The following is a 55,267-nucleotide window of genomic DNA, read 5'->3' on the forward strand; positions in this document are numbered from 1 at the left end:
CCGGGCTTTCGTTCTTGCGTTTCCGACTCTATCAGAGTCGGTCTCGCTTGCTTTCCAGGTCCTTCGCTTTCGCGTTTTCCCTTTCCGGCGATTCCGACTCTATCAGATCCTTTCGGGCCTGACTCCCAGTCAGCGGGCCTCCCGCGAAGCGGAAGTTGTTGCAGTCTGCTTGGGCTGTTGGGCCCTTGCAGCGAGTGAGACAGTAGCGGATTCCTTGCCCCCGAACCTAATCGGCGGCTGCGTCCTCGGACACGGATTCCTCATTCGCAAATACGCATGAAAACAAGACGACACAGTGCGTCGTTCGTTCGAATGTGTAGTGCGGGATGGCTGTCCGGGGACCGACCGGGGTCGGCGCTCACGTCGGACAACTCGAAGGACCTTACGGATCTCGGACTCGTGTGTCAACTCCAGGACAGGGGCCGCCCGGGAGGGCTAGCCTGGGGCCCATGACTACGCATGCGCTCACGCTCAGCCTTCGCTGGTGGGCCGCCTGACGGCGGCCGACCTTCCACGCGAGCATGCATGCGCTCACGGCCGCCGCTACGGCGGCCGTTTCTGTTTCTCCCCTCCCGGGAGTGGCTCGGTCGCCCGCCGCGGCGGCCCCGACACCAGCCACGAACAGGGAGACAGGACATGACGAGGATCTTCAGCGGGATCAAGCCGACCGGGCATCTGACGCTGGGGAACTACCTGGGGGCCATCCGGCAGTGGGTCGCCGCCGACCAGGAGCCGGACGAGGCGCTGTTCTGCGTCGTCGACCTCCATGCGCTGACCGTCGAGCACGAGCCGGCGCGGGTGCTCCGGCTGAGCAGGCAGGCCGCGACGCTGTTCCTGGCCTCCGGGCTGGACCCGGAGAAATGCACCCTGTTCCTGCAGAGCCACGTCGACGAGCACACCCGGCTGTCGTACGTGCTGGAGTGCACCGCCACCGACGGTGAGATGCGGCGGATGATCCAGTACAAGGAGAAGTCCGCGCGGGCGCAGACGTCCGCGGAGGGTGTACGGCTGTCGCTGCTGACGTATCCCGTGCTGATGGCCGCCGACATCCTGGCGTACGGGACGGCGGAGGTCCCGGTGGGTGAGGACCAGCGGCAGCACGTGGAGCTGGCCCGGGATCTGGCGGTGCGGTTCAACCAGCGGTACGGGCACACGTTCACGGTGCCGAAGGTGACGCTTCCGGAGGTGGCCGCGCGGGTCATGGACCTTCAGGACCCGACGTCGAAGATGGGGAAGTCCGGCGGGGCGGGACCCGGTGTGGTGTTCATGCTGGACGAGCCCGGGGTGATCCGGAAGAAGGTCATGCGGGCCGTGACCGACAGCGGGGACGGCGGGGTCGTCTACGACCGGGAGGCCCGGCCGGGGGTCGCGAATCTGCTGGACGTGCTGGCCGCCTGCACCGGCGGGGAGCCGGCGGTGCTCGCGGAGGGGTACAGCGGGTACGGGGCGCTCAAGCGGGATGTCGCCGACGCGGTGGTGGAGCTGCTGCGGCCGGTGCAGGAGCGGCATGCCGAGCTGGCGGCCGATCCGGCGGCGGTGGAGAAGGTGCTGCGGGAGGGGGCCGGGCGGGCGCGGGCGCTGGCGCGGCCCGTCGTGGACCGGGCGTACCGGGCGATCGGGCTGCTGGAGCCCTGAGGGTCTGAAGGCCTGAGGGTGGCGGGCCCCCGCTCGCGCGGGGGCCCGTACCGCTGTGTCAGCTGTTGCCGGAGGCGAGCTCGCGGCTGCGGTCGCGGGCTGCTTCGAGGGCTGCGATCAGGGCGGCCCGTACGCCGTGCCGTTCGAGTTCGACGATCGCGTTGATGGTGGTGCCGGCCGGGGAGGTGACGGCCTCGCGGAGCTTGACCGGGTGCTCGCCGCTGTCGCGGAGCATCACGGCGGCGCCGATGGCGGCCTGGACGATGAGGTCGTGGGCCTGGGCGCGGGGCAGGCCGAGGAGGATGCCGGCGTCGGTCATCGCCTCGACGAGGAAGTAGAAGTAGGCGGGTCCGGAGCCGGAGAGGGCGGTGGCGGCGTCCTGCTGGGACTCGGGGACGCGGAGGGTCTTGCCGACGCCGCCGAAGATCTCCTCGGTGTGGGCGAGGTGTTCGGCGGTGGCGTGGCTGCCGGCCGAGATGACGGACATGGCCTCGTCGACGAGGGCGGGGGTGTTCGTCATGACGCGGACGACGGGGGTGCCGGAGGCGAGCCGCTCCTCGAAGAAGGAGGTGGGGATGCCGGCGGCACCGCTGATGACCAGGCGGTCGGCGGGGACGTGCGGGGCGAGCTCGTCGAGGAGCTTGCCCATGTCCTGCGGCTTGACGGTGAGGATGAGGGTGTCGGCGCGCTTGGCGGCCTCGGCGTTGCTGACGGCCTCGACGCCGTAGCGGGTGCGGAGCTCTTCGGCGCGTTCGGCGCGGCGGGCGGTGACGAGGAGTTTGGAGGCGGGCCAGCCGCCGCGGATCATTCCGCTGAGCAGGGCCTCGCCGATCTTGCCGGTACCGAGGACTGCGACTGTCTGGGTCATGCCCGATTCACCTCGCCGAACTTTGTTGCACGTGTGCACGGTCTGCGTGCTCATCCTTGCACCCGGGCACGGATCGGCGAGGGGCTGTCCGCAGTCCGGTCGGTGCACGTGGTCAGGGCGTGCCGTCGGGCGTGTCGTCAGGGCGTGCGGCGGCGGAGGGTGGCCGCGCCGAGGGCGAGGACGAGCAGCCCGCAGGCGGCGACGATCACGACGTCGCGGACGAAGTCGGCGGTCATGTCGGTGTGGGTGAGGACCTGGGTCATGCCGTCGACGGCGTAGGACATGGGCAGCACGTTCGAGATGCCTTCGAGGACGGGCTGCATGGTGTTGCGCGCGGCGAAGAGTCCGCAGAGCAGGAGCTGGGGAAAGATCACGGCCGGCATGAACTGGACGGCCTGGAACTCGCTGGCGGCGAAGGCGGACACGAAGAGGCCGAGGGCGGTGCCGAGGAGCGCGTCGAGGAGGGCGACGAGCAGGAGCAGCCAGGGGGAGCCGACGACGTCGAGGCCGAGGAACCAGAGGGCGAGACCGGTGGCGAGGAGGGACTGGACGACGGCGACGGCGCCGAAGGCGAGGGCGTAGCCGGCGATGAGGTCGCCCTTGCCCAGGGGCATGGCGAGGAGGCGCTCGAGGGTGCCGGAGGTGCGCTCGCGCAGCGTCGCGATGGAGGTCACCAGGAACATGGTGATGAGGGGGAAGATCCCGAGGAGGGACGCGCCGATGCTGTCGAAGGTGCGCGGACTGCCGTCGAAGACGAAGCGCAGCAGCGTCAGCATCAGTACGGGGACCAGGAGCATCAGCGCGATGGAGCGCGGGTCGTGGCGCAGCTGGCGCAGGACGCGGGCGGCGGTGGCGGCGGTGCGGGCACTGTTCAAGGGGTCTGCTCCTGGGCGGCGAGGGTGTTGGCCTCGTCGACGAGGCGGAGGAAGCCCTCCTCGACGGTGGCGGAGTGCGTACGGGTGCGCAGTGCGTCGGGGGTGTCCTGGGCGAGGATGCGGCCCTCGCGCATGAGGAGCAGGTCGTGGCAGCGCTCGGCCTCGTCCATGACGTGGGAGGAGACGAGGATCGTGGCGCCGCGGGTGGCGGCGATGTCGTGGAAGAGGTTCCACAGGTCGCGGCGCAGGACGGGGTCGAGGCCGACGGTCGGTTCGTCGAGGACGAGGAGCTCGGGGGTGCCGAGGAGCGCGACGGCGAGGGAGACGCGGCTGCGCTGGCCGCCGGAGAGGTTTCCGGCGAGGGCGGTGGCATGGGTGGCGAGGTCGACGTCGGCGATGGTGCGGGTGACGGTGTCGCGGCGGCGGTCGGCGGCGGCGCGGCCGGGGTCGAGGACGGCGGCGAAGTAGTCGAGGTTCTGGCGGACGGTGAGGTCGTCGTAGACGGAGGGCGCCTGGGTGACGTAGCCGATGCGGGAGCGCAGCTCGGGGTGGCCGGCGGGGCGGCCGAGGACGTCGAGGGTGCCGGTGACGTGGGCCTGGGTGCCGACGATGGAGCGCATGAGGGTGGATTTGCCGCAGCCGGAGGGGCCGAGGAGGCCGGTAATGCGGCCGCGGGGGACGTCGAAGGCGATGGTGTCGATGACGGTGCGGGGGGCGCGGCCGGTGCCGCGGCGGACGGTGAGTCCGCGGGCGTGCACGGCGGTGGCCGTGGCCTCGGCGGTGGCCTCCGCCGTGACCGTGGCGGCCTCTCGCTCTCGGTTATTCATCATGTGATGAATAATGCTCCTGACGGTGCCGAGGCGTCAACAGGTCGGAGAGCGGCGGGCCGCTACTTCTTCCGCTTGGGGCGGCGCGCGGCCGGGTTGCCCGTACGGGTGCTGCGGCGGCGGGCGAATTCGGCGGTGGCACGCTCGTACTCGGCGCGGCGCAGCTTCTCGCCGGGGGCCTCGGCGAAGCAGCGCAGGAAGTACGCGATGAGGGAGCCGATGAAACCGATCGTCTTCAGGCCCTTGAGGGCGGCCTCGTCGGAGGACGGGGCGGGACGGCGGTTGAAGGAGTCCCAGGTCTTGACGAAGGCGATGGCACTGGCGATCGCGAAGAGGACGACGACGGAGATGCTGAGGAACGGGCCGACGTTCCCGATCTCCAGGCCCTCGTAGGAGAGGCGGAGCAGGACGGCCGCGGCCACGGCGGTGACGAGGGAGCCGACGGCCATGCCGGCGCGGCGCAGGGCGTAGCCGCCGTCGTGGTTCACCCAGGTGGTGCCGAAGAACCTGATCGGCTCGGGCTCGGGCCCGGCGGGAACCGCAGAAACCTGCGCGGCCCGCTCGGCTGGGGTCTGGTCTCGCTGGTCGTCGTCGCTCACACCAGCGATTATCCCCCGCCGGGCGGGCCGGGCCGGGGTGTCTCACGTGTCAGACGGCCTAGCCGCAGATGGTGGCGACGTAGCCGTCGCTGCCCGTCTTCACGTAGGCGTCGGACACGAACTCGCCGTTGCCGATGCAGTCCCAGATGCCGGTCGTGCCGTACGGGCCCGAGACCGTGGTGCCGTCGCACTGGCAGCGGATCCCCACGTACGCGTCGTACGGCAGAACGTTCACGATCGGATAGTTGGTGCCGGGGCCACTGCGGACGTTCACCCGATAACCCGGCGCGACCGGAAACGTCGGGAATCCCGAGCCGGAGGCAACGCTCTGGACTTGGCTGGAATCGTTCTCCACCGACATACGAAATCTCCCCCCATGGGTGTTGCCGTGCGCAACTCGCGCAGGGTAGCAGGACCCTTGGAGATTCGTACGGGTCATCGACTAGGCTCCGGCGGGGGTGGTGAGCGGTGCATTCGCTGCGCGCGGACTACGTGGGCTTTCCGGAGTACGCCGGGCAGTACCGGCTCGAATCGGTGCTCGGTTCCGGCGGGATGGGCGTCGTCCATCTGGCCACCTCCGGCTCGGGGCTGAAACTCGCCGTCAAGATCGTGCATGCCGAGCATGCGGTCGATCCGGAGTTCCGGGCCCGGTTCCGGCAGGAGGTCGCCGCCGCCCGACGGGTGAGCGGGGCCTTCACCGCTCCCGTCGTGGATGCCGATCCGGATGCCGAACGGCCTTGGATGGCCACCCTGTTCATCGACGCCCCGACGCTCGCCGCGCGCGTACGGGAGCGGGTACTGGACCCCGGCGAACTGGCCAGGCTCGCTGCCGGGCTGGCGGAGGCCCTGCGGGACATCCACCGGGCGGGCGTCGTCCACCGGGACCTGAAGCCCAGCAACGTGCTGATGGCCCCGGACGGGGTGCGGGTCATCGACTTCGGCATCTCGCGGCCGGCGGACAGCGATCTGCGGACCGAGACGGGCAAGCTGATCGGGACGCCGCCGTACATGGCGCCGGAGCAGTTCCAGCGGCCGCGGGAGGTGGGGACGGCCGCGGACGTCTTCGCCTTGGGGGCCGTGCTCGTCCACGCGGCGACGGGGCACGGGCCGTTCGACTCCGACAGCCACTACCTCGTGGCGTACCAGGTCGTGCACAGCGAGCCCGACCTGACCGGGCTGCCGGAGCAGCTCGTACCGCTCGTCGCGCGGTGCCTGGCGAAGGAGCCCGCGGACCGGCCCACCGCGGAGGAGCTGATCGCGGAGATGCGGGCGGTGGCGTACCCGACCTCGGAGGACACGCAGAGCTTCATTCCACGGCCGCGGCCGCCGGCCGAGACCAAGTCCGAGGCGCAGCCCGACGAGCTCACGCATCGACGGGACCGGGTCGCGACGGAACGGCCCGAGGCGGCCGGACGCCGGGCCCGGGTGGCTGCGGCGGCCGGGCTCGGGCTGCTGCTCGCGGCCGGAGCCGTCGGCGGGTACCTGCAGTTCGGGTCCGAAGCCGACGGCGCAGAACGGCTCGCCGCGAAGAAGTCGGGCCAGAGCGCTCCGCCACCGGAGCCCTTCGCGCCGTGGGCGGTGCCGCTGAGCGTGCAGGGGCAAGGGCAAGGGCAATCGACCGTTGCCTGTTCCTGGCAGGGCGTGGCCCTGTACTGCTCGGGCGCGGGGCTGGCCGCGGCCCGGCTCAGCCCGGCGGACGGAGCGGTGGTGTGGTCCGCACCGGCGAGCACCCCCGCCGGCATCCGGACGGCGAAGGACGCCCCCCTGTACGCGGGCGGGCTCGTCCTGGCGGTGGCGCAGGGCAGCGAGCTGCTCCAGGCCCGGGACCCGGGCACGGGCGAGGAGCGCTGGCGGCGCAACCTGCCGGGTGGCGCGCACGTCGTCACCGCCGGCGGGCAGGTGTTGGCCGTTGCGGCGAACGGGACGGTCACCGCGTTGGACGCGGCGACCGGAACCCCGCGGTGGACGAAGCAGATCGGCGGCCTCGGCTCCGTCTGGTGGAGCGGCCCGGAGGAGTCCGGGGGGCCGGTCCCGGTGGTGTACGTGTCGACGCCGGACGGCGACGGCAGGTCGACGCAACTCGCGGCGGTGGACCCGGCGAACGGCTCGGCGCGCTGGCAGATGCGCACCGCCGGGATGCTCCAGCCCGTCGGCGTGGCGCGGGGCGGAATCTACCTGCTGGACAACGACGTGCAGACGAAGACGGACGCCGTCGTGCGGGTGGACCTGGGCACGCGGGCCGTGAAGCGGGTGCAGCTGGCGGCGCCGCTCTACCAGGCGCAGGCGTCGGTGGGCCCGGACGGGATGGTGTACGCCTTCGGCACCTCCGGCGGGCTGGCGGCGATCGGCGCGGCCAGGGAGGAGTGGCGGCTGGAGACGGGTCTCGCCGTCGCCTCCCGGCCGGTGTTCGCCGACGGCCGGGTCTATCTGACGGCCCCGGACGGGCGGCTGCTGGCAGTCGACGCGGGGACCGGGCGGCTGGCGGGACAGACCAAGCCCCGGATGGCCTCCGGCCAGAGCACGTTCACGGCGGCCCTGCCGGCGCCGGTGGTCGCCGCCGGACGGGTCTACGCTTCGGCGCCGGACGGGTCGGTCTTCGCTGCGGACGGCGGCAACCCCGCCGGGTGGTGACCGGGGCCCGGACTGGCCGGGGCCGGGGCAGGCCAGGCAGGGGCCGGGCAGGGCGGGCCGGGGCCGGGCGGGCCGGGGCAGGGCAGGGGCAGAGCAGGCCGGGCAGAGCAGGCCGGGGCCGGGTCGGGCCGGGGCAGGGCGGGCAGGGGCAGGGCAGGGGCCGGGCAGGGCCGGAGCAGGCCGGGGCGGGGCGCGCTGCCGCTGCGGTTGGTCCTCGCACCCGGGGCGCGGGTACCGCTGCGCGGAGCCGACCCGCCCCGGGCTCCGGCCCTCGGGCGCCGGGCGGGCCGGACGGCCGGGGCTCACCCGCCAGCGGGGCCGAGTGCGGCGAACCCCGCCGGGGGCATCCCGGCGGGGTTCGAGGACGCGGCTCCCGCCCGGCCGACGGCGGGCGGAGTCCGACGCAGCGGGGCGGTTGGGTCAGGTGCCCAGCAGGGTGACGTCGCGGACTGCGCCCTTGTCGGCGCTGGTGGCCATCGCCGCGTACGCACGCAGGGCCGCGGAGACCTTGCGCTCGCGGTTCTTCGGGGCGTAGACGCCGCCGAGGGCCTCGTGGCGGGCCGCCAGGGTGGCGTCGTCGACGAGGAGCTCGATGCTGCGGTTCGGGATGTCGATCCGGATCCGGTCGCCGTCCTCGACGACCGCGATGGTGCCGCCCGAGGCCGCCTCCGGGGAGGCGTGGCCGATGGACAGGCCTGACGTGCCGCCGGAGAAGCGGCCGTCCGTCACCAGGGCGCAGACCTTGCCGAGGCCGCGGCCCTTGAGGAAGGACGTCGGGTAGAGCATCTCCTGCATGCCGGGGCCGCCGCGCGGGCCCTCGTAGCGGATGACGACGACGTCGCCCGGCTGGATCTCCTTGCGGAGGATCTTGTCGACGGCCTCGTCCTGCGATTCGCAGACGACCGCCGGGCCCTCGAAGGTCCAGATCGACTCGTCGACGCCGGCCGTCTTCACGACGCAGCCGTCCTCCGCGATGTTGCCGCGCAGGACCGCCAGCCCGCCGTCCTTGGAGTACGCGTGCTGGACGGAGCGGATGCAGCCGCCCTCGGCGTCGAGGTCGAGGGTCTCCCAGCGCTCGGACTGGGAGAAGGCGGTGGCGGAGCGCTTGCAGCCGGGGGCCGCGTGCCACAGTTCCATCGCCTCGGCGGTGGCGGTGCCGCTGCGGGCGTCCCAGGCGCCGAGCCAGTCCTCCAGGTTCTCGGAGTGGACCGTGGTGACGTCCTTGTTCAGGAGGCCGCCGCGGTGCAGCTCGCCGAGGATGGCGGGGATGCCGCCGGCGCGGTGGATGTCCTCCATGTAGTACGTGCCGCCGGGCGCCACGTTCGGTGCGACCTTGGCCAGGCACGGGACGCGGCGCGAAACATCGTCGATGTCGGTGAGGTCGTAGTCCAGGCCCGCCTCCTGGGCGGCGGCGAGGAGGTGGAGGATCGTGTTCGTGGAGCCGCCCATGGCGATGTCGAGGGCCATGGCGTTCTCGAAGGCCTGGCGGGTCGCGATCGAGCGGGGCAGGACCGAGTGGTCGTCCTGCTCGTAGTGGCGCTTGGTGATCTCGACGATCGTGCGGCCGGCGTTCTCGTACAGGGCGCGGCGGGCCGTGTGCGTCGCGAGGACGGAGCCGTTGCCGGGGAGGGCGAGGCCGATGGCCTCGGCCAGGCAGTTCATCGAGTTGGCGGTGAACATGCCCGAACAGGAACCGCACGTCGGACAGGCGTTCTCCTCGATCCGCAGCACGTCCTCGTCCGAGACGTTCTCGTTGGAGGCGTCGACCATGGCGTCGATCAGGTCGAGCTTGCGGACGGTGCCGTCCACCAGCGTGGCCTGCCCGGCCTCCATCGGACCGCCGGACACGAACACGACCGGGATGTTGAGGCGCATGGCGGCCATCAGCATCCCGGGCGTGATCTTGTCGCAGTTGGAGATGCAGATCAGCGCGTCGGCGCAGTGCGCCTCGACCATGTACTCGACGGAGTCCGCGATGAGATCGCGGGACGGCAGCGAATACAGCATGCCGGCGTGCCCCATGGCGATGCCGTCGTCGACCGCGATGGTGTTGAACTCGCGCGGGATGGCGCCCGCGGCGCGGATGGCGTCGGAGACGATCCGGCCGACCGGGGCCAGGTGCGTGTGCCCGGGAACGAACTCGGTGAAGGAGTTGGCGACCGCGATGATCGGCTTCCCGATGTCCTCGCTCGCTACGCCCGACGCACGCATAAGGGCGCGTGCGCCCGCCATGTTGCGGCCGTGGGTGACGGTGCGGGACCTCAGCTCGGGCATCGGGTTCACTCCCCATGAGTGCGGTGGCGCGAGGCGCCTGCCGCGACTGTGGATATGGCTCGGTTACGAGGCTACGCCCCTGGCCCGGGATACGGACAGGCTGTCCGGATGGCGGGACGGGCGACTCAGTCCTCGGTCTGCCGTCAGTCCTCGGTCAGGTAGCGCTGCAGGGTGGGGGCCACCAGGGCGATGATGGCCTCCGGGTCGGCCGATGCGAGGGGCTCGATCTGGACCACGTACCGCAGGAGCGCGATGCCGATCATGTGGGAGGCGGCGAGCTCGGCGCGGAAGGTGGGGTCGGGGACGTTGAGGTCGGCCGCGACCCGTTCCAGGACCCTGCGCAGGATCAGCCGGCGCAGGACGGCCGCCGCGGCCTCGTGGGTGAGGGCGGAGCGGATGACGGCGAGGAGGGGGGCACGGGTGACCGGGTTCTCCCAGATGCCCAGGAAGTAGCGGGCCAGGCGTTCGCCGATGCCCTCGGGGCCGTCCCCCACGATCGCGGGGACGACGAGGGCGGGCTCCATGGTGAGCTCGATGGCGGCGGCGAAGAGCTCGTCCTTGCTGCCGAAGTAGTGGTGCACCAGCGCGGGGTCCACGCCGGCCACCTTCGCGATGCCGCGGACGGACGTCTTGTCGTACCCGCGCTCGGCGAACACCTCACGGGCGGCGAGGCGGATGCGCTCCTGGGTGCCGGGGCCGTCGTCGGCCTCGTCCTGGCGGGGGCGGCCCGGGCCGCGGCGCGGCTTGGCGGGTTCCGGTTCCGGCGCCGTCATGGGCGCGGGGTCCTGACCGGGGCGGCGGTGGCGCTGGCCGCGAGGTGGAGACGGGTGAAGGCCAGGGCCTCGGCGAGGTCGGCCTCGCGCTCCGCGGAGGACATCGCGCGGCGGGTGTTCACCTCGATGACGACGTGACCGGCGAAGGACGTGGTGGCGAGGCGTTCCAGCAGCTCGGCGCAGGGCTGGGTGCCGCGGCCGGGGACGAGGTGCTCGTCCTTGGCCGAGCCGTTGCCGTCGGCGAGGTGCACGTGCGCGAGCCGGTCGCCCATGCGGTCGATCATCGCGGTGGCATCGGTGCGGGCGGTGGCGGTGTGCGACAGGTCGACGGTGAAGTGCCGGTAGTCGTCCTTCGTCACGTCCCACTCGGGCGCGTACGCGAGCATCTCGCGGTCGCGGTAGCGCCAGGGGTACATGTTCTCGACGGCGAACCGGACATCGGTCTCGTCCGCCATCCGCCAGATCCCGGTGACGAAGTCCCGCGCGTACTGCCGCTGCCAGCGGAACGGCGGGTGCACCACCACGGTGCTCGCCCCGAGCCGCTCGGCCGCGGCCTGCGCCCGCTGGAGCTTGGTCCAGGGGTCGGTCGACCACACCCGCTGGGTGATCAGCAGACACGGCGCGTGCACGGCGAGGATCGGCACCTGGTGGGCGTCGGAGAGGCGGCGCAGGGCGTCGATGTCCTGGCTGACCGGGTCCGTCCAGACCATCACCTCGACGCCGTCGTAGCCGAGGCGCGCGGCGATCTCGAAGGCGGTCGCCGTGGACTCCGGGTAGACGGAGGCGGTGGAGAGGGCGACTTTCGCGGTCGGGATGCGGACTGGTTTTGCCACGGGGACAGGGTACGGGCCCGACGCCGCCCCCCGCCGTGACGATCACCACGCACAGACCAGGTCCGGGCGCACGGCTGCCGGGCGCGACCGGTGGCGGGCCGCGCTCAGCCGTTGCGGCGGGCTCTCACCGCGTCGGTGTAACGGCTCCCGGGTCGGATCCTCCGCCCGGATGCCGAGCTCGGCGAGAACCGCACGGACGGTCGCCGAGGGCTGCAGCTCCAGGACGGTCCCGTCCGCTTCGGGGAGGCGGACGAGGGTGGCGAGCATCTGCCGGCGCCGCGCTTCGCACATAGCGGCTGGGCCTGCCCCGACCCGGAACGCGCCTGCTGCGTGAAGGTCGGGAGGGAGCCCAGACGGCCGGGGGTCGCCATGCCGACCGAAGCGCGTAGCGATCTGGGGCGTGCTGCCCGCCTGCCCGGCGCTGATGGGGGTCTGGTCGCTGTCCGGCTCCGGCTGGGCCTGCCCCGACCCGGAACGGGCCTGCCCATGGGCCCCGGGCGGGCATCCGGATCCCAGGAACCGGGCCGCGCCATCGCTGATGCCGCCCTGCTCAACGCTTGTGCCCAGGTGACCGTCTTTTGGGGGGCTTCCCGACAGTCCTTGTCTTTCCGGGGCGGGACGGGCGGTCAGGGGGGCCGAAGGCCCTCGCGAAGCAATGCCGCGTACTTAAGGAGCCACCCCGGTTGCCAACCGGGGCGAAACGGGCACCACGGAGCCCCGGCATCTCTTGCTGAGAGGCGTCGGAAATGGACAGACCGGGACGCTTGCCCCGGTGCTCCCTCCCTGGCGGGCCGCTTGACAGCAGGCGGGAGAGCTTAACTACGAGGCATTGCCTCGCGAAGCGACGCGAAGCGCCCTTGAGGGCCCGGCTCGACACGGAGAGACGATGGGACTGGCGGGAAACCCCCCAAACCCTCCCCGATGCCGATCAGCGGGCTACCGCCCCGGAGCCTCGGCCTTGCAGGCAGAGCCCCGCCGCGCCGCAGCCGGCGTACACCAAAGCCGGCGTACAGCCGCAGGCCTCGTACCACCGCAGACAGCGTCCAGCCCCAGGCGGCGTACGGCGCTCAGCCGGCGTACACCAAAGCCGGCGTACAGCCGCAGGCCTCGTACGACCGCAGACGGCGTCCAGCCACAGACGGCGTACGGCGCTCAGCCGGCGTACGGCCGCAGGCCTCGTACAGCCGCAGACGGCGTCCAGCCGCAGGCCTCGTGCAGCCGCAGGCCTCGTACCACCGCAAGCGACGTACGGCGCTCAGGCGGCCTGACCGCGTCAGGACGGGAGGTGGTCCAGGCGGCGGAGGATGACGCCCTCGCGCAGGGCCCACGGGCAGATCTCGAGTTCGTCGACGCCGAAGAGGTCCATCGCGCCCTCGGCGACCAGCGCCCCCGCCAGCAGCTGGGCGGCGCGGCCCTCCGAGACGCCCGGGAGGGCGGCCCGCTGCGCGGTCGTCATCGCCGCGAGCCTCGGTACCCACTCCTCCAGGGACTTTCGGGTCAGGTCCCGCTGTACGTACAGCCCGTCCGCCGAGCGCGCCGCGCCCGCGATACGGGCCAGCTGCCTGAAGGTCTTCGACGTCGCCACCACGTGGTCCGGCGCCCCGAAGCGGCTGAACTCGCCGACCGTACGGGCGATCTGGGCCCGCGCGTGCCGGCGCAGGGCCCGTACGTCCGCCGCGTCCGGCGGGTCGCCCGGGAGCCAGCCGGTGGTGAGGCGGCCCGCGCCCAGCGGGAGGGAGACGGCCGCGTCGGGGTCCTCGTCGATGCCGTACGCGATCTCCAGCGAGCCGCCGCCGATGTCGAGGACCAGCAGCTTGCCCGCGGACCAGCCGAACCAGCGGCGGGCGGCGAGGAAGGTCAGCCGCGCCTCGTCCTCACCGCTGAGGATGGAGAGGTCGATGCCGGTCTCGAGCTTCACCCGGGCCAGGACCTCGTCCGCGTTCGTGGCTTCCCGTACGGCGCTGGTCGCGAAGGGCAGTACGTCCTCGCAGCCCTTGTCCTCGGCGGCCTGCGCCGCGTCGCCGATCACCGAGACGAGGCGCTCGACCCCCTCCGGGGTGACCGCTCCGTGCTCGTCGAGCAGCTCCGCCAGCCGCAGTTCCACCTTGTGCGAGTGCGCCGGCTGCGGGCGCGCGCCGGGGTGCGCGTCCACCACCAGCAGATGGATCGTGTTCGAACCCACATCCAGGACACCGAGTCTCATACGAGGAAACGCTACTGTGCGGCTGGAGTATGGGTTGCGTAAGGGGCGCTTAGGCTTGGGTTTGTGCCAAATACGAAGAAGGCCAACAAGTCCAAGACCACCAAGAAGGCCAAGGCTCAGGCCAAAGCCTCGGTCGCCCGTGACGAGAAGGGGCTCGACTTCCCTCGGGCCTGGGTGGAGTTCCCCGACCCCGCCGATGCCGAGCAGGTCTTCCGCTGCGACCTGACCTGGCTGACCTCCCGCTGGACGTGCATCTTCGGCAGTGGCTGCCAGGGCATCCAGGCCGGCCGGGCCGATGACGGCTGCTGCACCCTCGGCGCGCACTTCTCGGACGAGGACGACGAGAAGCGGGTCGCCGAGAACGTGGCACGGCTGACCCCCGAGCTGTGGCAGTTCCACGACGTCGGCAGCGAGACCGGGTGGACGCAGCACGACGACGACGGGGAGAAGCAGACCCGCCGCTGGGACGGCGCGTGCATCTTCCTGAACCGGCCGGGGTTCCCCGCCGGCGCCGGGTGCTCGCTGCACATCCTGGCGATGCGCGAGGGGCGTGAACCGCTGGAGACCAAGCCCGACGTGTGCTGGCAGCTGCCGATCCGCCGGACCTACGAGTGGATCGACCGGCCCGACGACACCCGTGTGCTGCAGGTGTCGATCGGCGAGTACGACCGGCGCGGCTGGGGTCCGGGCGGCCACGACCTGCACTGGTGGTGCACGTCGGCGACGTCCGCGCACGGCGCCGGCGACCCGGTGTACGTGTCGTACCGCGCCGAGCTGACCGAGCTGATGGGCAAGGAGGGGTACGAGGCCCTCGTGAAGCTGTGCGAGGCGCGGCTGTCCTCGCTGCTGCCGATGGCCCCGCACCCGGCCGACCCGGTCGACCCGGCCGTCTAGGACCCGGCACTCCGGGAGTCGGCACTCCTGGACCCGGCACTCCGGGAGCCGCCCTTCAGGACCCGGCCTCCAGGGCCGGCGGGCGGGCCCTCAGGGCGAGCCCGACGCCGGCGCGCTCGGGTCCGCGGGAGGGGAAACCGTTCCTGCTGACGCGCTCGGTGTCGGGGTGCGGGTCGGTGCGGGCGTCGGCGTGGGCGACGCGGTTTCCGTCGGCATGGGCGTCGGGGTCGGGGTCGGCGTCGGGTGCGCGGGCTGTGTCGGCGTGGGCGCCGGGCGGCCGCGGCCCTTGATGGAGACCACCGCGCCGCCGGGGTCCACCCCGACCCGGGCGGACCAGGCGCCCACGGGCTGGGTCCCGGTGTCCACCGTGATCCGCAAAGTGACCGATTCTCCGGGGGCCAGCGTGCCCGAGGTCCGGGTGGCGCGCAGCCAGGGGGCGTCGGACCAGAGCTGCCAGTCCACCGGGGCCCCGCCGGACGCGGTGAGGGTGAGCACGGTGGTGCCCCGGTGCGAGGAGGCGGCGACGGAGAGCCGGCCGGGGTTCCCGGCCCGGTCGGGGGCGGCCGGCGGCCCGGTGCTGATCACCTCGACGGAGACGTCCGGGGTGTCCCGGGCGGTGGTGCTGCCCGTGACGAAGCTTGGCCCGCCGGTCGAGTGGGCGGTGTTGCCGGCGTTCTCGTACGCGCGCTGCGGGCGGCCGTCCTGGCGCGGAAGCGGGATCTCGGACTCGCTCGCGGAGATCCGGGTGGAGTCCGCGCCGACGGGCTCGCCGGTGTCCGGGGCGCCGCGGTACGCCGCCCAGAGCGCGATGACCGGGGCGGCGACGACGGTGGCGACGACGGTGGTGGTCACGGCCCGGGTGCGCAGCCGGTCGCGGCGGGCCGCGCGGTCCCGGGGGTCCATCGGGAAGCCGGTCCGGTCGAAGCGCGGGCCGGTCCGCCAGCGGCCCCGGCCGCCGGCGCGGAGCATGGCCGCGCGGACGGCGGTGCGCGGGGCCGGGACCAGCGGGAGGGCCGCGTCGATGCCGCCGGTGCCGGGCCAAGGGGAGGCGGCGCCGACGCGTTCGGCGACGCGGCGGCAGCGCGGGCAGTCGTCGACGTGGCGGACCAGCTCGGCGCGCAGGGGGGCGGACAGGAGCACCTGTCCGTCGCCGGTGAGCCGGGACACGGAGGGGCAGCCGCCGGTCTCGACGACGGCGAGGGCGGCGCGGGTCCGCTCCACCTCGCAGGCGGCGCCGGCCAGCAGCTCCCGGGCGGTGCCGGGGGGCGTGCCGAGGACGGCGGCGAGTTCCGGGACGCCGAGGCGGTGGCGGACGGCGAGTTCGAGGGCCTCGCGCTGCGCGGGCGTGGTCCCGGCGGCCTCGGGCCAGGCGAGGCGGGCGAGCTCGGTGCGCCGGTACGCATTCACGTCCAGGAAGCGGTGCGCCTCCGGCGCATGCTCGGCATCCGTGCGCTTCGGCGTGCGCCGGGCGGAATGCGCCCCCGGCCGGGCCCGCCGTTGCTCGGCCAGCCGCCGCAGGCAGGCCCAGCGGGCGAGGGCGTACAGCCAGGCCCGCAGGTCCCCCTCGCCCGGGCAGCGGCCGGAGTGCCGCTCGGCGACGGCGAGGACCTCGGCGAGGACCTCGGTGGCGGTGTCGTGGTCGCAGAGGACCGACAGGCAGTACGTGAACAGGCCGTCCAGGTACGGCTCGTGCCGGAAGGGGGGCGGCAGTTCTCCCTCGGGGCCCTCGCGGCCTTCGCGGCCTTCGGGGCCCTCGCGGCCCTCGCGGCCTTCGGGGCCCTCGCGGCCTTCGGGTCCCTCGAGGGGCGTGCGCCTGTGCGCCCGGGGTGCGCCGGTGCACGGGGCGGAGCGTTCCTGGTCGCTGCTGTTCACCCTGGCGAAGGTAGGCCGCGCGCCGGTGACGGCCCTGAAGCCTTCAGCTGTTTTAGCCCTTACGGGTGAACAGATCGAACCCGTGCTGACAGCGGCCCTGACGCCGGGCGCGCGGTCCGGGACGCGGACCCGGCCCGGACCCGGCCCGGACCCGGCCCGGACCCGGCCCCGGGGCCGGAACGCGGACCCGCGCCGGGGGCGCTGTCACAGGGTCCGGATACCGTGGGCCGCATGGCTGCCCGTACATCTCGTTCATCCGCCAAGGACCGGCCGTCCTACCGCTGCTCCGAGTGCGGCTGGACGACCGCGAAATGGCTCGGGCGGTGCCCCGAGTGCCAGGCGTGGGGCACCGTGGAGGAGATGGGCGGCGCGCCCGCCGTGCGGACCACCGCCGCCGGGCGGGTGTCGGCGCCCGCGCTCCCGATCGCACAGGTCGACGGCCGGACGGCGACCGCCCGCAGCACGGGCGTGGACGAGCTGGACCGGGTCCTCGGCGGCGGGCTCGTGCCGGGCGCCGTGGTGCTGCTGGCCGGCGAGCCGGGCGTCGGGAAGTCGACGCTGCTGCTGGACGTGGCGGCGAAGGCGGCCAGCGAGGCGCACCGCACGCTGTACGTCACGGGCGAGGAGTCGGCGAGCCAGGTGCGGCTGCGGGCCGACCGGATCAACGCGCTGAACGACCACCTCTTCCTCGCCGCCGAGACCGACCTGTCCGCCGTACTGGGCCACCTCGACGCCGTGCGGCCCTCGCTGCTGGTCCTGGACTCCGTACAGACCGTGGCCTCGCCCGAGATCGACGGCGCGCCCGGCGGCATGGCCCAGGTCCGCGAGGTGGCCGGGGCGCTGATCCGGGCCTCCAAGGAGCGCGGGATGGCCACCCTGCTGGTCGGGCACGTCACCAAGGACGGGGCGATCGCCGGTCCCCGGCTGCTGGAGCACCTGGTGGACGTCGTCCTCAGCTTCGAGGGCGACCGGCATGCGCGGCTGCGCCTGGTGCGCGGCGTCAAGAACCGGTACGGGGCCACCGACGAGGTCGGCTGCTTCGAACTGCACGACGAGGGGATCACCGGGCTCGCCGACCCGAGCGGGCTGTTCCTGACCCGGCGCGCGGAGGCCGTCCCCGGGACCTGCCTGACGGTGACCCTGGAGGGCAAGCGCCCGCTGGTCGCCGAGGTGCAGGCGCTGACCGTGGACTCGCAGATCCCCTCGCCGCGGCGGACCACCTCGGGCCTGGAGACCTCGCGCGTCTCGATGATGCTGGCGGTGCTGGAGCAGCGGGGCCGGATCACCGCGCTCGGCAAGCGCGACATCTACAGCGCCACCGTGGGCGGGGTGAAGCTGACGGAGCCGGCCGCCGACCTCGCGATCGCGCTCGCGCTGGCCTCGGCGGCGAGCGACGTGCCGCTGCCGAAGAACCTCGTGGCGATCGGGGAGGTCGGCCTCGCGGGCGAGGTGCGGCGCGTGACCGGAGTGCAGCGGCGGCTCGCGGAGGCGCACCGGCTCGGTTTCACGCACGCCCTGGTGCCCGGCGACCCCGGGAAGGTGCCGGCCGGGATGAAGGTCACCGAGGTCGCGGACATGGGCGACGCCCTGCGGGTCCTGCCGCGCGGGCGGTCGCGGGCGGCGGCCAAGGAGTAGCCGGGAAGATCCAGGGAAGGACTCGGGGAGTGCCGCGGGTGTGCCGTGGGAGTGCCCGAGGAGCAGCGGAGGAGTCCCTGGTGAGGGGGCTCGTACGGGGTCCCTCGGGGGCGCACCTGGCCAAGCCACGGCGGGCGCGCAGCGCACGCCGGTAGACTTTGTGCTGGTCCGCCCGGCCTTACGCAGGCGGCGCAACCCGCGACCGGAGGAGTGCAGTGGCAGCCAAGGACGGGGCAGCAGCATCCGGCAAGTCGGGCGCGAGCTCCAAGCAGGAGGCCATGATGCGCGCCTCGCTGAGCGCGGTCGCACCTGGTCAGCCCCTGCGTGACGGTCTGGAACGGATCGTCCGCGGCAACACCGGCGGCCTCATCGTCCTCGGGATGGACAAGACCGTCGAGGCGATGTGCACGGGCGGTTTCGTCCTGGATGTGGAGTTCACCGCGACCCGGCTGCGCGAGCTGTGCAAGCTCGACGGCGCGCTGATCCTGGACAAGGACATCACCAAGATCCTGCGGGCCGGGGTCCAGCTGGTGCCGGACGCGTCGATCCCGACGGAGGAGACGGGCACCCGTCACCGCACCGCGGACCGCGTCTCGAAGCAGTGCGGCTTCCCCGTGGTGTCGGTGTCGCAGTCGATGCGGCTGATCGCGCTGTACGTGGACGGGGAGCGCCGGGTCCTGGAGGAGTCCGGGGCGATCCTGTCGCGGGCGAACCAGGCACTGGCCACGCTGGAGCGGTACAAGCTGCGCCTGGACGAGGTCGCCGGGACGCTGTCGGCGCTGGAGATCGAGGACCTGGTCACGGTGCGCGACGTGACGGCGGTCGCGCAGCGGCTGGAAATGGTCCGTCGCATTGCCACGGAAATCGCTGAATACGTGGTCGAGCTGGGCACGGACGGGCGACTGCTGTCGCTCCAGCTGGACGAGCTGACGGTCGGCATCGAGCAGGAGCGGGAGCTGGTGATCCGGGACTACGTGCCGGAGCCGACGGCGAAGCGCTCGCGCACGGTGGAGGAGGCGCTTCCGGCGCTGGACGCGCTGACGCATCCGGAACTGCTGGAGCTCGCCATCGTGGCGCGGGCGCTGGGGTACACGGGCTCGCCGGAGACCCTGGACTCGGCGGTGTCCCCGCGGGGCTACCGGCTGCTGGCGAAGATTCCGCGGCTGCCGGGGGCCATCATCGAGCGGCTGGTGGAGCACTTCGGCGGCCTGCAGAAGCTGCTGGCCGCGTCGGTGGACGATCTGCAGACGGTCGACGGTGTGGGCGAAGCGCGTGCCAGGAGCGTCCGCGAGGGCCTGTCCCGCCTGGCGGAATCCTCGATCCTCGAACGGTACGTCTAGCAGCGGGTAGCGGCGCCGTTGTCGGGGGCCGGCCCCCGAACCCCCCTGCCTCGAACGCCGGCGGGGCTGATCCGCCCCGCCGGGGTCGGCAACGCTAGGGGCTATCCGGCCCTGATCCGCCGGACACCCCCTAGTCCTGCTTGAGGACGAACGAGGTTCGGGCCACCGGCATGCCCGGGGACTTGACCTCGACCACGTACGTGTCCGGGGCCGCGCTCCCCGCCGGAGGCGTCTGGCACTGGTCGGCCGCGCTGAACTTCCTGTCCCACTCCAGCGACTGCTTGGTGTCCCCCTGCGCCGGCACCCGGAAGAACGCGTTGCCCGCGCCCGACGGGCAGTCCGCCGAGGACCAGACCGCCTTGTTGGTGCTCGCCTGAAGGATGGTCAGGACCGCCTGCTTCGGTCCGAGATCGACCTTGCAGGTCGTGCCGGAGACATTGCGCGCGACCAGTTCGAGGCGGGGCTTCTCGCTCGTCTCGTACTCGTTCTTCACGCTCTTGACTTCCCACTGCAGCCCGCTCGGGGCGCACGTGGGAAGCGGGGAGTCCGCCGGGACCTGGGCCGTGGAGCCGCCCGTTCCGCCACTGCCGGTGCCGCCGCCGGAACCCGGCCCCGCGCTCGCCGCCGTGCCCGGAGTCCCGCCCGGTTCACCGTTCTTGCCCGCACCGGCCCCCGACTCCGCCCGCCCGCCCGGCGCCTGACTGATCGCCGGCCCCGTTCCCGAGGGTCCCGGGGTGATCGAGGCGACGGGGTCGGGCCCCTTCTCGCCCTTGCCGTTCGTACTCGACTTCCCCCCACCGGAACTGACGGTCCATACGGCGAGGAGCGCGAGCAGCGCGACGACGGACGCCAGCACAGCCCTCCGTCGCCAGTAGATGGAGGAGGGGAGCGGCCCGACCGGATTGCGCATAGATCCCACGGACGGAACTTTACGAGAGTCCGCGGCCCGATCCGCGCCCCACATGCCGCGCAAGCGCCTTGTTTTGCCGATGATCATCCTGCGGGCTGACTCCGGAGCGCCGGGAATCGGCCAGGGGTCCTACGTAGGGATCCCTGGCCTTTGAGTACGGTCGGTGACCATGGATACCTCCGGCCTTTACCGCGACATCACCGATTCCGCCCGTTCCGCGCCCGGCTGGGTGCAGTCGGCGTTCGAGATCTGGACGGAGTACGGGCTGCTGCTCTTCGGCCTGCTCTTCATAGCCGTGTGGTGGCGTGCGCGCACCGCGGCCGGCCCGCGGGCCGTCGCCCTCGCCGTCCTCGCGCCGCTCGCCACCGCCGTCGCGTACGTCGGGTCCGAGGTCGTGAAGTCCGCCGTGAACGAGGAGCGGCCCTGCCGGGCCGTCGCCGGCGCCGCCGCCTCGCTCATCGCCTGCCCGGCCCCCGGCGACTGGTCCTTCCCCAGCAACCACTCCGCCATAGCGGGCGCCGCCGCCGTCGCGCTGGCCCTCGCCGTACGCCGCCTCGCCCTGCTGACCGTCCCGCTGGCCCTGCTGATGGCCTTCTCCCGGGTCTTCGTCGGCGTCCACTACCCCCACGACGTGGCGATCGGCCTGCTGCTCGGCGGTTCGCTCGCCGCGCTCTTCGTCCTCGCCCTCACCGATCCGATCAGTACGATCACCACCGCCATGCGGGCGAGCGGGGGCCGCGCCGCCGTCTGGTTCACCGGCCCGGGCCCCGCCCGGCAGCCCTGAAACGTGCCAGGATGCCGTTTGCCATGACTGCATCCATCAGCCCTTCCCCCGACGTGTCCCACGCGCTGCACTCCCCGGTCATCGCCTGGTTCGACGAGCACGCCCGCGACCTGCCCTGGCGCCGCCCCGAGGCCGGCCCCTGGGGGGTCGTGGTCAGCGAGTTCATGCTCCAGCAGACCCCGGTCAGCCGGGTCCTGCCCGTATACGAGCAGTGGCTGGCCCGGTGGCCCCGCCCGGCCGACCTGGCCGCTGAGGCCCCCGGCGAGGCCGTACGCGCCTGGGGGCGGCTCGGCTACCCCCGCCGGGCCCTGCGCCTGCACGGCGCGGCCGTCGCGATAACGGAGCGGCACAAGGGCGACGTACCGCGGGAGCACGCGCAGCTGCTCGCGCTGCCCGGGATCGGCGAGTACACGGCGGCCGCGGTGGCCTCCTTCGCGTACGGGCAGCGGCATGCCGTGCTCGACACCAACGTGCGCCGGGTCCTCGCCCGCACCACGACCGGGATCGAGTACCCGCCGAACGCCACCACCGCCGCCGAGCGGCGCCTGGCCCGGGCCCTGCTGCCCGAGGACGAGGACACCGCGGCCCGCTGGGCGGCGGCCTCGATGGAGCTCGGCGCCCTGGTCTGCACGGCCAAGTCCCCGGACTGCGCCCGCTGCCCGGTGGCCGGGCTGTGCGCGTGGCGCCTGGCCGGGAAGCCGGCCCACGACGGGCCGCCGCGGCGCGGGCAGACGTACGCGGGGACCGACCGGCAGGTGCGCGGCAAGCTCCTCGCGGTGCTGCGGGATGCGGTCGGGCCGGTTCCGCAGGCCGTGCTCGACACGGTCTGGCACGAACCCGTGCAGCGGGCCCGGGCGCTGGACGGGCTGGTCTCCGACGGGCTGGTCGAGCCGCTCGCCGGGGGGACGTACCGGCTGCCGCAGGGCCCCGCCGCAAACTGAGCCGAGAATTCGGTTCGTCCCGGCCAAACCTCGGATCACCGCACTGTTACACAACCTATGGGTGTCCGTGCGCCCACCGAAGGCTGGCCCGCACAGGCCCGTGACAACGCCTCCGTAACTTCGAATCCGTAGGGCGACGGATGAGCGGTTGGACGGGACGGAGGCGGTCTGAGATGGCGCACGGCGAGGTACTCGGATTCGAGGAGTACGTACGCACTCGGCAGGATGCGCTCCTGCGCAGTGCCCGGCGCCTGGTCCCGGACCCCACCGACGCGCAGGACCTGCTGCAGACTGCACTGGTGCGCACCTACGGCCGTTGGGACGGCATCGCCGACAAGTCCCTGGCCGACGCCTACATGCGCCGCGTCATGATCAACACCCGGACCGAGTGGTGGCGCGCGCGCAAGCTCGAAGAGGTCCCCACCGAGCAGCTCCCGGACGCCTCCGTCGAGGACGGCTCCGACCAGCGCGCCGACCGCGCCCTGCTGATGGACATCCTCAAGGTTCTCGCGCCCAAGCAGCGCAGCGTGGTCGTGCTGCGACACTGGGAGCAGATGAGCACCGAGGAGACCGCCGCCGCGCTCGGAATGTCGGCGGGTACTGTGAAGAGCACCCTGCACCGCGCGCTGGCCCGTCTCCGGCAGGAGTTGGAGAGCCGGGATCTGGACATGCGCGCGCTGGAGCGCGGTGACCACCGCGGTGACCACACCATCCGGTACGAGGGGCGTGAGCGGTGCGCGGCCTGAACGGCCAAAGCCTGAACGGCAGAAGTTCGCTGGTGCTGATGTCGGCGGGGACGGTCGTCCTCGTCGGCACTGTGCTGTTCGCGGTCGGCTGCGCCACCGGCGGCACAGGTCTGCGCGACGGCGGCCCCGCCCACACCGAGTCCATCGCCAAGAGCGGCTCGTCGGCGGCCAGCCCGCCCGACCACGTCCCGGCCACCACGGACGCATCGGGCAAGCCCGCCAAGCGGGTAGACCCCGTCGCCCTGCTCCAGGCGGACCCCAAGGTCAGCGCCGAGGTCAAGCGGGACCTCAAGCCCTGCACGGGCAAGGAGTACCCGATCGACGTGAGCTACGGGAAGGTCACCGCAGGCTCCGCCGCCGACATCGTCGTCAACGTGCTGTCCTGCGCCGATGCGCTGGGGCGGGGCTCGTACGTGTACCGGGCGGAGGGCGGGACGTACGAGAATGTGTTCTCGGACGAGCAGCCGCCCGTCTACGCGGAGATCGACCGGGGCGACCTGGTGGTCACCAAGCCCGTCTACGGAAAGAGCGACGCCCTCGCCTATCCGTCGGGCGAGGACGTGATCACGTACCGCTGGAACGGGGAGAAGTTCACCGAGCAGGACCGGGTGCACACCGACTACAGCAACATCGACGGCGGGGCCCAGCCCGCCCCCGCGGTCACCCAGAAGAACTGACGAACCGAAGAAGCGAAGAACCGAGGCGAGGCTTGCGCATGGCCGAGACCCATGTCCTGTTCGTGGAGGACGACGACGTCATCCGTGAGGCCACGACCCTGGCGCTGGAACGCGACGGGTTCGTGGTCACCGCCATGCCCGACGGCCTGTCCGGGCTGGAGTCCTTCCGGGCCGACCAGCCGGACATCGCGCTGCTCGACGTGATGGTGCCCGGCATGGACGGCGTGAGCCTGTGCCGCCGGATCCGCGACGAGTCCACCGTCCCCGTGATCATGCTGTCGGCGCGCGCCGACTCCATCGACGTCGTCCTGGGCCTGGAGGCGGGCGCCGACGACTACGTCACCAAGCCCTTCGACGGCTCGGTCCTCGTCGCCCGGATCCGCGCGGTGCTGCGCCGCTTCGGCCACGCCGGCGGCCCGCAGAACGGCAGGGCGGGGGCGAACGGCGAGGACGGCTCCGAGGAGCGCGGGGTGCTGGTCTTCGGCGACCTGGAAGTCGACACCGAGGGCATGGAGGTCCGCAGGGCCGGCGCCCCGGTGGCGCTCACGCCCACCGAGATGCGGCTGCTGCTGGAGTTCTCCTCCGCACCCGGCACCGTGCTGTCCCGCGACCGGCTGCTGGAGCGGGTCTGGGACTACGACTGGGGCGGCGACACCCGCGTCGTGGACGTCCACGTCCAGCGGCTGCGCACGAAGATCGGGCAGGACCGCATCGAAACGGTCCGAGGCTTCGGATACAAGCTGAAGGCATGAGGCGCTTCACCCTCCGTACGGGGATCCGCTGGAAGATCACGCTCGCCATCGCCGGCGTCGGCGCGCTCGTCGCCGTCGCACTGAGCCTGGTCGTGCACAGCGCTGCCCGCGTGTCGATGCTGGAGAGCGCCCGCGAGGCGCAGCTGGCCAACGTGCAGTTCATCTCCCGCTTCGCCGAAGCCGGGCGCAAACCGTCCATGGGGGCCAAGCTCAACGACCCCGAACTGCCCGCCGCGCTGCGCGAGAAGGCCAGGTCGGGGCGGCGCGGCACGTACGTCCAGGAGTCCCGCAAGGGGGTGCCGGAGGTGTGGGCCGCGATGCCGCTGGGGAACGGGCAGGTGCTGTCGCTGCACAACCCGTTCAAGGAGAGCGCCAACATGGTGCGCGACCTGGACCGGGCCCTGGTCGTCGGGTCGCTGTCCGTCGTGATCGCCGGGGCGGCGCTCGGCGTGCTCATCGGCGGGCAGATCTCGCGCCGGCTGCGCAAGGCCGCGGCCGCCGCGCAGCGGGTGGCGCACGGGGATCCCGACGTACGGGTGCGGGACGCCGTCGGGGGCGTCGTACGGGACGAGACCGACGACCTCGCGCGGGCCGTGGACGCCATGGCGGACGCGCTCCAGCAGCGGCTGGAGGCCGAGCGGCGGGTGACCGCGGACATCGCGCACGAGCTGCGGACCCCGGTGACGGGCCTGCTCACGGCGGCGGAACTGCTGCCCCCGGGGCGGCCGACCGAGCTGGTCCGGGACCGGGCCCAGGCGCTGCGGGCGCTCGTCGAGGACGTGCTGGAGGTGGCCCGGCTGGACAGCGCGTCCGAGCGGGCGGAGCTCCAGGACGTGGCGCTGGGCGAGTTCGTGAGCCGGCGGGTGACCGCGCTGATGCCGGAGGCTTCCGTACGGGTGGTCGCGGACGAGATCGTCAGCACCGACCCGCGGCGGCTGGAGCGGATCCTGGGCAACCTGCTGGCCAACGCCGCGCGGTACGGGCAGCCGCCCGTCCAGGTCGACATCGAGGGCCGGGTCGTACGGGTCCGGGACCACGGGCCGGGCTTCCCCGAGGCGCTGCTGCGCGAGGGGCCGAGCCGGTTCCGGACCGGGTCGACGGACCGCGCCGGGGTGGGGCACGGGCTGGGGCTGACCATCGCGGAGGGGCAGGCGCGGGTGCTGGGCGCCCGGCTGACGTTCCGCAACGTGGCGGCTCCGGGCGGCGCGGACCGCGAGGGCACGGCGGCCGGCGCGGTGGCGGTGCTGTGGCTGCCGGAGCACGCGCCGACGGCGACGGGAAGCTTCCCGATCATCACGGCGTCGGGCTGAGCGCGAGCGGAACGGGACCGGGCGGTACAGCTGTGCGGACCTGTGTTTTAGCATCCGTGGCATGACCGACGGTACGAATCCCCCCAGCAACCCGCAGCCCGAGCCCGCCCCGGGGAACGGGGGCTACGGGTTCCCGCCGGTCCCGCCGGCCCCCGCGGCCGGCTACGGATACCCGCCCGGCGCGCCTGCACCGGGTGGCGGCGGTGGCTTCGGCCCGCCGCCCGTCCCGCCCGCGGAGGGCGGCGGCTACGGCTACCCGCAGCCGGGCGCGCAGCCCGGCAGACAGCCCAATCCGTACCAGCCGGCCCCGGCCCCGGCCGCCCCGCCCCAGCAGCAGTGGGCCCAGGGGCTCCCGAACATGGGCGGGCCGACGGCGCCAGGCGCTCCGGGTCCCGGGCTCCCCGGTCCGTTCGCGCCGCAGTCGGACCAGCCGGACTGGGAGGCCATGGCCGACCGCTCGGCGGCCGAGAAGCGCAGGAAGCGGCTGTGGATGATCGGCGGCGCGGTGACCGTCCTGGTGCTGCTCGCCGGCGGTGGAACGTTCCTGCTGCTGGGCGGCGGCGACAAGGACAAGAACGAGGCGGTGGACGGCAAGCCGTCCCCGTCCGCGTCGGCCTCGCCCTCCCCCAGCGGGTCGAAGAGCAAGGCCCCGGTCGACAACACCCCGACCGTCAAGGACGACCCGACGCAGATCCGGGACCGCAGCGGAAAGGCCCCGCTGAAGATGGGCTCCGACACCGGGGTCTTCCCGCTCGACAAGCGCTTCGAGATCCGCACGAAGGGCAATGAGAACTCGTACGCCGAGTCCGAGAAGCGCGTCGTGGACACGTCCAAGAGCTTCACCGTCTCGGCACGCGTCTGGATCCGCTCCGCGAAGGGGCGCCAGATCGCCGTCAGCCAGGGCAACGAGAAGTCGTCCTCGTTCGAGCTGGGCCTGGACCAGGTGAACGGCAAGCCGGCCTGGGTCTTCCGGGTCCAGACGGGCGACCAGGGTGCGGACGCCACCACCGTGGTCGTCTCCGGCGACAGCCCGAAGATGGAGAGGACCTACGCAGAGCTGACCGGGACCTACGACGCCGAGCGCAAGCAGATCGCCCTGTACGTGAACGGGAAGAAGACGGGCGAGAGCGCGGTCCCGGGCATCTTCCAGGCCCCGGGCCCGCTCGAGCTGGCCCGGGCCCGGAACGAGGACAAGTGGACCGCCGCGTTGAACGGCGCCATGGACAGCGTCCAGACGTACGACGTCGTGCTGTCCCCGGCGCAGATCGACACGCTCAAGGCGGGCAAGGTGGACGCGTCGGCCAAGCCGACGGGCTCCTGGCTCCTGTACTGAGCGGCTGCCGCTCGGGTCAGACGATGACGCCGGCGTTGCGCAGGAACACGACCGGGTTCACGGCCGAGCCGTAGTTCGGGGTGGTCCGGATCTCGAAGTGGAGGTGCGGGCCGCTCGAGTTGCCGGTGTTGCCGGACAGCGCGATCTGCGCGCCCTTGGAGACCTTCTGGCCGATCCGGACCTGGATCTTCGAGAGGTGCGCGTACTGCGAGTACGTCCTGTTCGCGTGCTTGATCACGATGGCGTTGCCGTACGCCGGGCCGTCGCCGCCGCCGAGCGGGCCCGCCTTGACGACGACGCCGTCGTGGACGGCCTTGACCGGGGTGCCGACGGGGACGGCGAAGTCCTGGCCCGAGTGCTTGTGGGACCACATGGTGCCGCCCTTGCCGAAGGGGGCGGACAGCGTGTAGTGCGCGACCGGCTTCTGCCAGGTGGAGGTCTTGGCGGCGGCCGTCTGCGGGGCCGTGCCGGCGAAGGCGGCGGTCGTTCCCGCCCCGAGGGCCAGGGTTGCACCGAGAGCGGTGGCGCCGATGGCTATACGGGTACGACGGGTGCTGACGCGCTTCGCGGACATGAAGGAGACCTCCGGGCCGGGGACAAGGACGGGTTCGGGCATGAATCCACCCGGCACGCTGGGGAGCGAATGCCGGGCTTGCCCACCCTTGGTAACCCGTGTCCCCCGACATCCCCAAACGTCCCGATTACTACCGGAGCTCGTAGGCGCGGAAGGTGTGACGCAGCCCGTTGACCGCGCCCCCACCGGGTCGAGGGGAGGGGCCGTGTGGGGCAAAACGGACATTGGATCTACGGACCGTCCTAGTAGGTCCGTTTTGTCCTGTGCGGCTTGTCACTGGCGCAGGCCCTCCGGCGGCCACCCCGGGGACCAAAACCCTGCAACCGCCCACAGCCCGGAGCTACGCTCACGCGTCGTGGACGCATCCATGGTGGGAATCAAACTGGCCTCGGGCGTCGTGACCCCTCTCGTGAAGAGACTCTTCCGGGGGGAGGCGGCGGGCGCGGGCCTGGTGGACCGGCCCGTGCGGATCTCCTCGTACGTCTCCCTGCGCGAGAAACGCGTGCTGGGCGCGGCGGACCTGCGCCGCCTCGCCGACCGCCTGGTGGAGGAGGCGTTACGGGCCCCCGGGGAGGCCCGGATCCCGCCGGGCGAGGAGGCGGGGGTGGCCACGGCCCTGGCGGAAACCCTGCACGCGCTCGGCGACATCGCCCTGACGGACCTGGAGGCGGTCGAACTCGGCCACTGGGCGTTCGCGAAGCGGCTCCGGGCGAGTGGCAGGTGTGACTGGGCGCTTCAGTTGGCGGATGAGCGTGATACCTGGCGGGACTGAGCGCGGTAGATGGTGAGCGCGAGGAGAGGCCGAATGGCCTTGCTGTGAAGTGGATCATAAACGCTGGACCTCAACCAAAGTTCAGCAAGCAGGCTTCTGCGTATCGAAGGGCGGCCGCTTGCGGTGGCCCAGGATCTGCGCTTATTGAGGAGCCTTTGATGTCTGACAACCGTGTCGTTGTGGTCACCGGTGCGACCGGGCGGCAGGGCGGTGCCACCGCCCGAGCCCTGGTGTCCCGCGGCTGGACAGTGCACGCGCTGGTACGTGATCCGAACAAGCCCGAGGCGCTGGCACTGAAGGAGGCCGGCGCCGTGCTGGTCCGCGGCGACCTGGACGACGCGGCCTCGCTGGATGCGGCGCTGGACGGGGCGTATGGCGTGTTCAGCGTACAGACCTTCACCGGGCCGGACGGCTTTGCCGGAGAGGTGCGTCAGGGTAGGGCAGTCGCGGAGGCGGCCATCCGCGCCGGCGTCGCGCACTTCGTGTACAGCTCCGTCGGCGGCGCCGACCGCCCAGGCCAGGTGCAGCACTTTGCGAGCAAGGGCGAGGTCGAGCGGCACATCGAAGCGCTCGGCCTGCCGACGACGATTCTGCGGCCCACGTTCTTTATCACCAACTTCGAGCACCTGGGCCCGCAGCGGCAGGACGGCGAGCTGGTGCTCACGCTGGCGCTGGCACCGCAGACGCGGCTGCAGATGATCACTCCGAGTGACATCGGGGCCATCGCCGCCGACGCTTTCGCCGCCCCTGCCGAGTACATGGGGCGCACCATCGAGATCGCCGCAGACGAGCTGACCGGCCCGCAGATGGCCGACGTCTTCGCCCGCGTAGCCGGCCGCCCGGTGCGCTTCAACTCTCAGCCGGTCGAGCAGGTCCGTACACACAGCGAAGAGCTGGCCGCCATGTTCGACTGGTTCAACACGGTGGGCTTCCGGGCTGACCTGACCACTCTGCGCGACCGCCACCCCGACCTGACGACCCTGGACAAGTGGGTAAGCGAGCACTGGTCGACGCCGGCAGAGCCGACGCTGACTGCTTAACCCGCACGTCGTGGCGCCGTGCGTCATTGAGTACTTCAGTTGGCGAATCCCGCCAACTGAAGTGCTCAGTCACAGCAGGAGCTCGCCCCGCTCGCGGAGCTCACGGAGCTGGCCGTGCCGAGCTCGGCCCTCGATCTCGCCCCCGACGGCCTGTGCATGCCCTCGATGGTGCAGCTGCACGCGCCGCGGAGCGTGGGCGTCGGCCTGGAGGTCGCCCGCCGCGCGCCCGCGATCTTCCCCGGCCTGCGGGTCCTGTCCGGGGACCATTTCCAGAAGCGGCCCATCTGACCGTCACGACAGGCGCGGAGCGCACTCCGGCGCTCCGCGCCTCCGCGCCTCCGCGCCAAGGATGCGCTTCACCTCCGCCCCAAAGGACTCTGCTGAGGAATGCGTGATTCGGGCGGGACTTGGTCGTTGATCCTCCATGGTTGCTGTGGTCGTGGGTGGGAGGGCCGAGAGGGATGGCCCACCCCTCAATCGACGAACAGGCCGATCATGGCAGTCCGGACGGATCGGCATCACCGGTTTGCGGATTCCCCAACGGAATCCTTTAGGACGGAGCACTGCGCAAGATCAGAGGTAGAACCGGTCACGCAAAGGGGCGGCCCCGGGACCGTGTGGTCCCGGGGCCGCCCCCGTGCGTCAGCTACTGCTTACGCGCCCTTGGAGAGGTCCGGGCCGGAGCCCGAGGCCTCGATCGGGGGGAGGTCCGGCAGAGCCGACTTCTCCTCGCCGCGGAAGGTGAACTTGGCCTCTTCGCCGTCACCCTCCTTGCCCACGACCACGATGTGGCCGGGACGCAGCTCGCCGAAGAGGATCTTCTCCGACAGGATGTCCTCGATCTCGCGCTGGATGGTGCGGCGCAGCGGGCGGGCGCCCAGGATCGGGTCGTAGCCCCGCTTGGCGAGCAGGAGCTTCGCGTCGCCGCTCAGCTCGATGCCCATGTCGCGGTCCTTCAGACGCTCGTCGACCTTGGCGATCATCAGGTCGACGATCTGGATGATGTCTTCCTGCGAGAGCTGGTGGAAGACGACCGTGTCGTCGACGCGGTTGAGGAACTCGGGCCGGAAGTGCTGCTTGAGCTCTTCGTTGACCTTCGCCTTCATCCGGTCGTAACCGGTCTTGACGTCGCCGACAGCGGCGAAGCCCAGGTTGAAGCCCTTCGAGATGTCCCGGGTACCCAGGTTGGTCGTCATGATGATGACCGTGTTCTTGAAGTCCACGACCCGGCCCTGGGAGTCGGTCAGGCGACCGTCCTCCAGGATCTGGAGAAGGGAATTGAAGATATCCGGGTGGGCCTTCTCGACCTCGTCGAAGAGGACGACGGAGAACGGCTTGCGGCGCACCTTCTCGGTGAGCTGGCCGCCCTCTTCGTAGCCCACGTAGCCGGGGGGCGAACCGAAGAGGCGGGAAACCGTGTGCTTCTCGCTGAACTCCGACATGTCGAGGGAGATCAGCGCGTCCTCGTCGCCGAAGAGGAATTCGGCGAGCGTCTTGGAGAGCTCGGTCTTACCGACACCGGACGGGCCGGCGAAGATGAACGAGCCACCCGGACGCTTCGGGTCCTTCAGACCCGCACGGGTGCGGCGGATCGCCTGGGAGAGCGCCTTGATGGCGTCCTTCTGGCCGATGACCCGCTTGTGGAGCTCGTCCTCCATGCGGAGCAGTCGCGAGGACTCCTCCTCGGTGAGCTTGAAGACGGGAATGCCGGTCGCGGTCGCGAGGACCTCGGCGATGAGCTCGCCGTCGACCTCGGCGACGACGTCCATGTCGCCGGCCTTCCATTCCTTCTCGCGCTTGGCCTTCGCCGACAGCAGCTGCTTCTCCTTGTCGCGCAGAGACGCTGCCTTCTCGAAGTCCTGGGAGTCGATGGCCGACTCCTTGTCGCGGCGCACGCCCGCGATCTTCTCGTCGAACTCGCGGAGGTCCGGCGGCGCGGTCATCCGGCGGATGCGCATCCGGGAGCCGGCCTCGTCGATCAGGTCGATCGCCTTGTCCGGCAGGAAGCGGTCCGAGATGTACCGGTCGGCCAGCGTCGCCGCCTGGACCAGGGCCTCGTCCGTGATGGAGACGCGGTGGTGGGCCTCGTAGCGGTCGCGCAGGCCCTTGAGGATCTCGATCGTGTGGGGGAGGGAAGGCTCCGCCACCTGGATCGGCTGGAAGCGGCGCTCGAGGGCCGCGTCCTTCTCGAGGTGCTTGCGGTACTCGTCCAGCGTCGTGGCACCGATGGTCTGGAGCTCACCACGGGCCAGCATGGGCTTGAGGATGCTGGCGGCGTCGATCGCGCCCTCGGCGGCACCCGCACCCACGAGGGTGTGGAGCTCGTCGATGAACAGGATGATGTCGCCGCGGGTGCGGATCTCCTTGAGCACCTTCTTCAGGCGCTCCTCGAAGTCACCGCGGTAGCGGGAGCCCGCGACCAGGGCGCCGAGGTCCAGGGTGTAGAGGTGCTTGTCCTTGAGGGTCTCGGGCACCTCGCCCTTGACGATCGCCTGGGCCAGGCCCTCGACGACGGCGGTCTTGCCGACGCCGGGCTCGCCGATGAGGACCGGGTTGTTCTTGGTACGGCGGGACAGGACCTGCATGACCCGCTCGATCTCCTTCTCGCGCCCGATGACCGGGTCGAGCTTGGATTCGCGGGCGGCCTGCGTGAGATTGCGGCCGAACTGGTCCAGGACGAGGGAGGTCGAGGGGGTGCCCTCGGCCGGGCCGCCGGCCGTGGCCGACTCCTTGCCCCCGCCGGAGTAGCCGGAGAGCAGCTGGATGACCTGCTGCCGGACTCGGTTGAGATCGGCGCCCAGCTTCACCAGGACCTGGGCGGCGACGCCCTCGCCCTCGCGAATGAGGCCGAGCAGGATGTGCTCGGTGCCGATGTAGTTGTGGCCGAGCTGGAGGGCCTCTCGGAGCGAGAGCTCCAGGACCTTCTTCGCCCGCGGAGTGAAGGGGATGTGGCCGGACGGGGCCTGCTGCCCCTGACCGATGATCTCCTCAACCTGCTGGCGAACAGCCTCGAGCGAAATCCCGAGGCTCTCCAGGGCCTTAGCGGCGACACCCTCACCCTCGTGGATCAAGCCCAGGAGGATGTGCTCGGTGCCGATGTAGTTGTGGTTGAGCATCCGGGCTTCTTCCTGAGCCAGGACGACAACCCGCCGCGCGCGGTCGGTGAACCTCTCGAACATCGTTTATCGCTCCTCAGAGCGGTCGGGCAGTACGGGGTCGGTCCCCGCCCTGTCCTTCCGCATGCTAGTCCCGCGGGGCGGGACAGCTCATTCCAACTGCCGACATCCGTCCGCGGCTCACCCCCAGTCAGTGGGGAAAACCGGCTGCAACAGCCGACAACTGCTCCAACCCGATGGTGCGAGACGATGTTCCCGCAGGCCAGGCAGATACCCGTCACACGTGTACGCCGATGGCGAACGGAAGCCGCTCAAATCAGCGTGTCGCCCCGATCCACTAGGAATGTCTTACCCGTAAGGACCGACACTCCATGCCGGTGGCACCGGTTCCCTCCGCTACGGGCGAACACGATTGCGTCCCGAATGTGGGACTCCACCCCGACGGATGTTTACGTTCCGCATTGAGTCCGGCGCGCTGCGTAACCACGGAGCGCCTGCGGAGTTGCTCCGGGCATGGCCGTCACCGTTCCGCTGCCCCGCGTCGCGCCCGAGGATTCGCCCGGGGATTCGCCTCGGGATTCGTACGCGTCCTGGTACGAGGGGGTGCTCGGCTGGCCCGTCGGGGGCGGGCCGCCCGCCCGGCTGGTCACCGGGATCCGGTTCGACGTCCTGGAGCTGCCGGCCGATGCCGGGGCGGAGCTGCTGCGCAGGCCGGTCGCCACGGGTCCGGTGGCGCTCATGGGGCGCAGGATGCGGTTCCTGGTGGCCGCGGGGAGCGCGGACGAGCTGGAGGGGCTGCTCGACTGGCTCGAGTGGGGCGGGGTCGCCCTGGATCTCACCGCCCTGGGTGCCGGCGGCCGGATCACAGCCCCGGTTCCCCCGGGACATCCGGAGGGAAGTCCCCGGGGGGCCGCCGTGTGGCTGCGACCCCCCGAGCAGGGGTGTGAGGCACTGCTGCCGTCCCTGCCCGGCCCCGGGCAGGGTGCCGGTCCCCGGCACGGTGGTGCCGGGCCCGATCTCGTACGCCTGGTCGCCGCGGCGGCGACGGAATGCCACCGGGCGCGCCTGTGGCGGCGTACGCCCTTACGGGAACGAGAGGCCTCGGGTCAGCCCTTGGCGTTCTCGTAGGCCTCGCGGATCTCCTGCGGGACGCGCCCGCGGTCGTTGACGCTCATGCCCTGGGCCTTGGCCCACGCGCGGATCTCGGCGGTGTCCGGGTTGCCGGACGTCGCGGCCGTCCGCGTCTTGGCGCGGCCGCCGGAGGCGCGTCCACCGGTGCGGCGGGCGCCCTTGACGTAGTCGGCGAGCGACGAACGCAGCTTCTCCGCGTTGGCGGTGGTGAGGTCGATCTCGTAGGTCTTGCCATCCAGAGCGAACGTCACGGTCTCGTCCGCCTCGCCACCGTCGAGGTCGTCGACAAGAAGGACCTGAACCTTCTGTGCCACCGGGATTTCCTTTCATCGAAAAGCAGTACGCGGAAAGGAAACCGCTTTTCCTTGGAAAACACAAACCCCCGGGGAGAGGTTCGAGACCGCAACGCGGCGGGAAACGTGCGCGATTCGGACATAGGCCACAGGTGCGCGGAGCACGGGAAAAGCCGCCGTGATCGTTCAGAGGTGCAGAAGCATCCGGCTGTTGCCCAAGGTGTTCGGCTTCACTCGTTCGAGACCGAGGAACTCGGCGACGCCCTCGTCATAGGAACGCAGGAGCTCCATGTAGACATCCGTCTCGACCGGGGTCTCGCCGATCTCGACGAAGCCGTGCTTCGCGAAGAAGTCCACTTCGAAGGTCAGGCAGAAAACCTTCCGGACGCCCAGCGCGCGGGCCGTGTCCAACAACTGCCGGAGCAGCTGATGGCCGACTCCGGCCCCCTTCAACTCGCGGTCGACCGCGAGAGTGCGTACTTCGGCGAGGTCTTCCCACATGACGTGGAGAGCGCCGCAGCCCACCACCTGACCGCCGGAGTCGCGTTCCGCGACCCAGAACTCCTGGATGTCCTCGTAAAGGACGACCGGGGCTTTGTCGAGGAGGATCCGCTGCTGGACGTACTGGTCGAGCAGGCGGCGCAGCGCGGGAACATCGCCGGTGCGGGCACGGCGGATCGTCACGGTTTTTGCGTGTGCAGCGGAAAACTCACCCATGCCCGGACGCTATCGCCCCGGCCCGGTCCCGCGCCCGGCGGAGTCCCCTTCGGCGGGAGGGGCTCCGGGGGGCGCTTCGGCAGGTGCTCCGGCGGGGGGCTCCGCGGCGGACCCGGCGGCCGGCCCGGCGACCGATTCGCCGTCGTGGCCCACGATGCGGATGGCGTCCCGGAGGGCTTCGCGCTGTTCCGCGGACATCATGCCGAAGAAGGCCACGAGGGCGGCCGCGGGGTTGTCGCTCGTCGACCAGGCTTCGTTCATCAGTGCGGCCGAGTAGGCGGCGCGGGTGGAGACCGCGGTATATCGATAGGCGCGGCCTTCGGCTTCCCGGCGGACCCAGCCCTTCTGATGGAGATTGTCCATAACCGTCATGACCGTGGTGTACGCGATGGACCGTTCCTGCTGGAGGTCTTCCAGGACTTCACGAACAGTGACCGGGCGGTTCCACTGCCACACCCGCGTCATGACCGCGTCTTCGAGTTCTCCCAGGGGGCGAGGCACAACAGCACGATAGTGCGGAATGTTCGGAATTGCCCGGCCATTCGGAGCGCAACGCTCAACAAAAATCGGGGGTCCCCCCGAAGTCGGGGGACCCCAGCCCGCTTGTGCCGCTACTTGGGCTGCGCCTGGCGGGCGGCCTCGGCGCGGGCGATCACGGCGTCGACCGCGGCGTCTTCCTTGGCCTTGTTGGCGCCGCCCTGGCTCTTCACCATCGTCACGACGAGGGCGATGAAGAAGCCGGCCATCACTACGGGGGGCACGAGCGCGGAAACGTAGTCCATGCCCCCAGCGTAGCTACCCGGCGGCGAGCCCGGCCGCCGGGGGCGGGGTGGGCTTGCGGCGCGGCGGGAACACCTCGCCGGGCGTCGGGATGGGCCGCTCGGACGGACGTTCGGAGGGCCGCTCGGAGGGCCGCTCGGAGGGCCGCTCGGAGGGCCGCTCGGAGGGCCGCTCGGAGGGCCGCTCGGAGGGCCGCTCGGAGGGCCGCTCGGGGCGCTGCGGCTCCCTGGGGGCCGGCGCGGGCCGGGCGGCCTCCTCCTTGCCGTCCTTGGCGCCCTTCACGTCCTTGGCGCCCCTGCCGCCGGTCAGGGCCAGCAGCCGGGTCCTGGGCGCCGGCGCGGTGGAGAGCCGCCGCCGCACGGAACGCCCGGCGATGCCCTGGGAGCGGTCCAGCAGCGCCGCGGCGACCGGATTGGCCCGCAGGGCGCGCAGGGCCGCGAGGTCGTCCGGCGCGGGCTCGTACCCCGCGGCCAGGGCGTCCTGGAGCAGCTCCAGATAGCCGGAGAGGCTGCCGGGCAGGGCGTCGCGGTAGCGGGCGAGGTCGGCGAGGAGGAACTCTCTGAGCCGCCCCGCCTCCTGGACCGCTTCGTCCACCGACTGCGCGAGGCGCAGGCAGTCCTGGACCTCGGGGGTCGTCAGGGGGGCCGTGGAGGACTGGAGGGCGTGGGCGAGCGTTCGCCTGAGCACGTGCAGCTCGGCGGCGCTGAACACCATGCCGCCGCGGGATCCGTAGGGCGTGGGCATGGGCCGAAGATACGCGCTAATCGGACAAAATCCCCTGAGCGGCGTGATTCCGGGCGCGTCAGCCGGGCGTCAGCCGAGCACCCGCGCTTACCCCCGTGCCTTGACGGCGTCAAGGAAGTCGGCCCAGGCGGCCTGGGTCGTGGCCAGAACCAGATGCGCCGGGTCGGCCCGGTCGGCCACGCGGACGAGGTGTCCGGGGGCCGCCGAGACGTAGACGCAGGCGTCTCCTTCGCCGCAGTACGTGGACCTCTGCCAGGCGGGGTGAGCGGTCATGGTGTCTCTCCTCCGGGGGACGGCTCCGTTGATTCCCGTGGAGGGACGGTAACTCCGAGCGGGCTCCGCGCCGACGACTTCGGCGGAATTCGGTACACCGCTGTTGCATTCACCACCGCCGGCGACCCGTCTCCCCGCCGTGCTTTTCCTCCCCCGGCCACCGCCGGGCGGCGTCCCCGCCCGGGGGCTCCGGGGCCCGCTCCCGAGCCCCGGAGCCTCAGATCCGGCGGGGCCGGATCTCAGTCGTGGAGGCGGGCCGTGAAGGCCTCCACTGCCTGGTGGACGTCTTCCGGGGTCCAGCTCAGGCCGGGTGAGGTGACCTCCAGCTCGGTCATCGACACGCCCGGGACCACCGTCGCGGACCAGCGGCGGAAGAGGACCGTGCCCGTCTCCTCCGCCAGCCGGGCCCCCGCCTCCGTCAGCCGGTCCGCCTCGTACGGCAGCCACACCTGGAACTGGTGCGTGTGCGGGACCTCCGGGTTGATGCGGAACCACGGGGTGCCCGCGGCGGCGAGGGCCTCGCCGAGCGCCGCGGCGACCACGCGCGCCCGGGCCACGTACGACGGCAGGCGCGGCAGCTCCCGGTCCAGGCCGGCCAGCGCCGACAGCGCCTGCGGGAACTGGCGGAAGATCTGGCCCCCGTACCGGTGGCGCCAGACCTTCGCCTCCGAGATCAGGGCGGCGGGCCCGGCCAGGGCCGCGCCGCTGAGGCCGCCGAGGGACTTGTAGAAGGACACGTACACCGAGTCCGCGAGCCCCGCGATCTCCGGCAGCGGCCGCCCGAAGTGCACCGTCGACTCCCACAGCCGGGCCCCGTCGAGGTGGACCACCGCGTCCCGCTCGCGGGCCGCTGCGACCAGGGCCTCCAGCTCCTCCCAGGACGGGAGCAGGAAGCCGGCGTCCCGCAGCGGGAGCTCCAGCATCAGCGTGCCGAAGGGCTCCGGCAGGTCCGCGACCTCCTCGGCCGTCGGCTGGCGCGGGTCCTTCGTCGGGTGCACCGTCCGCAGGCCCGAGACCAGCGACAGCGCACCGCCCTCCCACAGCTCCGGATGGCTCATCGGGTGCAGCGCGACGACCGGGTTCCCGGTCCGCCCCGCCCAGCAGCGCAGCGCGATCTGCTGGGCCATCGTCCCGGACGGGAAGAACGCAGCGTCCTCCATCCCCAGCAGCTCGGCCACCCGCAGCTCCAGCCGGGTCACGACGCCGTCCCCGTACAGGTCGGCCGCCTCGTCGGGATCCGGCGCCGCCAGACCCGACAGCAGTTCCCCGACCGTCGCCTCGCGCAGGCTGCGGGAGAGCATCCGCTCGGCGTTGCGCCCCGCCGCCACCAGCCGCTTCGTCAGATCGTCGTCACCAGTCATGCCCCCGATCATCGCCGACCGGCCAACACGCCCAGGGGCTAGCATGGCGGCGTATCGTCCGGTACCCCCCGCGGACTGGAACGGAAGGCCCTCCCCGCGTGAACGCACCCCATCAGACGGAGCCCCGGGATCCGTCCGACCGCCCTGCCCGGCTCACCGTCGGCGTCGTCGGCGCCGGCCGGGTCGGCCCCGCGCTGGCCCGCGCACTCCAGCAGGCCGGGCACCAGCCGGTCGCCGTGTCCGGCGTCTCCGACGCCTCCCGCCGCCGCGCCGCGCGGATGCTGCCCGACGTGCCGCTCGTACCGCCGGCGCAGGTACTGGAGCTGGCCGACCTGGTGCTGCTGACCGTGCCCGACGACGCGCTGCCGGCCCTCGTCGAGGGGCTCGCCGAGACCGGCGCGATCCGGCCCGGCCAGCTCCTCGTGCACACCTCCGGGCGGTACGGGGCCGCCGTACTGGACCCTGCCCGCCGCGCGGGCGCGCTCCCGCTGGCCCTGCACCCCGCGATGACCTTCACCGGCACCGAGGTCGACGTCCAGCGGCTCGCCGGCTGCTCGTTCGGCGTCACGGCCCCCGAGGAGCTGCGGCTCGCGGCCGAGGCCCTGGTGATCGAGATGGGCGGGGAGCCCGAGTGGATCGCGGAGGAGAACCGCCCGCTCTACCACGCGGCCCTCGCCCTCGGCGCGAACCACCTGGTCACCCTGGTCGCCCAGGCCATGGAGCTGCTGGACAAGGCCGGGGTCGGGCACCCCGCCCGGATGCTCGGCCCGCTCCTCGGCGCGGCCCTCGACAACGCCCTGCGCTCGGGTGACGCCGCGCTGACCGGCCCGGTGGCCCGCGGCGACGCCGGCACGGTCGCCGCGCACGTCTCGGAGCTGCGCAAGCACGCCCCCGGCTCGGTCGCCGGGTACCTGGCGATGGCCCGCACCACCGCCGACCGGGCCCTCGCGCACGGCCTCCTCAAGCCCGAACTCGCCGAGGACCTGCTCGGGGTGCTCGCCGACGGCGCGGACCACGTCAACGGCACCGAAGGGGACGACGGCCGGTGAACCACGACCTGCTGCTGATCGACACCGCGGAGGAGCTGCACAAGCTCCCGCGCACCGCAGAAGGCCCCCGCGCCGTCGTGATGACCATGGGCGCCCTCCACGACGGCCACGCCACCTTGATCCGCACGGCCCGCGAACAGGCGGGGCCCGAGGGCCAGGTCGTGGTCACCGTCTTCGTGAACCCGCTGCAGTTCGGGGCGAACGAGGACCTCGACCGCTACCCCCGCACCCTCGACGCCGACCTGGAGATCGCCCGGGAGGCCGGCGCGGACGCGGTGTTCGCCCCGGCCGTCGACGAGGTCTACCCCGGTGGCGACCCCCAGGTGCGGGTCAGCGCCGGCCCGATGGGCGAGCGCCTCGAAGGGGCCACCCGGCCCGGCCACTTCGACGGCATGCTCACCGTCGTCGCCAAGCTGCTCCACCTCACCCGCCCCGACCTGGCCCTCTTCGGCCAGAAGGACGCCCAGCAACTGGCCCTGATCCGGCGGATGGTCACCGATCTGAACTTCCCCGTCGAGGTGGTCGGCGTACCGACCGTCCGCGAGGAGGACGGGCTCGCGCTGTCGTCCCGCAACCGGTACCTCTCCGCCCAGGAGCGCCGCAGCGCCCTGGCCCTGTCGCGCGCCCTGTTCGCCGGGCAGGACCGGCTCGCCGCGCAGGCCGCGCTGCGCGCCCGCGCCGAGGCCTCCCCGGCCAGCGACGGGCGGGCCACCGCCCTCGCCCGGCTCGGCGAGATCCGGGCCTCCGCCGACGCGCACGCCGTGTCCGCCGTGTCCACCTCGGGCACCGGGCTGCCGGACGCCGTACGGGCCGCCGCACGGCACGTCCTGGAGGAGGCGGGCCGGCACGACCCGCCGCTGCTGCTGGACTACCTGGCACTGGTGGATCCGCAGGACTTCACCGACGTCGGCCCCGACTTCACCGGGCAGGCCGTGCTGGCCGTCGCCGCGAAGGTGGGGACGACCCGGCTGATCGACAACATCCCCTTGGAGTTCGGAGCACACACGTGAGCACCCGAGGCACAGGCACCGCCGGTACCGGCATACGGCTGCACGCCCCCGCCCCCGGCTGGGCCCTCGACGCCGACGTGGTGGTCGTCGGCTCCGGTGTCGCCGGCCTGACCGCCGCACTGCGCTGCGCCGCCGCCGGCCGCCGTACGGTCGTGGTCACCAAGGCCCGGCTCGACGACGGCTCCACCCGCTGGGCGCAGGGCGGGATCGCCGCGGCCCTCGGCGACGGCGACACGCCCGAGCAGCACCTGGACGACACGCTGGTCGCGGGCGCCGGGCTGTGCGACGAGGCCGCCGTACGGCTCCTCGTCACCGAGGGACCGGACGCCGTGCGCCGGCTCATCGCCACCGGGGCCGTCTTCGACACCTCCGCCGAGACCGGCGAGATAGAGCTGGCCCGTGAGGGCGGCCACCACCGCCGCCGGATCGCGCACGCGGGCGGCGACGCCACCGGCGCCGAGATCTCCCGGGCGCTGGTCGAGGCCGTCCAGCGAGCGGGCATCCGGACGGTCGAGAACGCCCTCGTACTGGATCTGCTGCAGGACGCGCAGGGCCGTACGGCCGGTGTCACGCTGCACGTCATGGGCGAGGGCCAGCACGACGGCGTCGGCGCCGTCCACGCGCCCGCCGTGATCCTGGCGACCGGCGGCATGGGCCAGGTCTTCTCGGCCACCACCAACCCGTCGGTGTCCACCGGCGACGGGGTGGCGCTCGCCCTGCGGGCCGGGGCCGAGGTCTCCGACCTGGAGTTCGTCCAGTTCCACCCGACCGTGCTCTTCCTCGGGCCGGACGCCGAGGGCCAGCAGCCGCTGGTCTCGGAGGCGGTCCGCGGCGAGGGCGCGTACCTGGTCGACGGCGAGGGCGTCCGCTTCATGGCCGGGCAGCACGAGCTGGCCGAGCTGGCCCCGCGCGACATCGTCGCCAAGGGCATCACGCGCCGCATGCAGGAGCAGGGCGCGCAGCACATGTACCTGGACGCCCGGCACTTCGGCGCGCAGATGTGGGAGCAGCGCTTCCCGACCATCCTGGCCGCCTGCCGCTCGCACGGCATCGACCCGGTGACCGAGCCCATCCCGGTCGCGCCCGCCGCGCACTACGCCTCCGGCGGCGTACGGACCGACCTGCACGGCCGGACCACCGTCCCCGGCCTGTACGCGTGCGGCGAGGTCGCCTGCACCGGCGTGCACGGCGCGAACCGGCTCGCCTCCAACTCCCTGCTGGAGGGCCTGGTCTTCGCCGAGCGGATCGCCGACGACATCGCCCGCAGCGCGCCCTCCGGCAACGGCCCCGGCATCCCGGTCCCCGCGACCGGCCCGCTCCAGCCCGCCGAGGCGCGGTACGAGGTCCAGCGCATCATGACGGACGGCGCGGGCGTGCTCCGCTCCGCCGAGTCCCTGCGCACCGCGGCCGCCGCTCTCGAGAACCTCTACGCGACGGCCCTGACGGCGCTGGAGACCGACGGCAAGACGGCTGTGCCCGGCACCGAGACCTGGGAGGCCACGAACCTTCTGTGCGTCGCCCGGGTGCTGGTCGCCGCCGCCCAGCGCCGTGAGGAGACCCGCGGCTGCCACTGGCGCGAGGACCACCCCGACCGGGACGACTCCGCCTGGCGCCGCCACCTCGTCGTCCGGCTGTCCGCCACCGAGAAGCGGGCCCTGGTCGTCACCCCCACCGACACCGCGGACTTTCCGTCCGTACAGCACCCCCTGAGCCAGGAGCAGTCATCGTGAGCACCCCCGAACAGCACGAGCACGAGCACGCGGAGCTGCCGCTCCTCGACGAGTCCGCGGGCGGCTGCGGCGACGACTGCGGCTGCGGCGACGGCGAGGAGAGCGGCCTGGACCCGGCGCTGGCCCAGCTGCTGGCCGACGCGGGCCTGGACCCCATCGAGGTCGAGGACATCGCCCACATGGCGATCTCCGAGGACCTGGACGGCGGGGTCGACGTGACCACGGTGGCCACCGTCCCCGAGGACGCCGTCGCGCACGCCGACTTCACGGCCCGCGAGGCGGGCACGGTCGCCGGCCTGCGCGTCGCCGAGGCCGTCCTCTCGGTCGTCTGCGAGGACGAGTTCGAGGTCGAGCGGCACGTCGAGGACGGCGACCGCGTGCAGCCCGGTCAGGTGCTGCTGACGGTCAAGGCCCGCACCCGGGACCTGCTCACCGGCGAGCGCAGCGCGCTGAACCTGCTGTGCCTGATGTCGGGTATCGCGACGGCGACCCGCACGTGGGCCGACGAGCTGGAGGGCACCGAGGCGAAGGTCCGCGACACCCGCAAGACCACGCCCGGCCTGCGCTCCCTGGAGAAGTACGCGGTGCGCTGCGGCGGCGGCGTCAACCACCGGATGTCGCTGTCGGACGCCGCACTGGTCAAGGACAACCACGTGATCGCGGCGGGCGGTGTCTCCGAGGCGTTCAAGGCCGTCCGTGAGCAGTTCCCCGACCTGCCGATCGAGGTCGAGGTGGACACCCTCCAGCAGGTGCGCGAGGCCCTGGACGCGGGCGCGGACCTGATCCTGCTCGACAACTTCACGCCGATCGAGACCGAGGAGGCCGTCGCGCTGGTCCACGGCCGCGCGGTGCTGGAGTCCTCGGGCCGCCTGACCATGGCCAACGCCCGTACGTACGCGGAGACGGGCGTCGACTACCTCGCGGTCGGCGGGCTCACGCACTCGTCCCCGATCCTGGACATCGGCCTGGACCTGCGCGAGGAGCGGTAATGCTGCTGACCATCGACGTCGGCAACACCCATACCGTGCTCGGCCTGTTCGACGGCGCCGAGATCGTCGAGCACTGGCGCATCTCCACGGACCCGCGCCGGACGGCCGACGAGATGGCCGTCCTGATGCAGGGCCTGATGGGCATGCACCCGATGCTCGGCAGCGAGCTGGGCGACGGCATCCACGGGATCGCGATCTGCTCGACGGTCCCGTCGGTGCTGCACGAGCTCCGCGAGGTGACCCGCCGCTACTACGGCGACGTCCCGGCGGTGCTGGTCGAGCCCGGCATCAAGACGGGCGTGCCGATCCTGATGGACAACCCCAAGGAGGTCGGCGCGGACCGCATCATCAACGCGGTCGCCGCCGTCGAGCTCTACGGCGGTCCGGCGATCGTGGTCGACTTCGGTACGGCGACCACGTTCGACGCGGTGTCCCCGAAGGGCGAGTACGTGGGCGGGGTGATCTCCCCGGGCATCGAGATCTCGATGGAGGCCCTCGGCGTACGGGGTGCCCAGCTCCGCAAGATCGAGCTGGCGCGGCCGCGCAACGTGATCGGCAAGTCCACGGTCGAGGCGATGCAGTCCGGCGTGGTCTACGGCTTCGCGGGACAGGTCGACGGGGTCGTGACCAGGATGGCCAAGGAGCTGGCCGGCCCGCACGGCGACCCGAGCGACGTCCGCGTGATCGCCACCGGCGGCCTGGCGCCGATGGTCCTCGGCGAGTCCTCGGTCATCGACGACCACGAGCCGTGGCTGACGCTGATCGGGCTGCGCCTGGTCTACGAGCGCAACGCGCCGAACTTCGACTGAGGCTGCGGAAGCCGCCCGCCCGGCGGGCGGCGGCCTGCCGCTCGTCTCACTCATCGCCGTTCTGAAGACTCGGGTTGGACCTGATGAATTAGCTTGGGCCCAACTCGTCGACAGGCACAGGACGGCTCATATGGCCCGTGATACGGCGTACTTGAAGGTGGCCGACGCGCTGCGCGCCCGGATCCGGGCCGAGGAGTGGCCCGTCGGCGCCAAGCTGCCGTCGCGGGCCCGGTTCGCCGAGGAGTACGCGGTCGGGCAGAGCGTCACGCAGCGCGCGCTGGAACTGCTGATCATCGAGGGGCTCCTGGAGGGCCGCGCGGGCTCGGGCACGTACCGGTGCGAGCCGCGCGAGCGGCTGCGCATAGTCCGCTCCCGGCGGCGCCGGCTGGCCGGGCTCGGCGGCGCGGGCGTGACGTGGGAGTCGCACTCCGCGGCCCGTACGCCGGCACCCGAGCGGATCGCGGAGCGGCTGGCCGTCCCGCCGGGCGACCCGTGCGTGCTCACCACGTACGAGTTCCTGTCCGAGGGCCGGCCGGTGGAGATCTGCGAGTCCTGGGAGCCGATGGCGGTCACGGACGGCACTCCGGTCGTACTGCCGGAGGCGGGCCCGTTCAAGGGCGCCGGGGTCATCGAGCGGATGCGCTCGATCGGCGTGCTGGTCGCCTCGTCGCTGGAGGTCCCCCGCCCGGCGCGCGCGAACCAGCGGCAGGCCAATCTGCTCGGCATCAGCGTCGGCGACCTGATCACCGAGATCGAGCGGACGTACTACGCGACGGACGGCCGGGCGGTGGAGACCGCCGACATCGTGGTCGCCGACCGCCGCTCCGAGATCGCGTACGAGATCGACTTCCACCCCGGGGACCGCTGACCGGGCCGCGTCACATGCCTCCCGGTGCGTGGGGGCCGCGCGGAGCCGCCAGCCGGCGCAGGGCGGCCCGCCAGGGGTGGCGGGCCTCCCGTCCGTCGAGGACGGCCTGGAACTGCTCGTACGTACGGGCCGCGCGCAGGACGGCGACGTCGTCGCGGCCCGGTGGCGGGGGCATCGGGGCGCCCTGCTGGGACGCCCGCCAGGTGTCTATGAGGTACTGCTCGATCGCTGTCATCCCTCCACACTGGACCTGCTCGCGCCACCCCGCACGACGATTGACGCTCCTCGTCAATCGATCCGTGTCAGTCCAGGTCACAGGCCTCCGACGGGTCAGAATGGGCCGATGAGCGTCACCATCGACATCGCCGGGCTCCCCGCGGAGCGCATCCGTTTCGCGCCCTCCCCTCTCTCCGAGCTCTGCATGGCGCTGCACGCACTCTCGCAGCCCGCCCACCACCCCGGCCTCGCCTCCTGGACCACCGCCACCTCGGCCGCGCTCGACCCCTGCCTCGCGGACCGGCTGCTGGAGGCCGAGTTCATGTGGCGCAGCTCCTTCTCCGACATCTTCATGGCCTTCGCGGGCATCCCCGGCGGCAGCGGCCTGCCCGCCGCGACGCTGGCCGAGGAGCTCGACGTACTCGACCGGATGGATGACGAGCGGTTCGTGACGGCCGCCCTGGAGCACTGCTGGCTGGCGCTGTACAACGAGGGTGGCGGGCCCTCCCCGCTGAAGAACCCGCAGGCCAGGGCCAAGGCGCTGGAGACGGCCGCCGCCCGCGGCCCGCGCCAGCTGGACTTCTCGCTGCGGCTGCTGGACGACACGGCTTCCGTACGGGTGTGGCTGCGGCGGCTCCTGGAGGAGTGCGACGAGGCGTTCTTCGCGGAGACCTGGCGGCGGATGGAGCCCGGGCAGAGCGCCGATGCCCGGCACAAGACCGAGGTCCTGCGCCGCAAGGGGCTGGCGCCGATGCTGAGCGAGGTGTCGACGGCGCTGAGCGTCGACGAGGCCGCCACCACCATCACCGTCGACAAGATGGTCCACGGCTCGGCGACCGCGACCGACCCGGAGATAGGCCCCGGCCTGGTCTTCGTGCCGACGAACTTCGGCTGGCCGCATCTGCTGGTGCTGCACGCGCCCGGCTGGATGCCGGTGGTCCACTATCCGCTCCGCTCCCCCGAACTGCCCGAGCCGGGTCCGGTGGAGCTGCTCCAGCGGCGGATGGCGGCACTGGCCCATCCGATGCGGATGATGCTGTGCCGGAGTCTGGCCCGGGCCCCGTACACGACGAGCGAGCTGGCGACCGTGCACGGGATCACGGCGCCGGAGGTGTCGCGGCACCTGTCGGCGATGAAGAAGGCGGGCCTGCTGCACACCTGGCGCCAAGGGCGTTATGTCCAGCACCAGTTGGATCTGGCAGTGGTCGCCCGGATCGGCTCGGAGTTCATCGAGGGCATCCTGCGCTGACGGCGGCAGCCGGCCCCGGCCCGCCCCTCCGGCGGCACAACACCCCGGACGGTGGCCGGATATGGACGGCGCGGATTCACCGATATGCGGAATTCACCAACCGGAATCAGCGAAACTCTGGCCAGACCGGCCACGTGGTCTATACCGTGCCTCCACCGCTCCCCCACGTACCGCGCACCGCTTCCGTCTGTCTGCTCGTACTTGTCGTGGAAGGACCTCCATGCCCTCACGCCGTATAGCCGCAGCAACCGCCGCCCTGGCCGCCGCGGCCCTCGTCTCCCCGCTGGTGCTCGCCGGGCCGGCCGGCGCGACCGGCAGCCCGCAGAGCGATGCCGCGCGGGGCGACGCGCTGGCCAGGAAGCTGGTCAAGGACTCGACCGGCAAGGGTGCCAACACGCATCTGAAGGTCTTCCAGGCCATCGCCGACTACAACAAGGGCACCCGTGTGGCCGGTTCCAAGGGCCACGTGCAGTCCGCCCAGTACGTCGAGGCCGTGATGAAGGCGGCCGGGTACAAGGTCTCGAAGAACGAGTTCGATTTCGTGTACGTCGAGACGATCGCCGAGACCCTGAAGGTCAACGGCGCGGGCGGGCGCGACGTCCCGATCAAGCTGATGACGTACACGGCGAGCGGCCCGGCGGACGGGGTGAAGGCGCAGATCGCCGTCGCCCCCGTGGACGCGGACGGGACGAACGGCTGCGAGCCGGGCGACTTCGCGGCGGGCGCCTTCACGGGCAGGATCGCGCTGGTCAAGCGCGGCGGCTGCAGCTTCGCCGCCAAGCAGGCCAACGCGGCGGCGGCCGGCGCGGTCGGCGCGATCATCTACAACAACACCGAGGGCGCCCTGGGCGGCACCCTGGGCGCGGCGGACGCGGGCAAGGTCCCGACCGGCGGCGTCTCCAAGGCCGAGGGCGAGCGGCTGGCCGCCGAGGCCGCGGCGGGGCCGGTCGAGGTCACCCTCGACATCCGCGAGTTCCGGGAGAACCGCAAGACGTACAACGTCATCGCGGAGACGAGGGGCGGCGACGAGAACAACACCGTCTTCCTCGGCGCGCACCTCGACTCGGTCGCGGCGGGCCCCGGCATCAACGACAACGGGTCCGGCTCGGCCGGCATCCTCCAGGTCGCGCAGCGCCTCGCGAGCAGCCAGAACAAGATCAAGAACAAGGTCAAGTTCGCCTGGTGGTCGGCGGAGGAGTTCGGGCTGCTCGGCTCCGAGGCGTACGTCGGCGGTCTGAGCGACGCGCAGAAGAAGCAGGTCAGGCTCTACCTGAACTTCGACATGATCGCCTCGCCGAACGCCGCGTACTTCGTCTACGACGGCGACGACTCGGACAAGGTCGGCTCGGGCCCCGGCCCCGAGGGCTCGGCGCAGCTGGAGAAGGGCATCACCGACTTCCTCGACGCGCAGAAGATCCCGCACGAGGGCTCGGACTTCACGGGCCGCTCGGACTACGGCCCGTTCATCGGGGCGGGCATCCCGTCGGGCGGTACGGACACCGGCGCCGAGGGGATCAAGACGGCGGAGCAGGCGGCGAAGTTCGGCGGCCAGGCGGGTGTCGCGTACGACGTGAACTACCACGGCAAGGGTGACGACATCACCAACATCGACCAGAAGGCGCTCGACATCAACGTCGACGTCATCGCGAACGCGGTCGGCCACTACGCGTTCGACCTGGCACCGCTCTCGCAGCCGGTCGTCTCGAAGCCGACCACCGGCGGCGCCGCCGGCGGCGGCCTCCGCCCGGGCCACGACCACGACGCCACGGAGTAACGCCCAGCCGCTGCGCGGGGCGGGGACGAGCCCCGCGCAGCGGAGCCGGGGTCAGGCCGGCCAGGGGGAGACGCCGACCGGCTGGACCAGCCAGCCGAAGTCGCCGAGCCCGCCGCGGGCGGTGAGCTCGGCCGCCTCCCCGGCCGAGGCGAGGGCCCGGACGTACCCCGCCGGGTCGGACGAGGCCAGGGCCAGCGGCGGGCGGGCGCCCGACACTCCGAGGGCGGCCAGCGCCTCGCGCTGGCTCAGCAGCACCGCTTCCGGGCCCGCACAGGCATCGAGCGCCACGTGCGCCGTGACGTCGCAGCTCCCGTCCGGGACGGGCGGGACCTCCCGGCCGCCCCGGAATCCGGTCAGCGTGCCGTACGGGGGCCGGGCCTCCCGGGTGTGGGCGTAGTCCACCGCCACCGCCAGCCCCCGGTCCACCGTGGCGACGGCCCCCGCCCAGGCCTCGTCGCGCGGCCGGCCGATCTCGGCGCGGCCTGCGCCCGGCCACCACCGCTCCAGCCACTCCAGGTCCGCGCCGTCCACCGCCGGGCCGGGGCTCTCCGTACCGTCCCGGGCGACCAGGACGTAGCGCCCGTCCTCCGCGGTTTCCAGCGGTACGTTGTCCAGCCACTCGTTGGCGAACAGCAGCCCCGTCGTCCCTTCGGGCGGTACGGGGACCCACCGGATCCGCGGGTCGAGGCCGTCCGGCCGCTCCGCCCGCTCCACCGCGTACGGGCGCACCCGCGCCGCGACCTCCGCCGGGAGCGCGCCGAGCACCCCGGTCAGCAGTTCCCCCCGCCCGGCCCCGACGTCGACCAGGTCCAGCCCCTGCGGGTGCCCGAGCTCCGCGTCCACCCACCGGAGCAGGCGGGCCACCGCCCCCGCGTACAGCGGCGAAGCGTGCACGGAGGTGCGGAAGTGCCCGGCCGGCCCCGGCCCGCCCGGCCGCACGTAGAACCCGTCCGGCCCGTAGAGCGCGGCCTCCATCGCCGTCCGCCACCGAACCGGAACCGGATCCGCAGCTTCTCCCTGAGTGCTCATCCCCGAAAGGTTAAGCTCGGCCTCCACCTTGGGGAGTACACCTCCGTCACACGGATCGCACCTGTGGTTGACTTCAGCACCTATCTCCCTTGCCTACTCTGGGTTACGTGCAGCGCCTCTACGACTTCCTCCGCAGACACCCGACGGGCGTCGACAGCTTCTGGGCTGTCCTCCTGTTCGGGATCGCGATGCTGGAGGTCGCCGGCAACGGCGTCAACAGCACCATCACGAAGCTGATCGCCGTCCCCTCCGTGATCGCGATGGGCCTCGTCATGGCCCTGCGCCGCCGATGGATCCTGCCGATGTTCTGGCTGGCCGTCGGCACCGGCGTCTACAAACTGCTCACCCACACCGACGTGAACACGGCGGACTTCGGGATGCTGATCATCCTGTACACGGTCGCGGCCTCGGCCGAGGTCTCGCGCCGGGTGTCCCGTACCGCGCTCGCCATCGGGTTCACCGCCGCCCCGCTCTACGCCCTGCGCTTCCACGTGGACAAGGGCAGCACCTCGGACAACGTCTTCTTCACCCTGTTCGCCATCGTCCCGTTCGTCCTCGCCTGGGTGCTCGGCGACTCCCTGCGCACCCGCCGGGCCTACTACGCCCAGCTCGTCGAGCGGAACCAGCGCCTGGAGAAGGAGCGCGAGGCCCAGGCCAAGGTGGCCGTCGCCGCCGAGCGCGCCCGGATCGCCCGCGAGCTGCACGACGTCGTCGCGCACAACGTCTCGGTGATGGTGGTCCAGGCGGACGGCGCCGCGTACGTCATGGACGTGGCCCCGGATCAGGCCAAGGAGGCCCTGCAGACCATCTCCGGCACCGGCCGCCAGGCGCTGGCCGAGATGCGCCGCCTGCTGGGCGTGCTGCGCACCGGGGAGCCGCAGGAGTCCGAGGACTACGTGCCCCAGCCGGACGTCGAGCAGATCGAGGTCCTGGTCGAGCAGGTGCGGGCGGCCGGCCTCACGGTGGACTTCGAGGTCGAGGGCGCACCGCGCCGGCTGCCCAGCGGCGTCGAGCTCACCGCGTACCGGATCGTGCAGGAGGCGCTCACGAACACCCGCAAGCACGGCGGCCCCGATGCCAAGGCGAGCGTCCGGCTGGTCTACTTCGACGACGGGCTCGGCCTGCTGGTCGAGGACGACGGCCGGGGGGCGGCCCACGAGCTGTACGAGGACGGCGGCGCCGACGGCGCCGGGCACGGGCTGATCGGCATGCGCGAGCGGATCGGCATGGTCGGCGGCACCCTGGACGCGGGCCCGCGGCCCGGTGGCGGCTTCCGGATCAGCGCACTGCTCCCGCTCAAGAAGAGATGACGAGGTCGAGGTAACTGATGTCCATCCGAGTGATGCTGGTCGACGACCAGGTGCTGCTGCGCACGGGCTTCCGCATGGTGCTCGCCGCCCAGCCGGACATGGAGGTCGTCGCCGAGGCCGGCGACGGCCTGGAGGCGCTGGAGGTGCTGCGGGCCACGAAGGTGGACGTGGTGCTGATGGACGTCCGGATGCCGAAGCTCGACGGGGTCGAGGCCACCCGCCGGATCTGCGAGCGGGACGAGCACCCCGACGTGATCATCCTGACCACCTTCGACCTGGACGAGTACGCCTTCTCGGGTCTGAAGGCGGGCGCGAGCGGGTTCATGCTGAAGGACGTGCCGCCGGCGGAGCTGCTGGCCGCGATCCGCTCGGTGCACAGCGGCGACGCGGTGGTGGCCCCGTCCACGACCCGGCGGCTGCTGGACCGCTTCGCGCCGATGCTGCCGACGACCACGCAGGAGCCGCAGCACAAGGAGATCGAGCGGCTGACGGAGCGCGAGCGCGAGGTCATGCTGCTGGTGGCCCAGGGCTTGTCGAACGGCGAGATCGCCGCCCGCCTGGTCCTGTCCGAGGCCACGGTGAAGACGCACGTGGGCCGCATCCTGACCAAGCTGAGCCTGCGCGACCGCGTGCAGGTGGTGGTCCTCGCGTACGAAACGGGCCTGGTCCGCGCCGGCGGCGCCTGACGGCCCCGGCCCGGGCCGCGGTCAGGTCATCCAGCGGTCCGGGCGGGCGTCCGCGCGGGAGGTGCGGGAGCGGGCCGCCTGGGCGTCCAGCAGGCCGGCGGCCTCGGCCGCCGGTCGCAGACGGGCCAAGCGCCGCTCCAGCGGCCCCGAGGTCACCTCGACCAGCTGCATCCGCCCGTACGGGACCACGGTCTGCGCCCGCCACAGCACCCCGCGGCTGATCAGCAGGTCGTCGGCGCGCTCGGCGTACCGCCAGGACCGCCGGTTGCGGCCGAGCAGCACCCGGCCCCAGACCAGGACGGCCGGCCAGAACGCCCCCGCGGCCGCCCAGGCCGGGCCGGCCGTCAGCCCCAGCAGCAGCGCGGTCCCGGCCGCGAGCGGCACCGTCCAGATCACCAGCAGCAGCCTCCGCAGAGTGAGCAGCCCGTCCGGCAGCCCCACCCACTCGGGTCGGCTCGTCCCACCCGCAGTCCCCGTTTCCACGGGCTCGGCGTAGGGCTGCGAGAATGCGGCCATGACGGAGACCACGGTCGGCATCGGCGGAGCGGCGGAGAGCACCGACATGGTGCTCAACATCGGCCCCCAGCACCCTTCCACGCACGGCGTGCTGCGCCTGCGCCTCGTCCTGGACGGCGAGCGGATCGTCAGCGCCGATCCGGTCGTCGGCTATATGCACCGCGGTGCCGAGAAGCTCTTCGAGGCGCGCGACTACCGGCAGATCGTGATGCTCGCGAACCGCCACGACTGGCTGTCCGCGTTCTCCAACGAGCTCGGCGTGGTCATGGCGGTCGAGCGGATGCTCGGCATGGAGGTCCCCGAGCGGGCCGTGTGGATGCGGACCCTGCTCGCCGAGTTGAACCGGGTGCTGAACCACCTGATGTTCCTCGGGTCATACCCGCTCGAACTGGGCGGAATCACCCCGATCTTCCATGCGTTCCGCGAGCGCGAGGAGCTCCAGGCCGTCATGGAGGAGATCTCCGGCGGCCGCATGCACTACATGTTCAACCGCGTCGGCGGCCTCAAGGAGGACCTCCCGGCCGGCTGGCTCGGCCGGGCGCGCGCCGCGATCGCCGACGTCCGCACCCGCATGGACGTGTACGACAAGCTGGTCCACGGCAACGAGATCTTCCGCGGCCGTACGCGCGGGGTGGGCGTCCTGCCCCCCGAGGCGGTGCACGCGTACGGGGTCTCCGGGCCGATCGCCCGCGCCTCCGGCGTCGACTTCGACCTGCGGCGCGACGAGCCGTACCTGGCGTACGGGGAACTGCAGGACGTCCTGAAGGTGGTCACCCGCACCGAGGGCGACTGCCTCGCCCGCTTCGAGTGCCTGCTCGACCAGACCCACAACGCGCTCGACCTCGCGGTCGCCTGCCTGGACCGGATGGCCGAGCTGCCGCCCGGGCCGATCAACCAGCGCCTCCCGAAGGTGCTGAAGGCGCCCGAGGGGGCCACGTACGCCTGGACCGAGAACCCCCTCGGCATCAACGGCTACTACCTCGTCTCCAAGGGCGAGAAGACCCCGTACCGGCTGAAGCTGCGCTCCGCCTCGTACAACAACATCCAGGCGCTGTCGGTGCTGCTGCCCGGCCAGCTCGTCGCGGACATGGTGGCGATCCTGGGCTCGCTGTTCTTCGTCGTGGGCGATATCGACAAGTAGCCGGAACTCCCGCGATTCCGCAGGGGGTTTGTGCTTAGGGTGCAGGGATGACCCCAGGCGTATACGACGGCTACCTGCGGCGGCTCGGCTTCCCGCAGCCGCCCCGGCCCACCGTGGAGTCGCTCTTCGCGCTCCAGCGCGCGCACCTCGAGCGCATCCCCTACGAGAACCTCGACATCCAGCTCGGCCGGCCGCCCGGCATCGCCCCCGAGCTGTCCGTCCGGCGCTTCGCGGCCGGGCGCGGCGGGTACTGCTTCCACCTCAACGGCGCCTTCGCGCTGCTCCTGGAGGCCCTCGGCTTCGAGGTGACCCGGCATCTCGCGGGTGTCCTCGGCCCGGCGGACCGCGAGCGCCGCGACGTCAGCGGCGACCACCTCGCGCTGACCGTCCGGGTCGGCGGGGAGGAGTACTTCGTCGACGCGGGGCTCGGCGACGGCCCGTACGAGCCGCTGCCGCTGCGCGCCGGTACGCACCGGCAGGGGGAGTACACGTACGGGCTGGGCCCGCTGGAAGGGGACGAGCCCGGCTGGAGGTACGTCAACGAGGCGAGCCCCTGCCCGGCGGTCAACATCCTCTCGGCGCCGGCGGCGACGGCCGACTTCGAGGCGACGCACGTGCGGCTGTCGACCGCGCCGGACTCGGGCTTCGTACGGACCCTCGCGCTGCTGCGGCGCGACGCGGACGGCGTCGACGCGCTGCGGGGGCGGGTGCTGAGCCGGATCGACCCGGTGAAGGGGACGAGCGAGCGGGTCCTGGACACGCCCGGGGAGTTCTGGGCGGTGGTGGGCGGGCTCTTCGAGCGGCAGCTCGACGATCTGACACCGGCGGACCGGACGGCGCTGTGGGACCGGGTGTGCGCGGCCCACAAGGCGTGGCTGGCCGACCGGGCGAAGCCCGGCGGGGCCGAGGCCGACGGGGCCGAGGCCGACGGGGCCGAGGCCGACGGGGCGGGGTCAGAGGGCTGATGCCGGTGCCGATGTCGGTGTGGGGGTGCAGACTTGGGGCATGTCCCACTCCCCCCGACGGGCCTGTCCCGCATGCGGGCGCGACTGCGCCGTGACCGCCGGCCGGATCGCCCGCCACGACCCTCCCGCCGGGCGGGCCCGCGGCGACCTGGTGTCCTGCCCCGGATCCCGGGCGCGGGTGGTGCTCGGGGCGTCGGCGCCGACGCTGGCCGGCTTCGTCCTGTCGGAACTGCCGGGGCAGCTGCCGCTGTTCTGAACTCGCCGCTCGGCCTGTCCGGCGGCGCCGCTAGGAGATGGCGGTGCGCAGCCGGACGACGTCGATCGGCTCGGTCTCGTCGTGGGCCGTCAGGTCGATGACCTGGCCCACCGCGCGCTGTTCGGGGGTGGCCGGCTTGAAGCCCTGCTCCTTGACCGGCAGCTCTGCGGCGGCCTGGGCCGACTCCGCGTTGTGCACCGCGAGGGCCTCCGCACCGACCACGTCGGCCAGGTCCTCGTTCTGGACCGATTCGATCACCGCACGGGCCTGGGCCGCGGTCTTGGTGCCGAAGAAGTCGAAGCCGCCCTCGACGCGGGACGCCGAGCGGCGTGCGGCCGAGTACGGGGCCACCGCCGAGGCCTGCCGGCGCGCCGGGACCGCCGCCGCCGGAGCGCCAGCGGTGGCGCCCGTACGGGAGTGCGGCTCACCGGCCGCAGACCCGGCCTCCAGCGCCTTGGGCTCGGCGCCCTTGCCCTCCAGCATCTTCGGCCGGGCCGACTCGGCCTCCGCCTTGCGGGCGAGGGCCGTCATCGCCGCATGGGCCCGGGCGTAGCCGACGCTGGTCGGCGCGCCGCTCGACGTGCGCTCCTCGGACACCGGCGGGAGCTCCTTCGCCGCCGCCGGGGCCGCGGAGGCCTCGATGGCGAGCAGTCGGCGGCCCTCCAGGGCGCTCGCCCGCTCGGTCTCGGCGGTCGCGTACCGCCGCAGCAGCGCCGCGTGCTCGCCGCGCAGGCCCGCCAGTTCGACCCGCTTGGCCCGCAGCTTCGCGTCGAGCTTGGCGCGCAGTACCCGGGCTTCTTCGAGGTCGGACTCGAGCTCGGCTATCCGCTCTTCGGTCTTCCACTCGTCCTTGACCCGCTCGCGCGCGAGTTCCGCGACACGGCGCCCGGCCGCTCGGTCCCAGGCGCGCATGACGACGGCGCCGGCCACGCCCGCGCTCGCCGCCAGGGCCACGAGCAGGCGCAGTGGCAAAGGTTCCGCGATCAGCCAGGCCGCGGCCGCACTGGCGACGGAAACTCCGGCCACGGTCGTCGGCGTGAGCAGCCGGTGCAGGGGTTCGGGATTGCGGTGGCGTCCACGGGGCATGGCCTGAAATTTACAGGGCGTGGGGGTCGAGTGGGGTAACTGCCCGGCAATCTGTGGCCGGGCAGTTACCTGTCATTTCTCCACCAAACCCGTAACTACCGCTACTTCGTCAGGCCCTTCGCCTTCAGATAGGCCTTCGCAACGTCCGCCGGCTTCTCGCGCAGGGCGTCCACCCGGTGGTTCATGTCCGTCAGCTCGACGGTGTTGAACGCCTTGGTCACCTTGTCGAGGGCGGCCGCGATCTCCGGGGATCCCGCGTCCTTGGCGTTGACCACGGGCAGGACGTTGTCGGCGTTCTGGAGCTTCTTGTCGTCCTCCAGCAGGACCAGGCCGAAGCTGTCGAGCGTGGCGTCCGTGGTCGTGGTGAGGACCAGCTGGTCCACGCCGTCCTTGACCGCCTGCTTGGCCTGCGGGCTGCCGACGCCCTTCGGGTCGATGCCGGAGACGTCGATTCCGTAGGTCTTCTTCAAGCCCGGTGCGCAGAAGGGCCGCACGGCGCATTCGTCGCCCGCCGCGATCTTCACCTTCAGCCCCGACTTGCCGAGATCGGAAAGCGTCCTCAGGTTGTTCTTCTGGGCGAATTCCTTCGACACCGCGAACGCGTTCTGGTCGACCGCGGGGCCGGCCGGGAGCACCTTCAGGCCGAGGGGGCCCGCCAGCTTCTCCAGCCCCGCCACCGTCGCCGTCACGTCGCTCGACGCGACCGGCTTCTCCTCGGGCGCCTTCGGCCCGTTCACCTTCGCGTTGAGGAACTCCGCGAGGGTGGCCGCGTACTCCGGGACGACGTCGATCTCGCCCTTCTCCAGCGAGGGCTCGTACAGCTCGCGGTTGCTCACCGTGGTGATCGACGTGCTGTAGCCCGCGTCCCGGAGCACCTGCGCGTACATCTCCGCCAGCACGGTGGACTCGGTGAACCCGGCGGAGCCGATGACCACCTTGCCCTTGCCGGACCCCGAGTCCGCGGGCGCGGCTGCGCCGGCGTCCTTGCTCTTCTCCAGGCTGTCGCCGTTGCACGCGGCGAGCGAGACGGTCAGGGCCGCCGCCCCCAGTACCGCGCCGAGGACGCGCGTG

The 55,267-nt window shown here is 72.4% G+C and carries 55 protein-coding genes (1 of these 55 cut by a window edge); 29 read left to right on the forward strand and 26 right to left on the reverse strand.

Annotation, left to right across the window (positions count from 1 at the left end):
* Positions 1 to 636: 636 nt before the first annotated feature.
* Positions 637 to 1,635 (forward strand): tryptophan--tRNA ligase, encoded by a 999-nt coding sequence (gene trpS / locus AB0I68_RS32160; protein ID WP_363180894.1) that lies wholly within the window; start codon positions 637 to 639, stop codon positions 1,633 to 1,635.
* 58 nt (positions 1,636 to 1,693) lie between these two features.
* Here the strand turns inward: trpS and proC are convergent, their stop codons facing one another.
* The 5 genes from proC to AB0I68_RS32185 all read right to left on the reverse strand — a co-directional run bounded on the left by proC (position 1,694) and on the right by AB0I68_RS32185 (position 5,165).
* Positions 1,694 to 2,503, reverse strand: a complete 810-nt coding sequence (gene proC / locus AB0I68_RS32165; RefSeq protein WP_363180895.1) for a pyrroline-5-carboxylate reductase — start codon at positions 2,501 to 2,503, stop codon at positions 1,694 to 1,696.
* A 137-nt stretch (positions 2,504 to 2,640) separates the two neighbouring features.
* Positions 2,641 to 3,378, reverse strand: a complete 738-nt coding sequence (locus AB0I68_RS32170) for an ABC transporter permease (protein ID WP_363180896.1) — start codon at positions 3,376 to 3,378, stop codon at positions 2,641 to 2,643.
* Positions 3,375 to 4,208 carry an ABC transporter ATP-binding protein gene (locus tag AB0I68_RS32175; protein WP_363180898.1) on the reverse strand — a complete coding sequence of 278 codons (834 nt, stop codon included), beginning with the start codon at positions 4,206 to 4,208 and terminating at the stop codon, positions 3,375 to 3,377. The genes AB0I68_RS32170 and AB0I68_RS32175 overlap by 4 nt, the downstream gene beginning before the upstream one ends.
* Positions 4,209 to 4,267: 59 nt before the next feature.
* Complete coding sequence (locus tag AB0I68_RS32180) at positions 4,268 to 4,804, reverse strand: hypothetical protein (RefSeq protein WP_363180899.1); 537 nt, start codon at positions 4,802 to 4,804, stop codon at positions 4,268 to 4,270.
* A gap of 58 nt (positions 4,805 to 4,862) precedes the next feature.
* Positions 4,863 to 5,165 (reverse strand): peptidase, encoded by a 303-nt coding sequence (locus AB0I68_RS32185; RefSeq protein ID WP_363180900.1) that lies wholly within the window; start codon positions 5,163 to 5,165, stop codon positions 4,863 to 4,865.
* A gap of 107 nt (positions 5,166 to 5,272) precedes the next feature.
* Here AB0I68_RS32185 and AB0I68_RS32190 point away from each other — a divergent pair, with 107 nt between their 5' ends.
* Positions 5,273 to 7,435, forward strand: coding sequence for a serine/threonine-protein kinase (locus AB0I68_RS32190; protein ID WP_363180901.1), 2,163 nt, complete (start codon positions 5,273 to 5,275; stop codon positions 7,433 to 7,435).
* Between the two features lie 420 nt (positions 7,436 to 7,855).
* Here AB0I68_RS32190 and ilvD read toward each other — a convergent pair whose 3' ends face one another.
* The 5 genes from ilvD to AB0I68_RS32215 form a co-directional block, all read right to left on the reverse strand.
* Positions 7,856 to 9,709: a dihydroxy-acid dehydratase gene (ilvD, locus tag AB0I68_RS32195; RefSeq protein ID WP_363180902.1), complete on the reverse strand. Its 1,854-nt coding sequence runs from the start codon at positions 9,707 to 9,709 to the stop codon at positions 7,856 to 7,858.
* A 143-nt stretch (positions 9,710 to 9,852) separates the two neighbouring features.
* Positions 9,853 to 10,482 carry a TetR family transcriptional regulator gene (locus AB0I68_RS32200; RefSeq protein ID WP_363180903.1) on the reverse strand — a complete coding sequence of 210 codons (630 nt, stop codon included), beginning with the start codon at positions 10,480 to 10,482 and terminating at the stop codon, positions 9,853 to 9,855.
* Positions 10,479 to 11,315, reverse strand: coding sequence for a sugar phosphate isomerase/epimerase (locus AB0I68_RS32205; RefSeq protein WP_363180904.1), 837 nt, complete (start codon positions 11,313 to 11,315; stop codon positions 10,479 to 10,481). Before AB0I68_RS32205 ends, AB0I68_RS32200 begins: the two co-directional genes overlap by 4 nt.
* A 42-nt stretch (positions 11,316 to 11,357) precedes the next feature.
* The gene (locus AB0I68_RS32210) at positions 11,358 to 11,606 is read right to left on the reverse strand and encodes a hypothetical protein (protein WP_363180905.1); all 249 of its coding nucleotides are present in this window, start codon (positions 11,604 to 11,606) and stop codon (positions 11,358 to 11,360) included.
* A 982-nt stretch (positions 11,607 to 12,588) separates the two neighbouring features.
* A complete protein-coding gene (locus AB0I68_RS32215) occupies positions 12,589 to 13,518 on the reverse strand; it encodes a Ppx/GppA phosphatase family protein (RefSeq protein WP_363180906.1) in 930 nt (309 codons plus the stop codon).
* 63 nt (positions 13,519 to 13,581) lie between these two features.
* Here AB0I68_RS32215 and AB0I68_RS32220 point away from each other — a divergent pair, with 63 nt between their 5' ends.
* Entirely contained in the window at positions 13,582 to 14,412 is an 831-nt protein-coding gene (locus AB0I68_RS32220) for a hypothetical protein (RefSeq protein ID WP_363180907.1), read from the forward strand.
* Between the two features lie 90 nt (positions 14,413 to 14,502).
* On the opposite strand, the gene AB0I68_RS32225 is transcribed toward AB0I68_RS32220, so the two are convergent.
* Complete coding sequence (locus AB0I68_RS32225; RefSeq protein ID WP_363180908.1) at positions 14,503 to 16,284, reverse strand: hypothetical protein; 1,782 nt, start codon at positions 16,282 to 16,284, stop codon at positions 14,503 to 14,505.
* 231 nt (positions 16,285 to 16,515) lie between these two features.
* On the opposite strand from AB0I68_RS32225, the gene radA reads away from it, so the two are divergent.
* Positions 16,516 to 17,919 carry a DNA repair protein RadA gene (radA, locus tag AB0I68_RS32230; RefSeq protein WP_363180909.1) on the forward strand — a complete coding sequence of 468 codons (1,404 nt, stop codon included), beginning with the start codon at positions 16,516 to 16,518 and terminating at the stop codon, positions 17,917 to 17,919.
* Positions 17,920 to 18,134: 215 nt separating this feature from the next.
* Positions 18,135 to 19,259 carry a DNA integrity scanning diadenylate cyclase DisA gene (gene disA, locus AB0I68_RS32235; RefSeq protein ID WP_363180910.1) on the forward strand — a complete coding sequence of 375 codons (1,125 nt, stop codon included), beginning with the start codon at positions 18,135 to 18,137 and terminating at the stop codon, positions 19,257 to 19,259.
* 130 nt (positions 19,260 to 19,389) lie between these two features.
* On the opposite strand, the gene AB0I68_RS32240 is transcribed toward disA, so the two are convergent.
* Positions 19,390 to 20,169 carry a hypothetical protein gene (locus AB0I68_RS32240; protein WP_363180969.1) on the reverse strand — a complete coding sequence of 260 codons (780 nt, stop codon included), beginning with the start codon at positions 20,167 to 20,169 and terminating at the stop codon, positions 19,390 to 19,392.
* Between the two features lie 169 nt (positions 20,170 to 20,338).
* Between AB0I68_RS32240 and AB0I68_RS32245 the strand changes: the two genes are divergently transcribed.
* The 7 genes from AB0I68_RS32245 to AB0I68_RS32275 all read left to right on the forward strand — a co-directional run bounded on the left by AB0I68_RS32245 (position 20,339) and on the right by AB0I68_RS32275 (position 26,712).
* The gene (locus AB0I68_RS32245; RefSeq protein ID WP_363180911.1) at positions 20,339 to 20,953 is read left to right on the forward strand and encodes a phosphatase PAP2 family protein; all 615 of its coding nucleotides are present in this window, start codon (positions 20,339 to 20,341) and stop codon (positions 20,951 to 20,953) included.
* A gap of 23 nt (positions 20,954 to 20,976) precedes the next feature.
* A complete protein-coding gene (locus AB0I68_RS32250; RefSeq protein WP_363180912.1) occupies positions 20,977 to 21,894 on the forward strand; it encodes an A/G-specific adenine glycosylase in 918 nt (305 codons plus the stop codon).
* 173 nt (positions 21,895 to 22,067) lie between these two features.
* Positions 22,068 to 22,640, forward strand: a complete 573-nt coding sequence (locus AB0I68_RS32255; RefSeq protein ID WP_048478496.1) for a SigE family RNA polymerase sigma factor — start codon at positions 22,068 to 22,070, stop codon at positions 22,638 to 22,640.
* A 38-nt stretch (positions 22,641 to 22,678) separates the two neighbouring features.
* Positions 22,679 to 23,317, forward strand: a complete 639-nt coding sequence (locus AB0I68_RS32260; protein ID WP_363180970.1) for a hypothetical protein — start codon at positions 22,679 to 22,681, stop codon at positions 23,315 to 23,317.
* Between the two features lie 38 nt (positions 23,318 to 23,355).
* The gene (gene cseB / locus AB0I68_RS32265) at positions 23,356 to 24,069 is read left to right on the forward strand and encodes a two-component system response regulator CseB (protein ID WP_363180914.1); all 714 of its coding nucleotides are present in this window, start codon (positions 23,356 to 23,358) and stop codon (positions 24,067 to 24,069) included.
* A complete protein-coding gene (gene cseC / locus AB0I68_RS32270) occupies positions 24,066 to 25,379 on the forward strand; it encodes a two-component system sensor histidine kinase CseC (RefSeq protein ID WP_363180915.1) in 1,314 nt (437 codons plus the stop codon). The genes cseB and cseC overlap by 4 nt, the downstream gene beginning before the upstream one ends.
* Positions 25,380 to 25,440: 61 nt before the next feature.
* Positions 25,441 to 26,712 carry a LamG domain-containing protein gene (locus tag AB0I68_RS32275; protein ID WP_363180916.1) on the forward strand — a complete coding sequence of 424 codons (1,272 nt, stop codon included), beginning with the start codon at positions 25,441 to 25,443 and terminating at the stop codon, positions 26,710 to 26,712.
* 16 nt (positions 26,713 to 26,728) lie between these two features.
* Here AB0I68_RS32275 and AB0I68_RS32280 read toward each other — a convergent pair whose 3' ends face one another.
* Entirely contained in the window at positions 26,729 to 27,286 is a 558-nt protein-coding gene (locus AB0I68_RS32280; RefSeq protein WP_363180971.1) for a M23 family metallopeptidase, read from the reverse strand.
* A 355-nt stretch (positions 27,287 to 27,641) separates the two neighbouring features.
* On the opposite strand from AB0I68_RS32280, the gene AB0I68_RS32285 reads away from it, so the two are divergent.
* From AB0I68_RS32285 to AB0I68_RS32295, 3 genes are all read left to right on the forward strand, one after another.
* On the forward strand, positions 27,642 to 28,058 hold the full coding sequence (locus tag AB0I68_RS32285; RefSeq protein WP_363180918.1) for a hypothetical protein: 417 nt from the start codon (positions 27,642 to 27,644) through the stop codon (positions 28,056 to 28,058).
* A 158-nt stretch (positions 28,059 to 28,216) separates the two neighbouring features.
* Positions 28,217 to 29,098 (forward strand): NmrA/HSCARG family protein, encoded by an 882-nt coding sequence (locus AB0I68_RS32290; protein WP_363180919.1) that lies wholly within the window; start codon positions 28,217 to 28,219, stop codon positions 29,096 to 29,098.
* A gap of 114 nt (positions 29,099 to 29,212) precedes the next feature.
* Positions 29,213 to 29,386, forward strand: coding sequence for a hypothetical protein (locus AB0I68_RS32295; RefSeq protein ID WP_363180921.1), 174 nt, complete (start codon positions 29,213 to 29,215; stop codon positions 29,384 to 29,386).
* 365 nt (positions 29,387 to 29,751) lie between these two features.
* Here the strand turns inward: AB0I68_RS32295 and AB0I68_RS32300 are convergent, their stop codons facing one another.
* Positions 29,752 to 32,277 carry an ATP-dependent Clp protease ATP-binding subunit gene (locus tag AB0I68_RS32300; protein WP_363180923.1) on the reverse strand — a complete coding sequence of 842 codons (2,526 nt, stop codon included), beginning with the start codon at positions 32,275 to 32,277 and terminating at the stop codon, positions 29,752 to 29,754.
* 450 nt (positions 32,278 to 32,727) lie between these two features.
* On the opposite strand from AB0I68_RS32300, the gene AB0I68_RS32305 reads away from it, so the two are divergent.
* Complete coding sequence (locus AB0I68_RS32305) at positions 32,728 to 33,342, forward strand: SCO3374 family protein (RefSeq protein ID WP_363180924.1); 615 nt, start codon at positions 32,728 to 32,730, stop codon at positions 33,340 to 33,342.
* Here the strand turns inward: AB0I68_RS32305 and AB0I68_RS32310 are convergent.
* The 7 genes from AB0I68_RS32310 to AB0I68_RS32340 all read right to left on the reverse strand — a co-directional run bounded on the left by AB0I68_RS32310 (position 33,321) and on the right by AB0I68_RS32340 (position 37,513).
* Entirely contained in the window at positions 33,321 to 33,659 is a 339-nt protein-coding gene (locus AB0I68_RS32310; RefSeq protein ID WP_363180925.1) for an Lsr2 family protein, read from the reverse strand. The two genes, AB0I68_RS32305 and AB0I68_RS32310, sit on opposite strands and share 22 nt — an antisense overlap.
* 165 nt (positions 33,660 to 33,824) lie before the next feature.
* Positions 33,825 to 34,355, reverse strand: coding sequence for an amino-acid N-acetyltransferase (locus AB0I68_RS32315; protein WP_363180926.1), 531 nt, complete (start codon positions 34,353 to 34,355; stop codon positions 33,825 to 33,827).
* 9 nt (positions 34,356 to 34,364) lie between these two features.
* Positions 34,365 to 34,856 carry a BlaI/MecI/CopY family transcriptional regulator gene (locus AB0I68_RS32320; RefSeq protein WP_363180927.1) on the reverse strand — a complete coding sequence of 164 codons (492 nt, stop codon included), beginning with the start codon at positions 34,854 to 34,856 and terminating at the stop codon, positions 34,365 to 34,367.
* Between the two features lie 110 nt (positions 34,857 to 34,966).
* Positions 34,967 to 35,137, reverse strand: coding sequence for a hypothetical protein (locus AB0I68_RS32325; RefSeq protein ID WP_363180928.1), 171 nt, complete (start codon positions 35,135 to 35,137; stop codon positions 34,967 to 34,969).
* 13 nt (positions 35,138 to 35,150) lie between these two features.
* Positions 35,151 to 35,879, reverse strand: a complete 729-nt coding sequence (locus tag AB0I68_RS32330; RefSeq protein ID WP_363180929.1) for a hypothetical protein — start codon at positions 35,877 to 35,879, stop codon at positions 35,151 to 35,153.
* 87 nt (positions 35,880 to 35,966) lie between these two features.
* The gene (locus AB0I68_RS32335) at positions 35,967 to 36,152 is read right to left on the reverse strand and encodes a DUF397 domain-containing protein (RefSeq protein ID WP_363180930.1); all 186 of its coding nucleotides are present in this window, start codon (positions 36,150 to 36,152) and stop codon (positions 35,967 to 35,969) included.
* Positions 36,153 to 36,391: 239 nt separating this feature from the next.
* Entirely contained in the window at positions 36,392 to 37,513 is a 1,122-nt protein-coding gene (locus AB0I68_RS32340; protein WP_363180931.1) for a beta-eliminating lyase-related protein, read from the reverse strand.
* A gap of 98 nt (positions 37,514 to 37,611) precedes the next feature.
* Between AB0I68_RS32340 and AB0I68_RS32345 the strand changes: the two genes are divergently transcribed.
* From AB0I68_RS32345 to AB0I68_RS32370, 6 genes are all read left to right on the forward strand, one after another.
* A complete protein-coding gene (locus AB0I68_RS32345) occupies positions 37,612 to 38,562 on the forward strand; it encodes a DUF2520 domain-containing protein (protein ID WP_363180932.1) in 951 nt (316 codons plus the stop codon).
* On the forward strand, positions 38,559 to 39,572 hold the full coding sequence (gene panC, locus AB0I68_RS32350; protein ID WP_363180934.1) for a pantoate--beta-alanine ligase: 1,014 nt from the start codon (positions 38,559 to 38,561) through the stop codon (positions 39,570 to 39,572). Before AB0I68_RS32345 ends, panC begins: the two co-directional genes overlap by 4 nt.
* The gene (locus AB0I68_RS32355; RefSeq protein ID WP_363180935.1) at positions 39,569 to 41,302 is read left to right on the forward strand and encodes an L-aspartate oxidase; all 1,734 of its coding nucleotides are present in this window, start codon (positions 39,569 to 39,571) and stop codon (positions 41,300 to 41,302) included. The genes panC and AB0I68_RS32355 overlap by 4 nt, the downstream gene beginning before the upstream one ends.
* On the forward strand, positions 41,299 to 42,291 hold the full coding sequence (gene nadC, locus AB0I68_RS32360) for a carboxylating nicotinate-nucleotide diphosphorylase (RefSeq protein WP_363180937.1): 993 nt from the start codon (positions 41,299 to 41,301) through the stop codon (positions 42,289 to 42,291). Before AB0I68_RS32355 ends, nadC begins: the two co-directional genes overlap by 4 nt.
* Positions 42,291 to 43,100 (forward strand): type III pantothenate kinase, encoded by an 810-nt coding sequence (locus tag AB0I68_RS32365; protein ID WP_363180939.1) that lies wholly within the window; start codon positions 42,291 to 42,293, stop codon positions 43,098 to 43,100. Before nadC ends, AB0I68_RS32365 begins: the two co-directional genes overlap by 1 nt.
* 130 nt (positions 43,101 to 43,230) lie before the next feature.
* Positions 43,231 to 43,968 (forward strand): GntR family transcriptional regulator, encoded by a 738-nt coding sequence (locus AB0I68_RS32370; protein ID WP_363180940.1) that lies wholly within the window; start codon positions 43,231 to 43,233, stop codon positions 43,966 to 43,968.
* Between the two features lie 10 nt (positions 43,969 to 43,978).
* On the opposite strand, the gene AB0I68_RS32375 is transcribed toward AB0I68_RS32370, so the two are convergent.
* A complete protein-coding gene (locus AB0I68_RS32375; RefSeq protein ID WP_363180941.1) occupies positions 43,979 to 44,203 on the reverse strand; it encodes a hypothetical protein in 225 nt (74 codons plus the stop codon).
* A gap of 108 nt (positions 44,204 to 44,311) precedes the next feature.
* Here AB0I68_RS32375 and AB0I68_RS32380 point away from each other — a divergent pair, with 108 nt between their 5' ends.
* A complete protein-coding gene (locus AB0I68_RS32380) occupies positions 44,312 to 45,433 on the forward strand; it encodes a DUF5937 family protein (RefSeq protein WP_363180942.1) in 1,122 nt (373 codons plus the stop codon).
* A gap of 220 nt (positions 45,434 to 45,653) precedes the next feature.
* Positions 45,654 to 47,207, forward strand: coding sequence for a M28 family metallopeptidase (locus AB0I68_RS32385; RefSeq protein WP_363180943.1), 1,554 nt, complete (start codon positions 45,654 to 45,656; stop codon positions 47,205 to 47,207).
* 51 nt (positions 47,208 to 47,258) lie between these two features.
* Here AB0I68_RS32385 and AB0I68_RS32390 read toward each other — a convergent pair whose 3' ends face one another.
* Complete coding sequence (locus AB0I68_RS32390) at positions 47,259 to 48,236, reverse strand: SAM-dependent methyltransferase (protein ID WP_363180944.1); 978 nt, start codon at positions 48,234 to 48,236, stop codon at positions 47,259 to 47,261.
* Positions 48,237 to 48,343: 107 nt separating this feature from the next.
* Between AB0I68_RS32390 and AB0I68_RS32395 the strand changes: the two genes are divergently transcribed.
* Positions 48,344 to 49,546, forward strand: a complete 1,203-nt coding sequence (locus tag AB0I68_RS32395; protein WP_363180945.1) for a sensor histidine kinase — start codon at positions 48,344 to 48,346, stop codon at positions 49,544 to 49,546.
* A gap of 17 nt (positions 49,547 to 49,563) precedes the next feature.
* Positions 49,564 to 50,232 (forward strand): response regulator transcription factor, encoded by a 669-nt coding sequence (locus tag AB0I68_RS32400; RefSeq protein WP_363180946.1) that lies wholly within the window; start codon positions 49,564 to 49,566, stop codon positions 50,230 to 50,232.
* A gap of 21 nt (positions 50,233 to 50,253) precedes the next feature.
* On the opposite strand, the gene AB0I68_RS32405 is transcribed toward AB0I68_RS32400, so the two are convergent.
* Positions 50,254 to 50,748, reverse strand: coding sequence for a PH domain-containing protein (locus tag AB0I68_RS32405; protein WP_363180947.1), 495 nt, complete (start codon positions 50,746 to 50,748; stop codon positions 50,254 to 50,256).
* On the opposite strand from AB0I68_RS32405, the gene AB0I68_RS32410 reads away from it, so the two are divergent.
* Genes AB0I68_RS32410 through AB0I68_RS32420 form a run of 3 tightly spaced genes read left to right on the forward strand, consistent with a single transcriptional unit; the run spans position 50,747 to position 53,110 of the window.
* Entirely contained in the window at positions 50,747 to 51,889 is a 1,143-nt protein-coding gene (locus AB0I68_RS32410) for an NADH-quinone oxidoreductase subunit D (RefSeq protein WP_363180949.1), read from the forward strand. The genes AB0I68_RS32405 and AB0I68_RS32410 overlap by 2 nt on opposite strands.
* A 47-nt stretch (positions 51,890 to 51,936) precedes the next feature.
* Positions 51,937 to 52,854, forward strand: a complete 918-nt coding sequence (locus AB0I68_RS32415; RefSeq protein ID WP_363180950.1) for an arylamine N-acetyltransferase — start codon at positions 51,937 to 51,939, stop codon at positions 52,852 to 52,854.
* A 40-nt stretch (positions 52,855 to 52,894) separates the two neighbouring features.
* Positions 52,895 to 53,110, forward strand: a complete 216-nt coding sequence (locus tag AB0I68_RS32420) for a hypothetical protein (RefSeq protein WP_363180951.1) — start codon at positions 52,895 to 52,897, stop codon at positions 53,108 to 53,110.
* Between the two features lie 30 nt (positions 53,111 to 53,140).
* Here AB0I68_RS32420 and AB0I68_RS32425 read toward each other — a convergent pair whose 3' ends face one another.
* Positions 53,141 to 54,196, reverse strand: coding sequence for a hypothetical protein (locus AB0I68_RS32425; protein ID WP_363180952.1), 1,056 nt, complete (start codon positions 54,194 to 54,196; stop codon positions 53,141 to 53,143).
* A gap of 101 nt (positions 54,197 to 54,297) precedes the next feature.
* Positions 54,298 to 55,267, reverse strand: partial view of an ABC transporter substrate-binding protein gene (locus AB0I68_RS32430; protein ID WP_363180953.1) — the 3' portion only. Its footprint extends 11 nt past the window's final position; 970 of the gene's 981 nt are visible here — the last part of the coding sequence; its start codon lies off the right edge, out of view; the stop codon is at positions 54,298 to 54,300.

This window comes from Streptomyces sp. NPDC050448, assembly GCF_040655295.1.
Lineage (GTDB): Bacteria > Actinomycetota > Actinomycetes > Streptomycetales > Streptomycetaceae > Streptomyces.

What these genes read in the sequence shown, in the direction of transcription:
- trpS (WP_363180894.1), top strand. Translation starts at nt 637, where the DNA reads ATGACGAGGATCTTCAGCGGGATCAAGCCGACCGGGCATCTGACGCTG.
- proC (WP_363180895.1), bottom strand. Translation starts at nt 2,503, where the DNA reads ATGACCCAGACAGTCGCAGTCCTCGGTACCGGCAAGATCGGCGAGGCC.
- AB0I68_RS32175 (WP_363180898.1), bottom strand. Translation starts at nt 4,208, where the DNA reads ATGATGAATAACCGAGAGCGAGAGGCCGCCACGGTCACGGCGGAGGCC.
- AB0I68_RS32185 (WP_363180900.1), bottom strand. Translation starts at nt 5,165, where the DNA reads ATGTCGGTGGAGAACGATTCCAGCCAAGTCCAGAGCGTTGCCTCCGGC.
- ilvD (WP_363180902.1), bottom strand. Translation starts at nt 9,709, where the DNA reads ATGCCCGAGCTGAGGTCCCGCACCGTCACCCACGGCCGCAACATGGCG.
- AB0I68_RS32200 (WP_363180903.1), bottom strand. Translation starts at nt 10,482, where the DNA reads ATGACGGCGCCGGAACCGGAACCCGCCAAGCCGCGCCGCGGCCCGGGC.
- AB0I68_RS32210 (WP_363180905.1), bottom strand. Translation starts at nt 11,606, where the DNA reads ATGTGCGAAGCGCGGCGCCGGCAGATGCTCGCCACCCTCGTCCGCCTC.
- AB0I68_RS32215 (WP_363180906.1), bottom strand. Translation starts at nt 13,518, where the DNA reads ATGAGACTCGGTGTCCTGGATGTGGGTTCGAACACGATCCATCTGCTG.
- radA (WP_363180909.1), top strand. Translation starts at nt 16,516, where the DNA reads ATGGCTGCCCGTACATCTCGTTCATCCGCCAAGGACCGGCCGTCCTAC.
- AB0I68_RS32240 (WP_363180969.1), bottom strand. Translation starts at nt 20,169, where the DNA reads ATGCGCAATCCGGTCGGGCCGCTCCCCTCCTCCATCTACTGGCGACGG.
- AB0I68_RS32245 (WP_363180911.1), top strand. Translation starts at nt 20,339, where the DNA reads ATGGATACCTCCGGCCTTTACCGCGACATCACCGATTCCGCCCGTTCC.
- AB0I68_RS32250 (WP_363180912.1), top strand. Translation starts at nt 20,977, where the DNA reads ATGACTGCATCCATCAGCCCTTCCCCCGACGTGTCCCACGCGCTGCAC.
- AB0I68_RS32255 (WP_048478496.1), top strand. Translation starts at nt 22,068, where the DNA reads ATGGCGCACGGCGAGGTACTCGGATTCGAGGAGTACGTACGCACTCGG.
- AB0I68_RS32260 (WP_363180970.1), top strand. Translation starts at nt 22,679, where the DNA reads ATGTCGGCGGGGACGGTCGTCCTCGTCGGCACTGTGCTGTTCGCGGTC.
- cseB (WP_363180914.1), top strand. Translation starts at nt 23,356, where the DNA reads ATGGCCGAGACCCATGTCCTGTTCGTGGAGGACGACGACGTCATCCGT.
- cseC (WP_363180915.1), top strand. Translation starts at nt 24,066, where the DNA reads ATGAGGCGCTTCACCCTCCGTACGGGGATCCGCTGGAAGATCACGCTC.
- AB0I68_RS32275 (WP_363180916.1), top strand. Translation starts at nt 25,441, where the DNA reads ATGACCGACGGTACGAATCCCCCCAGCAACCCGCAGCCCGAGCCCGCC.
- AB0I68_RS32280 (WP_363180971.1), bottom strand. Translation starts at nt 27,286, where the DNA reads ATGTCCGCGAAGCGCGTCAGCACCCGTCGTACCCGTATAGCCATCGGC.
- AB0I68_RS32290 (WP_363180919.1), top strand. Translation starts at nt 28,217, where the DNA reads ATGTCTGACAACCGTGTCGTTGTGGTCACCGGTGCGACCGGGCGGCAG.
- AB0I68_RS32300 (WP_363180923.1), bottom strand. Translation starts at nt 32,277, where the DNA reads ATGTTCGAGAGGTTCACCGACCGCGCGCGGCGGGTTGTCGTCCTGGCT.
- AB0I68_RS32305 (WP_363180924.1), top strand. Translation starts at nt 32,728, where the DNA reads ATGGCCGTCACCGTTCCGCTGCCCCGCGTCGCGCCCGAGGATTCGCCC.
- AB0I68_RS32315 (WP_363180926.1), bottom strand. Translation starts at nt 34,355, where the DNA reads ATGGGTGAGTTTTCCGCTGCACACGCAAAAACCGTGACGATCCGCCGT.
- AB0I68_RS32325 (WP_363180928.1), bottom strand. Translation starts at nt 35,137, where the DNA reads ATGGACTACGTTTCCGCGCTCGTGCCCCCCGTAGTGATGGCCGGCTTC.
- AB0I68_RS32330 (WP_363180929.1), bottom strand. Translation starts at nt 35,879, where the DNA reads ATGCCCACGCCCTACGGATCCCGCGGCGGCATGGTGTTCAGCGCCGCC.
- AB0I68_RS32335 (WP_363180930.1), bottom strand. Translation starts at nt 36,152, where the DNA reads ATGACCGCTCACCCCGCCTGGCAGAGGTCCACGTACTGCGGCGAAGGA.
- AB0I68_RS32340 (WP_363180931.1), bottom strand. Translation starts at nt 37,513, where the DNA reads ATGACTGGTGACGACGATCTGACGAAGCGGCTGGTGGCGGCGGGGCGC.
- AB0I68_RS32365 (WP_363180939.1), top strand. Translation starts at nt 42,291, where the DNA reads ATGCTGCTGACCATCGACGTCGGCAACACCCATACCGTGCTCGGCCTG.
- AB0I68_RS32370 (WP_363180940.1), top strand. Translation starts at nt 43,231, where the DNA reads ATGGCCCGTGATACGGCGTACTTGAAGGTGGCCGACGCGCTGCGCGCC.
- AB0I68_RS32375 (WP_363180941.1), bottom strand. Translation starts at nt 44,203, where the DNA reads ATGACAGCGATCGAGCAGTACCTCATAGACACCTGGCGGGCGTCCCAG.
- AB0I68_RS32380 (WP_363180942.1), top strand. Translation starts at nt 44,312, where the DNA reads ATGAGCGTCACCATCGACATCGCCGGGCTCCCCGCGGAGCGCATCCGT.
- AB0I68_RS32385 (WP_363180943.1), top strand. Translation starts at nt 45,654, where the DNA reads ATGCCCTCACGCCGTATAGCCGCAGCAACCGCCGCCCTGGCCGCCGCG.
- AB0I68_RS32390 (WP_363180944.1), bottom strand. Translation starts at nt 48,236, where the DNA reads ATGAGCACTCAGGGAGAAGCTGCGGATCCGGTTCCGGTTCGGTGGCGG.
- AB0I68_RS32400 (WP_363180946.1), top strand. Translation starts at nt 49,564, where the DNA reads ATGTCCATCCGAGTGATGCTGGTCGACGACCAGGTGCTGCTGCGCACG.
- AB0I68_RS32410 (WP_363180949.1), top strand. Translation starts at nt 50,747, where the DNA reads ATGACGGAGACCACGGTCGGCATCGGCGGAGCGGCGGAGAGCACCGAC.
- AB0I68_RS32405 (WP_363180947.1), bottom strand. Translation starts at nt 50,748, where the DNA reads ATGGCCGCATTCTCGCAGCCCTACGCCGAGCCCGTGGAAACGGGGACT.
- AB0I68_RS32415 (WP_363180950.1), top strand. Translation starts at nt 51,937, where the DNA reads ATGACCCCAGGCGTATACGACGGCTACCTGCGGCGGCTCGGCTTCCCG.
- AB0I68_RS32420 (WP_363180951.1), top strand. Translation starts at nt 52,895, where the DNA reads ATGTCCCACTCCCCCCGACGGGCCTGTCCCGCATGCGGGCGCGACTGC.
- AB0I68_RS32425 (WP_363180952.1), bottom strand. Translation starts at nt 54,196, where the DNA reads ATGCCCCGTGGACGCCACCGCAATCCCGAACCCCTGCACCGGCTGCTC.